This window comes from Furfurilactobacillus rossiae DSM 15814 (assembly GCF_000428925.1).
GTDB classification, from domain to species: domain Bacteria; phylum Bacillota; class Bacilli; order Lactobacillales; family Lactobacillaceae; genus Furfurilactobacillus; species Furfurilactobacillus rossiae.
In genome coordinates this window covers 1-49,627 of record NZ_AUAW01000018.1, presented here as the reverse complement: position 1 = coordinate 49,627, position 49,627 = coordinate 1, and the positions used below count along the sequence as shown (strand labels likewise).

Below are 49,627 nucleotides of genomic sequence, written 5' to 3'. Positions count from 1 at the left end.
AAAATTACGCCAGAGTTCAACTCCAAAGTGACGAAGGTAAGAAGATTTATGGTCAACGAAAAATCGAGGTCGAACCAGTCTTCGCAGATGTGAAGGCTCATTTGAGGTTTACTCGATTTTCGGTTAGAGGGTTAGATAAAGTAAACAACGAAGTTGGATTGGTCCTAATGGCCATGAATATGATTAAATGGGCCCGAGAAAAGGCCCATATAAACATAGAAATTCGAAAAAACCAGGGCAATGAAAAAATCGACCAGAGAAAAGCAAAAATCACTTTTCTCTGGTCGATTTATTTTGAGTTATGTCCCAAACTCTATTTTTAAAGATAAATTTTAGTGGAAAACGTCTTCCTTACTGTTAACGTACAAGGCAGCTGCAATGGTCAAAATTGAGATTACCAACAGAACAGCCATCAGAATATTCCAACCGCCCAGCATCACGTGTAGTGTGCCGTAAGCGATTGGCCCGACAGCAGCGATCAGATAGCCCAAAGACTGTGCCATTCCTGACAGGTCAGCCGTTTCTTGTGGCGTACGTGTCTTAAGGTTGAATAGTGTCATAGCTAATGCGAATGATGCCGTTGTTGCGCATCCTAGGATGATACAGATAATAGCGAAATACCAAATCGTATGAATCGGTAACAACAGGCCACCAATTCCGATAACAAAGCCAGTACCAATCGTCATTAGCAAGGTAAATTGATTTTTAACGCGTGCTGAGATAATCGGTACCGCGTAAGCGGCAGGCAGTGACGCAATCTGATACAGCCCAAGTAGAAGACTGGCAGTGTTGGCCGATACACCACGGTCGGTCATCAACGTTGGCAACCACGTAATCAGCGTGTAGAAGACAAACGACTGCAGACCCATGAAAATCGTCATCATCCAGGCAGTGGGTTGCTTCCAAACGGACGCGTGTGGTGCAGACGCTGTTTGCTCGTCAACCGGTTGTGCCTTGTGATTGTAACGTAAGTTGGGCAACCACGTAATGATGTTGATAATGGCGACGATGGAGAAAATTTGGATGGTCAGTTGCCAGCCAATTTTGCCAGCCAATGGCGCAGAAACACCGGCAGAAATGGCGGAAAAGAACGTCATGGAAAATGAATATAAACTCGTCATTTCACCAATCTTGTGGGGGTAGTTTTCGGCAACCAGAGCTGGTAACAGGACGTTTAGAAAGGCAACTCCGATACCGACAAGCAAGGTCCCAATGATCAGTGCTGTTGCAGAATAAACACGCATCCAGTTCCCGATGACCAGAACAATCAGTGCAAACAATAACGCCACTTCGGTTCCTACCTTAGCGGACACACGCGGGGCAATCGGGGACAGAACCGCAAAACATAGTAGTGGAATAGTGGTTAAACTACCGGCCAGTCCACTTGATAAGTGCAACGTGTGTTGAATGGGTGCCAGAATCGGTGGGATGACGGTGATGACCATCCGCAAACTGGAACCCAGCAAGATAATGCCGAGTAACAACCAACTACTGTGTTTGACAGCCTGTTTCGTTTTGTCAGACATGAAAATAAAACCTCCTCAGCGAGGATTAAAATTTTGTTTTAGTTATATTATGTAGCAAATAATCACGGCACAGTTTGCGCGATGATATTTGCGGCATGGCCGAACAATGCGACCGTCTTAGTTTACACGCGATTGTTCATTTCAGCAACAAACAAGCCGGTCGGGGATCATAATTATGCAAAGTTGCGCATTGACTACGCTTGCGGTTGTCAACATTGACATGCTCGCCGTGGGACCGGTTCAAGCCGGAAGCACACCGTCTTTCACCTCGCCGCAGAGCCTCGTGGAAATCCGAGTCTCCGCGACCGTCCGTGTTGTAAATCCGAGAGAACCGTTCGGATTTACAACACCTTCACGGTTCGGTATCAATGTTGACGCCCTTCCGCTCACATAGTGGCAAGTTTTTAGTATGTATCATTATAACGACAAACTTTTTTTGTAAATGCAGCCTCAATTTTTTATATAGTAGTGGAGCTGACCGGAAACAGAGTTCCGTGTCGGCAACACTTGGCGGCGAGAACTTGGCCGCTTAGTGTTGCGGGATGACTTATGAGACGTGTACTTCGGCTCATAATCAAGGTAGAAGACTCCGGCTTTTAGGAGGCTGAGACCGGTCCCCAGGGAACGGCGTTTCTGATCAGCGTAACGGCATCAGGCACCACATCAAGTTTGGCACGTTATTAAAAAAATCAAGTTATCAAAAGTTGATGTAAAGAATGATAAAACGAGTATGCTTAGACTAATTAATAAGAGAAAGCCCCTGATGATATGAGCAACAAACCGGTGCAAACGAACTAGATAAACTGCATTGGAGATGGACACATGAATGACTTAGATTTAACCACCATTGTGAATGCAATGGCGCTGGCCCCCGAATGGTCGAACAGTACAGGAACATCAAACAGCGTACAGAATTGCCTTGGCTGTGGATTGGCAGATCAAACCGGGCATGAAATTGTTGGAACTTGGGTGTGGACAAGGCGATATGACCGCTGTTTTGGGCGCTGCCGTTGGTGAGACTGGGCACGTGGTGGCCTATGACCCGGCACCGCTAGATTATGGCGCGCCAATTACGATTGGTGAAGCTCAGAAACATTTAGCCAATTCATCGTTTGGCAAACAACTTGAGGTGCATTTGGCGACCGATGTGATGCGAGACGACATCACGTATCCGGACAACTATTTTGACGGGCTGGTGATTGCGCATGCTTCGTGGTATTTTGACAGCCTTGAACAGTTACAGACCACCTTGCGGAAGGTCGCACCGTGGTGCAAACGAATTTTCTTTGCTGAATGGGACATTACGCCGCGATTAGCGAACCAAGTTCCTCATCAATTGGCTGTGTTGATTGAGACACAACTGGCCGCATTTACGCCCAACAGTTTCGCTAATGTGAGAACGCTGGTGACCAAGCAATGGCTCGTTGAGGTGCTCCATGAACTCGGGTATACCGTCCAAACAGCCAGTCAAGATGCGATGAAGATGGAGGATGGGTATTGGGAGGCCAGTTACACGGCTGAAACTGGCTTAGCAGCTGTGACTGCAATGTCCTTGCCCGATAAGTTTAAACAATTGATGGAAACTGAAATTCGTACATTGCAGACTTATGATTTAACGCAGATGAAAACGTTGGACAGTTTTGTGGCGACAGCTACCCGGACTGATGTTCAATAAAATTAAAACAAAAAGGATCATTCGTTTGATCTACTGATTAATACGGTAGTGTTCAAACGGATGATTCTTTTTGTATACAATCATTTTACATTAAAGACTGGTGGGCAGGTAAACCACCTTGAACGTTAAGGCTACCACAGGCGTTTGATCCGTAAAGGATTGCCCAATTGTCTCAGCCTGGGCTTGTAATCGAGCGCGGTGAGATGTTTGCCAAATGGACAGGGAAATGCCGTCTTCTAAGTAAGCGTGTTCCGCGGTCACGTGGTCAAATGGCATTTCCTGCACAGCAACGTATTGCAAAATGGCCACCGCATGAACGGAGCCGTCAAACAGAATTTCGTAATCATGATTAGGGACGGGCAGGGTTTGTTTGTCATGCTCATACAAGGCTGCCAGTGTTGTCGTGGCCTGTTTCATGCCAGCAACAACGCGCATTGATTCAATATCGGCGGCCTCAGAGCCACCGCCAAACGACCACGCGTGATGTGGCGTATTTTTAGCAGTTGGATATTTTTGGATGAATTGTTGCCAAATTTCGTCAGCGTTTAATGACATTGGACAGGACCTCCTAGCCTTTATTATACCCATTAACAAACCAACCGACCAAAAAGAACCCTGAGGGAGCCAAACTAGGCAGTTCACTGGGGCTCAATCAGCTGATTTCATATAATTGAGTTGATAATGACATGCTTCTCGATGAAAGGAGCGTTTTCCATGAAGGCCATGGTAAGTAACCGTTTAGGAAGTGTGGCGACACTACAGGAACAAACTATGTCGATACCGGAAATTGGACCTGATGATTTGTTATTACGTGTGGAAGCGACTGCGCTTAATCCACTGGATTTTCAGATGATCACAGGACAACACGATCGTGCATACGCATTCCCGTTAATTTTAGGACGAGATGTTGCTGGAAAAGTGGTTGGTAAGGGTAGCCAGGTGAAGTTATTTAGTTTGGGGGATGAGGTCGTTGCCTACCAACCTGAACGGCAGTTAGGAACATTTGCTGAATACGCGGTGGTGCCAGCAAATCAGGCTTTGGTTCGTCCTCGGCAAGTCAGCGCGATTCAGGCTGCTACCTTGCCGACTTCTGGGGAGACGGCTTATGAAGCAATTGTGGACGTTTTGAGACTGCATAATAATCAAACGATTTTGATTCAGGGTGGCGCAGGAGGTGTTGGTAGCTTTGCAATCCAAATCGCTCACATGCTTGGGGCGCACGTTATCACCACGGTGCCACGCCGTGATGAAAAGTTCGGGATTGTGCTAGGAGCTGACCAGGCGATTGATTATCAGGTAGTTGATTTTCGTCAGGTTATCCAACCGGTTGATGCAATTTTGGACACGGTGGGCGATAAAGTGCTGATTGATAGTATGAATTATGTACGCCAGGGTGGTCATTTAGTGTCAATTGAGGCTGCACCAGACTTACTTGTCGCTGAGGGTGGTTCGTTTGCTGGCGAATTTTTCCAATTGCAGGCGAATGTCGGTGTGTTGGGTCAGTTACTAACGTTAGTGGCCAAACGGCAAGTGAAACCGCTGATTGAAAAGGTGATTCCGTTCACGGCACCAGCTATCAGAGCGGCGCTTAAAGTGGTTGGTAGTGGACATGAACGCGGAAAACGTGTAATCTCCGTATGGAATCCACAATTAGAAAAGTAGGTTGGTAAATAATGTTAGCATTCACTTTGGGGTTAGTTGCCGTAGTTGGTTTAGAGCATTTATTCATTATGTGTTTGGAGATGTTTTGGTCAACGGGGCGTATTGCACAACAAACGTTTGGTAGTGATTCATCATTTTTGGAACAACCACAGGTTAAGGCAATTTTCAAAAACATGGGAATCTACAACGGATTTGTTGGTGTCGGAATTTTATGGAGTTTGTTTGCATTGCCAACAATGGAGATGCGGGCCGTATTGATTCTCTTTACTGGCTTTGTCGTTGTTGCCGCGATTGTCGGCGCAGTTACGGTGAGTCGTCGCATCTTTGTCGTTCAAGGACTGCCAGCGCTGTTTGCAGTTCTTTGTGTGCTACTTTTTCTGTAGACAACGGACCTAGTACTAAAAGCAGGTGAGCTTCCACTATTGGAAAAGCTCACCTGCTTTGCTGTTTATTTATTATTTTCTGTAGCCACTCGCGTTGTGAAGTGATGTTTTAATGATGGAATGAAATGTTTGTCAGACCAACCTTGAACCCAGCCCTGTGTGAGGAAGGCCCAGACGGTACCGAAGTTGACCGCCCATAATTGGAAGTGGTTTGTGAAAAGACAAATGATCATGATAATAACTGGTGGAATATAACTCAGCATTTGTGAAGCCGTTGCGAGGCCGCGTAAGTAGCGGAAACGAATGATATAGGATAGGTCATCGTTTGGATGCATGATGATGTTTGCTCGCTGATAGAGAGACACGGCCGCGCCAACACCAAACAAGCCAATGACATCGATAACAACTAGCGCAGCCAGCTCCCATGGGTGGCTGAAATCGCCGTGCAGATATTTGATGCCAAGCACATCCGACCAGAATGGGACAATAAACTGAATTAAATAGCTAAACGGGACGATATACAAGATGTTACGAATGAGTCGACCCCAGTCGAAACGGCCGATGAGTAATTGGTCCAGAAAGGCAATAACCACGCCATAACCGGTGAGGACAATACCCAGTCCCTGGCTGGCCACAGCCGGACTCGTTGTATGCAATAACCAATGGGTGAGGTTAACGGCCGATGCTGTCCACACCGCACTTCCCATGTTGGTGGAAATTGTGAGTGCATTAAAGGCGGAGTTCAAAATGATTGAAATGATGAGCCAGGTAAATCGCTGTTTGGCATCTTTCATGTGCACGGGACTGTCCTCTTTTCACAAAGTATATGGTTAGTATAATCGAATTTGGACCAATGTTTAAGATTTTCTCAGTTCAAACGTTATTAATCGCTTTTTTGATGCAAATCAGGAATAATAAAACCACGCTTTATTGCGCATGACTGCGCGTCCCACAGCTCTGACCACTTCGTAAATGAAAGGTGACACCGTATGGAGCAACAGTTAATTGATTTTATGAACCAATTTGGCTATTTGGGAATCGTTTTGTTGATTGCCTTAGAAAATGTCTTCCCGCCAATTCCCTCAGAAGTGATTCTGACGTTTGCTGGTTTTATGACCTTGGCCGCGGATTTAACAGTCACAGGCAGTGTGATTGCTGCAACGATTGGGGCCGTGCTTGGGGCCATTATTCTGTATGGAATCGGCCACTGGTTGAATGAAGAGCGATTACAACGTTTGGTGCAAAGCCGTTTTGGACGTTTGCTACGTCTCAAACAAAGTGATGTTACTAAAACGGCCAATTTATTCAAGAAGCATGGTGGCAAGACCGTTTTCTTTGGGCGTTTCATCCCAGTAATCCGAAGCTTGATCTCTATTCCAGCGGGGATGACTCGGATGAAGTGGCAGTCGTTTATCCTGTTTACGACAGTTGGCACACTGATTTGGAATGTCGTGTTGATTGTGCTCGGTCGTCTGGCAGGTCATGCTTGGACACAGGTCTCGGCGGCAGTTGATACTTTTTCAACAGTAACGGTTGTTGTGCTGGCCATTTTGTTGGTTGGTGGCGGCGTTTGGTACTATGTGAAACGCGTTCGAGTAAAATCAAATTAAGTACTGGTTCACAATTCCGGCCACAAGACCTATGATGGAGTTATTAAACTGTTGGAGGTTTGACTGATGGAAGAACGGAAGTTAATTACTGAGATTTTGAATACAGAAGATGTTTCATACACAATCTCAGAACCGCATGATAACAAGATTACGTTGATGGTTAACCAATTGAAGAATGACAAACGGCCCTTGGATGTTGTTGAAAAGGAAATTGTTCATGAATTGGATCGTGCGGAACTGACGTATAACGAGAAGTTGAATCCAGACGAACAGACTGCAATGCAAATTGATATTGACGTAAAATAACGAATTAAATTTAAAAACACTTCTTTAGTGCAATCGCAGATAGTTGCGATGCATTAGAGGAGTGTTTTTCATTGGCACAATATATAAATGTTAAAGATTTAGCATTACTTAAAACAGTGAATACAGATTAGTTATAACTTAACTGTGCAAAGATGAAGCCTTTTTTCTTGACCACAATAGCCAGCCAAGCAAGCCAATGGCAATCACGATTAACCCGAGTGCAAATAGGTAACTGAAATGCATGCCGTAAACGAACCAGCTGGCGTGTCCGTGTGGATAGGCAGTCATATGATGCCCAGCACGTTGACTGATACCAGAATAGAGTAGCGATGTCGCTAATGATAGCCCAATTGCCATGCCTAGGTTACGGCCTAATGCCGCAATAGAACCAGCGATACCTTGAAATTCTGGGCCGGCATTACCCATAATCATTGGATTGTTTTGAAAAGCGCCGTTTGCAATGCCAAAAAATGCTAGTCCGAACACGAGCCAGGCCAGTGACCATGTGGGCTGCACAAAGATAAAGATCAACTCTGGAATCAAAAAGAGAAAAAGCGCGAAAAATGACACACGTTCTGCACCGATATGATCCGAAATGACGCCACCAGCCGGGGCGCTGAAGATATTCAATAGCGGCACGGCCATCAGAATTAACCCTGCCGTTGCCGACGAGAGCATCAATGTTTCCTGAAGGTAAAAGGGCATAATGACATTATTGAAAAAGCCTGTCATGTACACGAGCATCGCTGAGATGATACCGATTGAGAAGCCACGATTTGCGAAAATTTTAAGTTGAATCAGTGGTTGTTGTACGCGTCGTTCGATGAAAATAAAAGCAGCCAACATCGCAATGGCTAGACTAAACAAACTAAGTACGCCGGCGGAATGGAAACTAACTGCTTGGCCCCAATAGATGGCGATAAAAAAGGCACTAATCATGGTCGCAAACGTTGCATAACCAGGCCAGTCAATCACAATTTTATCGAAGTGGATTTGCTGGTGAGGAAAGATACGGTGTCCAAACAAAAACGCGATAATGCCAATCGGGACATTGATGAAGAATATCCAGTGCCAACTGACAACGGATAAGATAAGCCCACCAAGCCCTGGTCCAGCAATGTTGCCGACTTGAACCACCGAACTATTGAGTCCTAACGCCCGACCGTGCTGGTTTGAAGGAAATATTTGGGTGATGATGCCAAAGTTAGTGGCCATCACCATTGAAGAACCAAGCGCCTGTAGTGCCCGAGCACCCAGCAACAGCGGTAAGTTTGTGCTCAAACCACAAAACAGTGAGCCTGTGATAAATACCAGAGTACCGACTTGAAAAACGGGGATGCGGCCGATTTGATCAGACAATCGGCCAAAGAAAATCAAGAGCACGCAGATGAGCACTAAGTAGACGGAAACGACCCACTCGGCTTCGTTCATTGGTACATTAAGTTCACGGCTGATATGGGGAATGGCGATGTTAACAATACTGGCATCTAATGTTGACATGAATGATACCGAGGATGTTGCCATTAATAAGATCCATTGTGAGCGTTGCTTCATGAAAACCTCCTGGGACAAAAAGCTGCTTAATCAAATTTTATATAGCCAAAATTTATTCTTTTATAAACACAACTTTTAGTTTTTATGACTGATTTAACATGATAAAATTACTGAGCAAGTTAAGTTGAAGCGGTTGGCAAATTCTAACACAAAGAGGTGTTGCCTATGGGCGATACAGAAAATCTGTGTGGAGGGAGGTGCCACTTTGTCTTGCGGAAATGCGATTATGATGATGCTAACGTTTGGAATGTTTATTCTTGCGTTGCTAACCTTCATTGTGATCTTAATCCGGAGTTTTGGTCAAAGAAAAAACCGCTAATCTAACTTTTGGAGGATGATTAACGGTTTCATATTCATCTAATGCCAGCCGTTTCGGCGGCGCTTGCAGGAGGAAATGTCATGCGACTGACATTTCCTTCTTTTTTATTATAGCACGTCAAATTTAGCCGGGACTACTAAAAATTACCGCAGAACCAACTTTACGACAGCTTCAACGCGTGCTGTTTGGGGAAACATGTCGATGGATTGAATGTATTCAACACGATAGACGCGACCTAACTCAACTAAGTTTTGGGCCAGCGTTGACGGATTACATGAAACATAGACAAACTTTTCAGGCTGTACTTGCATAATGGTATCAATCATTGTGTCAGCAAGGCCTGCACGAGGCGGATCAACGACCAATGCATCCGGCCGCCAACCTTGGCTGACCCATTGTGGTAATAGGTCTTCCGCGGTTCCTACGCTGTATTCTGCGTTGGTAATGCCGTTCAGGTCAGCGTTACGGTTGGCATCATCAACAGACTCTTCAATCGTATCCATGCCGCGCACTTCGCCGGCACGGTCTGCCAAAGATAATCCAATTGTGCCCACACCCGAGTAGGCATCTACCAAGTGGTCAGCATGCGTTAGGTCCAAAGCTTTAATCGTCTCTTCGTACAAACGGGTGGTTTGCTTAGGATTCAGTTGTAAGAATGCCCGTGGTGATAATTGGAACTGCTTACCTAATAGGGTTTCGGTAATGTAGTCCTGTCCCATTAGCTTGGTGGTCTTATCACCCCAAACTAATGAAGTTTTGCTTTGGTTAACATTTTGCATGACGGAAACAACTTGTGGCAAACGTTCTTCGATCAGCGCTAACAATTCCCGTTTGTGCGGCAACTTTTGTGAGTTGGTGACAAAAGTGACCTGAACTTCGCCACTGGCTTCGGATGAACGGACAACGAGCGTTTTGATAATGCCTGAATTGGCCTCTTCATTGTAAATGGGAACCTGTAACTCTTGCAGCATTTTGACCAGTGCGCGAATAACGGTCATGGTAGCGTCATTTTGAGTGCTGGCTTCTGGAAGATCAACAAGATCATGTGTACCTTCTTTATAGAGACCAGCAATCACATTACCGTCGGCATCCTGCCGTACTTGAAATTGGGCTTTGTTGCGGTAGTGGTAGGGGTCTGCCATGCCGATCGTTGGACGCAGGTCATAGTTTTCCCAGCCACGCGGTTGAAACTTTTCTAGTGCTTGGCGAATCACGTCACGTTTGAAGGCCAGTTGTGACGGGTAATCGAGATGTGAAAGCTCGAAACCGCCGACTTCGGCTGACTGCGTATCTGGCGGTGTTACCCGATGATCACTTTCTTTACGGATTTGGTGTACTTTAGCGTTCAAAAAGTGGGCGGCGACGTGTGTAACTTCGGCGACGACCACTTCGTCTGGAAGGGCGCCTGGTACAAACGTAATCTTGTGGCGATAATAGCCGATCCCTTCGCCGTTGATGCCGAGTCGTTTGATGGTTAATGGAAAACGTTGGCCAACCTCGACCTGAACGTCAGCTTGTTCTGGTTGACTACTGTGCTGACGATGATACCCATTGCGATTATTGTTTCGTGAATGATCAAACGAACGGTGGTCGTCACGATGCTGTGAATGTGTTTGATGATTATTGTGATCAAAGTGCGAACTACCGCGTTCTGAGCGGCGATTGCGATTGTTTCGTGATTGAGGTTCCATATTGTCCTCCGATGCTAACTCTAGTAATAATTAGAACCATCATAGCATGTTTAACCACCGAGATGTGGTTTCCGTATTGCCGGAGCCTATCTGGAGTCTTGTAAACGGACAAACGGAAAGCGATGTTTTATGCTTACTTTATAATAAATGAAGAAAGTGGTGAAACGATGACAGCATTGTTGACAATGACTGATATTGACTACCGAGTTGGGGAGCGCCAGATCCTGACAAAAATCAATTTGCGGTTAGAAAAAGAGAGCAACTTGATGGTAGTGGGACCATCTGGTTCCGGTAAAAGCACGATTCTCCAAATTATGGCACGGATGATCTCGCCGAGCGCCGGTCAAATGACATTTGATGGTCATGATGCGTTTACGTACGATCCAATGGTCTACCGCCGACGGGTGTCATATTGTTTTCAGCAGCCAACGTTATTTGGCAAAACGGTGGCCGACAACCTTAATTTTCCGTTTGAGATTCGTAATCAGGAGATTGATAAGGGACGCCAGCACGAATTGCTCGACCAAGTAAACCTATCGCCGGATTATTTGAATCATGACATTACGGGATTGTCGGGTGGTGAGCGACAACGAGTGGCACTTATTCGTAATCTAATATTTGTACCGGACATTTTGCTGCTTGATGAAGTAACGACTGGTTTGGACACGGATAATAAGGGCATTGTGCACGGCTTGGTTGATCATTATCGTGATCGTGGGGGCACCGTGGTGTGGATTACTCATGATGAAAGCGAGATTGCTGCCGCTGATGATCTGTATGAAGTCGTAGCAGGCAAACACAGTCAGGAGGTACATCATGCATAATGCGGTGAATGTTAATAATGTGAGTTTAGCCTTTGCGGCTGGCCTTGTGCTGGTTGCGCTGTTTATTGGTTGGCGTCAGAAGCTTGGTGTTGACCGCGATATGATTATCGGTGTGGTTCGTGCCATTATTCAGTTAACGATTGTTGGCTTCTTACTGAAATACATCTTTGCGGTCAATAACGTGTTGCTCACGTTAGCGATGATTTTGGTGATCATCTTTAACGCGGCTTATAACGCGATGAAACGGGGAAAAGGGATTCCTAATATTTTCTGGTCATCCTTTTGGTCCATCTTAATCAGTACTTCAGTGACGTTAAGTGGTTTAGTTCTGGCAGGCGCGATTAAGTTTGTGCCATCACAGATGATCCCAATTTCAGGCATGATTGCCAGTAACTCAATGGTAGCGATTGGGCTTTGTTATCGCAATATGCGGACGCTTTTTCGGGACCAACGCCAACAAGTGTTGGAACGACTGGCATTAGGTGCCAGTGTGCATGATTCCGCAATTGGTATCGTCCGGGAATGTATCAAAACGGGAATGCAGCCAACGATTGACGCATCTAAAACATACGGGATCGTTAGTTTGCCGGGGATGATGTCCGGACTGATCTTCGCGGGTGTGGATCCGGTTTATGCCATTAAATATCAGATTATGGTGGTGTTCATGTTACTGTCAGCGACCAGCCTCGGGTCTGTCAGCGCTTGTTACATTGCTTACCGCCGTTTCTTTAATGACCAACAACAGTTAATTAGCGCATCGGATAATGGCAAATAGCCTTCCACAAAACGTGTGGGGATTTGCCGTTACGTCGATTAGAGACGCCATACCGTGGGGACCGGTTTCAGCCTCCTGAGAACCGGAGTCTTCTACCTCGATTCTGAGCCGAATAGTTCATCGTCTCAGAACTCGTCCCACAACACTAAATGGCCCCAAACCAGGCCATAAGTGTTGTCGACACGGTACTCTGTCTCTAATCGACTTCACTTCATTGCATCCACTTGCGGGAGATATAACCTTGCCATTTGTTTGGCAGTTCTTGGCCAAACTTAAAGCACAAACAGTCTCACAGCAAATTTAATAGTGAAATCTGTAAACGGGTAGTAAATGCTATTCTAAATAAAAATTTTATCCAAAAAAGTGACGGTGTTATTGGTACACCGCCACTTTTTCGGTATAGTGTGACTAACAAGTTTGAATAATGTGGATATTATGTGGGTCTAGGCAAGAGTGTGGGGGAGAAATCTTGGAAAATGAAACGGAACAGTTGCCACGTCAGATTACGCATGTTTGGCAATTAACTGCTGTAGTGACGGCAATTATTATCGGCGCAATCGGCGGTGGCAGTTTGGCGATTGGATTGAGCAACAGCCTGAGCTTTTTTACGGTGTGTGGGTGGCTTATTATTGGCAGCGCATTGGTGATTCTAATCGCCATGTTGGCACTAGTGCCGTATCGTTGGCGGTTTTGGACTTATCGGATTAGTGACCGCGATGTTGAATTGCATAAGGGGTACTTTTTTCGCAAACAAATCGTGATTCCAATCGCCCGCGTTCAGAATGTGACATTGGATCAGGGACCATTTTTGCGCTGGCAGAAGCTACAGGAGATCGCGATTGTGACAGCGGCGACATCCCATAAGATTGACGGTGTCAGCCCTGAAACAGCTGAACAGTTGAAAGAGTTAATCATGAAGCTGGCAAAGGAGGCGCGCAATGACCTCTAATGGTGGTTCTCACGAGCCAACGCCAGCGCGACATTTACATGCCATTGCGCTGGTGGGATTCTTTATCGAAACGTTACGGGAATGGATTGTGCCCATTGCGGGTGGTGTCATCGGTAGCTTGGCACTGTATCGTAAACATCCGATGCTTTTTGCAAGTGTCATTGTGATATTGGCAGTCTTTGCGCTAGTGTGGCCGTTGTTGAAGTACGTTACCTTTACGTATCAATTGCTGGACCAGGAAATTTACGTCAAACATGGGTTGATTTTTCGAAAGCAGAATCACGTTCCTTACGATCGTATCCAAAACGTGGCGGTCAAACAGTGGTTTTTTCTCAAGCCATTCGACTTAGTCACATTGGAAGTTGAAACGGCTGGCCATTCCGATGAGGGACCGGAAGTGACCCTCATCGCTGTGCCATTGAGTTTACGTGATGAACTTGCGTCTCGCCGACGTTTGGCAAACATCGCTGAAGGTGAGAATCAGACAGTACCTGAGTCTGAACGTGGAGCGTTATCTGAGTCACAGTTAGCAACGAATGGGACGGCCAGTCAGCCAACATCCGTGTACGAAATTGCGACAAAGGATTTGGTGAAGTTTGCGGCGACCTCACCGGCGTTTCTAACAGCATTGTTGGCGATTATGGCAGTGTATGGTCGTTTGCAAAAACTCATTTCTGAACAGTTATTAGACACAGCCATTAAAGATTTAGGCCAGGCTGGTTGGGTCGTTATTGTGCTAGGAATGTTGGTCGTGGTGCTTGTTTTGTATCTGGGCTCAATTGTCGTCATTGTGATTCAGTATTATCGATTTACATTGAGTTTGTCAGACGGTAAATTGACCACAGTCCGTGGTTTGTTTCAGCGAAAAACGTTGACGTTAGCGCAAAGTCGCATTCAGGCTGTGCGGGTTAGTCAACCGTTGTTGCGGTCATGGTTGCACATGGCGACGGTCAAACTGATCGTGGTGTCGAACTCAAAAAAAGAAAAGGACACCGAAAACGTGGTGATTATGCCCTTGATTGCGGAAGCTGACGTAGATGGTTTCTTGCAACGGTTTGTCACTGACATTCCCGTTGGTCAGGTTAGGCCTAGTCGTCAACGTGGCCGTACCTTATATTATCAACTACGCAATTTTGGGCTAGTTGCGCTGGGGATAGTCCTTGCGATAACGGGGATGACGTTTCCATGGCCGCGGGTGGCAGTGATTGCGGACAGTATCACCATTGTGGTGGTAGTCTTGTTGCTAATTATTCCTGCTTATCTGACGGCGCGGCGGACACAGGTGCAGGTATTGAATGACCACTTTGTGTTTGCCCAGTCGAACTTTTTATTTACGCGTGAGCAGTATTACGTGCCGCGGCAAAATGTGCAATCGCTGTTGTTCAAACAGAGTAAGTGGTTGCAACAGCGACACTTTGCGTCGTTAACGCTTAACATTCGTTCTGGTAGTGAGGGACGTAAGGTGACCGTCCGTTACTTGCCGGATGAAGCGATTTATTCAGTGTATGACTGGTATCGGCAAGTTGATTAATTTAAAGCATGAAACAAACGAAACAGGCTTCAGTACCATGGCGAAATGTCGTGGACTGAAGCCTGTTTTGTGTGCTGTTATCGTGTTTCGAGTGCTAATGAACCAACAACTGTCATCATGCTGATCATCAAGTCCGATGGATTACCGATGGCACCGGTTTGGTAGTTGCGCTCGTTGTTTGAATAATGTGCGTTGTCGGGTGTTTTTAAACTCCCAATCGATGTTTCCAAGTTAAAGCCATAATCCAATTCGCGTGGCACTTGCAAACGGACGGAACCGGCAGACGACTCGGCGGATAGGTTGCCATCCACTTCTGCAAAACACAGTTTGGCCGTACCGCTAGTTACCTCAAAGCGACCGTGACCATGAGCGTCATCCAGTCGAAGAGAACCGGCTGAGCAACGAACAGAGTAATTACCGCGGGTGTTCATCAAGTGGACGTTGCCGCTCATGGCATTAATCGTGTAGTCATCAGCAGTGAGACTGCGGCCTTTAATTGTGCCAGTGATGGAATCAATACTTAGACTGCTCGTTTCTACATCATCTAACGAGATTGCGCCGCTAGTTGATGTAATCGCTAAACTACGCAACTTATGCAAGTTATCAATTTCAATTGGACCACTGACTGAACTGATTTCCAGACGGCCATGATAGGTGGTCGGAATCTCCAGTTCGATGCGAATGTTGAGGTTGTCACGTGCTGGCCGTTCACCAGCTGTGATGGCCAGTGTGTCGTCTTCGTGTTTGACATGCGCATAATACGAGGATTCGTCTACCAACATATATTCACGTACCGTCAGTTCGGAACGATCCGTGGACTGTAGCACGATGTTAGCCGCCGAATAATTAATCGTCAGGTGTGCCACGTCGTCCAGCGATTCTGTAAAGGCATTCACTAACATCGGTGCGTGCGTATCCACCCCGATTTCAAACGTCACCTTGCCATTCTCATGACTTGCTCGATGAATAAAGAAATTCCCCAGTCGACTCATTAAAACCATCACCACCGTCAGCATATTTTGACAGTATCGTAGCATGGCATACGCGCCCTGTGAATAGGGATTGTGTACTTTTTAATTGTCATAATGAAAGTTTAAGGAAGTTGATTGAAATGTTGCACAAGCGATTTCAAAACACTTGGTAAAGTGGGTGCCTTAAAACGCTAGGATGGTCAGTTAGGAAATTATGTTCGAATAATTGGCTGAACTCATTCAGCTGATCAGCATAAACGGGTTCATTGAAGTCACGTAGGACGTTAGCTAGTGGCCTTAATTGACTGGCAGAAAATGTCTCTGGATGGTTAAGCCACACATTTAATAAGTTAATCAACCGAACATAAACGGACATTGTTAATGTGCTATCAAGAAATTTATGTTTGAGAAATAGCTTGCTAACGCGAATAAAGGCAAATTGTGACTGGTTCAAAATAGTCAGCAAAGCAAAATTGACAAGGAAGTAGCTATATGCCTTTTGAACATCGAAACGATCTAGATGTGCGTCAAAGGCTTCACAAACTGTGCTGAACATAGAACTTAACGACAGAAAGGGAATAAACGGTGCTGACAGTCCCAACATAATCAAACTGGAGGATGTCCATGTTGTAATGCTTGTGAAATACCGATTGAGGTCTTGTTGAAAATGGTAAGGTTGCTTGCGTGCATGATCTAAACAGGATTGGGTCAGCCAAATGTAATGCAGATACCTTGGCGTTGGCCGGTCATTATTAACCTTTTGCAGCAATAGCAGCAGTGTCTGTAATGAACGTTCGTTTATTTTACCGGTTGATACTGAGTGCAAATAGGTAGTGAAAAACTGTTGGTTTGTGATGTCTTCAGGACTATGCAAATTGATAAAGTCCGTCAGAGAACTGTCTAGTCGATCTAACAGTTGAATAAACTTAACTGCTGAGATGTCTGTCCCATCATGAGTGAAACGGTAATAAGTACTCGATGACATAATCCCAGTAATAAGTTGGTGAATACTAACATTATTCAATTGACGTAAGGCCTCAAGTGATGGCCCGAGTTTATTTTTCAATGTTTAAACCAACTTTCTATGCTAAGGATTTTGCCAAAAGACGGCATAGTAAATCATCGAAAGTTTTAGCAACTAAATAAAAATCATATCTAAACTAAGATTTCACTAAAACTAATTATGTCTAAACGGCTTCGTCCCCCATACGCATTAATTACGTCGAAACGTGTGAGCAAAGCCAACAAATAAGGTTAAATAACAATTGGACATATTAGAAAATAACGGTTTTTATAACATATTACGAATCACCACATGTTTTTTATTATGAACACCTACACATGGATAATTGCAAAATCATTGTCACATATTAACGGTTGTCGTGTAAATGTTTTTTCGGTGGCGAAAAAGTTGAATGGATCAACAAACCAGGGGGTATATTGAAATGATACATCGAAATAAGAAAAATCTTCTTGCTGCTGAAACACAAGAAAAGCTTCATTACAAAATGTATAAAGCAGGGAAACAATGGCTTTTTGCCGGCCTAACTCTGTTAACGCTGGGCGCTGGACTGGGTATGACTGGTCTAAGCGCTCAGGCCAGCACTGACGAAAATGTAAACTCAAGTTCAACTGATGAATCAAATATTAGCAGTGATTCTGCCACTGTCAATTCCCAGTCAGTCGTATTAAAAGCGAGTGTTGCGAACAACGTTGGTGTCTCATCTGTTTCGTCGTCAAATGATCAAAGTACTTCAACGTCAAGCAGTACGCAAACATCCGTGGATAATTCTTCTGTTAGTGTCTCGACGGCACAACAACAACAAAGTAATGCTGATACATCTAAAACAACCCAAAGCGTGAGTTCGGAGTCAGATTCAACGAAAATGGCAGGTGCAGCAGATGCATCTAGTGCACCTTCCTCAACTACACAGGTGAGCAACGCGGATGCAACTGGGACAAGTCAAAACGCAGACTCTAAGTCAAATTCAACCAGCACAGAAAGTTCGGTAACTACATCTACGAACTCATCGTCTGTTAAGGAAAGTGCGATGGACCAGTCGTCATCCACTGTGAATGCATCAGACCATAGCGAAGCAAAAACAACCCAAAGCAATGATTCAACTCTTAATTCTGACACTTCGTCAGGAAAACAATCTGATAACAGTCAAACTAGTAGTGTGGCCACATCACTGGACAATACCAGCGCTTCAGTTTCACAGGAAGGCGTGCAGTCTCAATCTGCAGTGGGAGCATCAAATTCAACGTCCGTTTCAACAACTGGCGTAATGAGCGATTCTGCTAAGCCGGCGACTGAATCGACACAAAGCGCGACAACAAACAGTTCCGATAATGTGAATAAATTAATTAGCCAATTACCAATTAACGCGGTTGTTAGTGCACAAAATGGAAAGATAATTATTAGTGGTTTGCAAAGTGATCAACTTTCAGCAGCTAAAGCAATCATTACGGCGGCCGCGTTACAACAAGAAGTGGATATTGTTCGGAATGACGCTTCTGAGAACCTAAATGGATTGACAATTAATCCCGATGAGGTTGCGGGTGCCAGCTATGTGACTGCAAATGATAGCGATTACCAAAACGGATTCAATACCGCCAAAAGCGACACCAACTTGATTGGCCCGAGTCAGTTTTATGGTCTAGGACTTTGGCTGACCAATGCGTCAGCTGGTACGTCAGATGTTACAGGTTATCTCGTACAACTAGCCACTGGGGAATATTTTAAGAAAATTGACTTTTCCACTATGACAACTGCGCAGGTTCAGTCGTTTACCGCTGGTTATCGGTTCTATATGGCTGAAGTTTATAATGAAGCGATGGCCTATACTAAAGCTATTTTGCATGATCTGCCAGTTGCGAACTCTACAACCTCCTCTACCTACTATGATGACCTTGCGAACGCTTTCTTTACGACGGCCAATTCTGCACAAAGTGGCAGTGTAAAGAGCAATTTGACAGCGGTAGCCACACTTTTAATGGGCTTTGCTAACTCGTCTTCAAATACTGTGCTAACCCCGACAAAAGACGCTGATGGTAGTCAAATCCCAGTTGGACCATATTTGAACGCAGGCGATGAAGTTTACAAGTATGTTGGTTACAAAGCATCTGATGATTCTTACACATTTTTAAAAACAGAAACGGCGACTGGCTTTGACAGAATCATTGATTTGACAGAGGTTGAACCTGTTATAACTGCCGTGTTTGTGCCTTACATTTCACTGATTGCGGATGAAGCTACTTTTAATACGATTGCCAAGGCATTTTTGTCCAGTATTTCAATGAACACGTTAGGACTGTCACCAACTCAAGACACAGATGCAAAGAGTGTTTATAACGCAATCGCTAATAACCTTGATGTTGTGTCAGGGGAATTAGGGATGCCACTAACAATTTCAGAATTAGTTCAACAGTTGCCAGAGCTTCATTTTGGGGACCAGTATGATGGTGGAAACCCAATGTCCAGTGACTTTCGTGTCATTTATGGTTATACCCATTTAATTTCGTCTAAGGGTGCTGTTTTATATGTTGCCGGCGTGGATAAAGCTACTGGAAAGCCTATTATTTTTGATCCCGGTAGCGGAGTTGACACTACTGGTTATGAAAACAATGGATTGTCAGTTAGTCTTGAAAATTTGCAAAAGTATGGCGTACCAACACAGTACGGTTTGTTTGATCAAATTTATACTTCTTTGCGCCATTCGATTGTTTACTCTGTCGCCGGAGCATATGCCACAGCACGTAACAAATATTTGCAAATAATTAAAGACGGTGATACAGGGACAAACGCCAGTGCCTTTGAGGATCTAAAGAATAGCTTGAGTACGGCCCCTTCATTTGCCAATACTGCTGAGACTGCTACTAGTCTTGCTGATAGTGTCGCCAAGTATCAGATGGCTCAGCTTATTGCTTTACAGACTAAGGCTGTTACAGATAGTGATACGAACGCTGGCAGCGGCGTTTTGATGACACAAACTGCTTTTGATAATTGGATGGAAAGTACTGATGGGCAAAGCTTATTTGCTAGCCAGGTGATGACCAATTCATCTGACCAAGATCAGATTGCCGATTCGAGTGCGTCAGGTTATACAGCTGCTTCAAACTACGCTAGTTTTAGTGGCGCAACTAAACAGTTGTACTACGATGTGTACTTGTCTGGCTTAGACAAAACTAAGTTTTCAGTTGTTACCGTTAAGTTTGTTGGTGTAGATGCGAACGATAATCCTGTAACGAATGCTGACATTGCGGCTCTGAATACAAAAGTGCCAGTTCAATTGGCGGCTGTTGATGACGATGCACAAGGACAACCAGTTAATACGACTTATCTTTTAGGTAAAGACTTACTTCCTAATACACCATCTGGTTGGTCATATGCGACAAACTCTACGGCAATTAAGCAAAATGATGCACTTTTGGTCTCCAAATACAGCACTAGTTATTTATATACGGTTAAACTAATTCAGACTTCTCAGAAGACTTTTACTCCAGTGGATGAGGCTGGTAATGCTATTGGTGATTCTTGGACTGACAGCGGTGTTATTGGCGGAGCTTTTGATGAGTCATCACATGTCACGATTAGTAAAGGTTCAGATTCATATATTGTTGTTGATAAGAGTCAGTTACAGGGAACTTTTCAAAATAGTGCGGACACGGTTAATGTTGTTTACTCACTGGTTCCGGCAAAAAATGTTGTCTATACTTTTCAGGCCGTTGACGCTAACGGGCAGAATATTGTTGGTACGTCGAATGAACCAACATCGTGGACTGCCACTGGCCTAACAGGAACAAACTATGATGTCACAAACACAATAGTTTCGAAATTAACGGGATATACATTAAAAACTGGGCAGACACTTTCCGGCTCGTTTGGAACTGCGGATCAGACAGTTAAACTTGTTTATGGTTTGAATGATGAAACTGTTACGTTAACGGTGACAGTTCCGGCAGGCTTGAAAGTTAGCACTGCTTATTACCAGGTTGATGGAACTTCTGATACAAAGTCTATTGCTTTGACTAATGGCGACAAGGATGGTCAGCTGACTGGGTCAATTTCTGGGATTTCGTATGGCCAAAACGTCAGTGTTTGGCTTGGAAGTGATGTATTATCTGCAGGATATGAGGTATCAAGTAAGGATTCTGTACAGCATTTACAGTTGAGCGATGGGTTGAATGCATTAGCATTAGTCGTTGTTGGCGCTTCAGAAACAGTTAGTGTTGCAGTTTCGAATAAGCCTAAGAATGTTAGTTCTTTTACCTATACGGTTAATGATGAAACCAGTCAGTCGTCTAATTTTCCGGGATCGTTATCATTGAAACATGGTGATGTTGTAGTTATTACACCAACGGCTGTTGACAATGTGCTGCCAGACGTTAAATTAACGTCTGGTTCTGGAACGATTGTTAAGACCACTGATGGTAAGAGTTTTACCTATACAGTTGATGGCGAAGCTAGTCAGGCGATTACAATTGATTATTCTAATGTCTTCCAGGCGGAAGCCAGCGATGCCGGCAAGGCAGCGAGTGATGCATCAGCTTCCTCAAGTGATGCCTCAAGTGATGCCAGTGCAGCAGCGAGTGACGCGAGTGCGGCGGGCCAAGAGACGCCAAGTACCAGTGCGGTTAAGTCGGATGCGAGTGCGGCCAGCGATGCTTCAAAGAAGGCTAGTGCAGCAGCTTCTGATGCCAGTGCCGCGGCTAGTGCGGCAGCTTCTGATGCGAGTGCGGCGGCCAGCGATGCGAGTGCGGGCCTAGATCCAAGCAGCGATGCGAGTGCGGCCGTAAGTGATGCCAGCGCAGCCGGTAAGGCAGCGAGTGATGCGAAGGTAGCGGCTAGTGACGCTAAGGCGAAAGCCAGCGATGCGGCCAGTGATGCGAGTGCGGCAGCGAGTGACGCCGCGAAGACATCCAGTGACGCAGGTACGACGGCTAGTGCAGCAACTAGTGACGCCGGTAAGGCCGCTAGTGACGCGGGTAAGGCAGCCAGTGACGCCGGCAAAGCCGGTAGTGACGCGCCAAGTGACAGTGCGGTTAAGTCCGATGTCTCCGCAGCAACTAGTGACGCGAAAGCAGCGAGTGATGCGGCTACGAAGGCTAGTGATGAAGCTAGTGACGCCAAGGCGAAGGCCAGCGACGCGGCGAGTGATGCGCAAGCCGGTCTTGATCCAAGCAGTGATGCGAAAGCGGCCAGTGATGCGGCTAGTGACGCAGCTTCTGATGCCAGTGCCGCTAAGACGAAAGCCAGTGACGCGGCCAGTGACGCGAGTGCGGCCAAGAGCGACGCCGCCAAGGCGGAAGCCAGCGATGCCGGCAAGGCAGCGAGTGATGCATCAGCTTCCTCAAGTGATGCCTCAAGTGATGCCAGTGCAGCAGCGAGTGACGCGAGTGCGGCGGGCCAAGAGACGCCAAGTACCAGTGCGGTTAAGTCGGATGCGAGTGCGGCCAGCGATGCTTCAAAGAAGGCTAGTGCAGCAGCTTCTGATGCCAGTGCCGCGGCTAGTGAATTGAGAGTTACGACAATGAATAATATGCCTGCTCAGTTCTTGGCCACTTATGCCGCTGCATCTAACTCGGGATTAAGTATGCCTGTCATTAACTCAGCACATTCCGCATATGTTCTTGTTGCAAACAATTATCAATCGATAACAGGTGCATCTAGTCAAAGTGCAACGAAGATGAGTATCAATGACTTAACCGGTGGAACCACTGGACAAGCGAGTGATGAATTGAACGCTACATCAACTGTTGATGCTACTGAGACAAATGCAAAAGTTACTGACGACAAGACGACTAAGCAAAAGAGTGTTAAAACTGCAAAATCGGCTAAGCCTTCTAATAAAAAGAATGTTCCGACCGAAAAGTCGAAGCATTCAACAAAGGTTTCAGAGTCAGCGAAGAAGGCTAATAGTAATAACGATACTTTAATGGTTGAAACTGGAATTGCAGTTGCAGCTATCGCGGGATTGTTCCTCTTCCTTATTTTAAAGAGAGGAAAGAAGCAAGATGATGACTTAGATTAAATAGCTTGGAGTGTGGTTTGATTAGTAGACTTTCAAGTTAGGTAATCGAGGTATATAAAAAGAACAGACTTATGGTCTGTTCTTTATACATAGCAGCAAATTAATTTTAAAGGATGGGAAAATTATGTATTATTTCATAAATAACGCGTTTACCTCAACCATGTCAGGAATCGGTCATGCACAGCTCAAGCGGTTTTTCCTTTTTAAACAAAACCGTGTTCCCGTGAAGTTGATAACTACTGATTTTGACTTACGTCGCCCGAAAGCTTTGGAAGAAAAAGGAATTTCACCAAATGAAAACATCAATATGTTCGATTTCTTTGGCGGAATGGTTGGTCTAAAAAAGAGGTCATTTACATTTGATGATCTTAATATTTCCAAAGAGTACGCGATTGAAAAAGTTGATTTAGTGGTCAACGTTAAAAATGGTAATCGACTGATTCTAAAGGTTGAAATGTTTTCAGATGATACGTCCCAAGTTAAAAAGGTAACTTATTACGACAAAAATGGTGCGACACGAGAAACTGACTGGTGGGATCCCAGAGGATTTAAGATTCTTGAACAGTACTATAACAAAGACGAAAAAATTGATGTTGAGCGTGGCGTAAATCAACAAGGTGTTGTTTTTTATGAAACGTATCATTTTGGCAAAAAATATGATAAATCTACCAATAGTTTGTACAGGATCCTTAATTATCATGGTTATGACTATGAATTTGATGGCTTCAAGGAAATGGCAACATTTTTCTTTGATGAATTAATCAAACATGATCGACAAAATGGTGAAAATGATATTTTTGTTAATGATGCTAGTCTGCAACTTGGCAAAGCCTTGTTAGACACGACGGAAAAATCTTTTAAACTTATGCAATTGCATAATAATCATACAAATGATGCGGATGAACCTTTACATTCAAGCTTAAATTTCAATTATGAATATACACTACGTCACTTTTCTAAGTGGCAGGGCGTGACCGCTCCGACTCAGACACAGGTGACCAATGTGGTCCGACGTTTTGGCAAGAAGCCTGAAACATTTTTAATACCAGTGGGTGTCATCGAAGATGAAGTTTTGAAGTCTCCGCAAATACCAATTAGTGAACGTCATCCCAATGAAATTGTTATGATTGCTCGGTTGTCTCCTGAAAAAAGAATAAATCATGCGGTTCAGGCAATGGAAAAGGTGTTAAAGGTTTGTCCGAACGTTCAATTAAATATCTATGGATATGCAAATGGTAAAACCGGAGATGAAGTCAAAGAACTGGTTAAAGAAAAACATTTGACAGATGCAATTCATTTTAAAGGGTATGTAACTGACATTCGTGATGTTTATGAGAATGCCCAGCTGTCAATTTTAACGAGTACGGTGGAGGGATTACCTCTATCCTTAATAGAAGCGCAATCCTACGGGGTGCCACTAATTTCATACGATATTAATTATGGGCCACGAGATGTTATTAATGACGGAAAAGATGGCTATCTTGTCAAGGGCGGCGATATAGACGAAATTGCCAAAAAAATTATTAAAGTAATGAGCGATGATGATTTGCGGCAAAAGTTGAGCAGTGGCGCATATGAAGATCGAAACAAATATTCGTCGGAAAACGTCTGGCATGCATGGGAAAAGTTGGATGTTGCGGCTCATAATTATTTCAATAACTAAGTGAGGGAAAATTATGTATTATTTTGTGAATGAATATATTTATCCACTTAATTCAGGAATTGAATTTGCCGAGTTTAAACGCTTATCTTTGTTTAAACAAATGAACGTGCCAGCAAAGCTGGTTACCAGAATGTTTAATCCGCAACTTCATAGATTTATTGCCGATTTACCAATAAATGACGAAAGCATTATTAACATGTTTGACTTTTTCCAAGATGCGGTAAATTTAACTCCCAAAAAGGCACTTATTGCGGATGCTAAGATAAATCCTGAATATGAAGTTAGCCCAGATAGCACTGTTAGTAAGTCATATAAAGGTGATCGGCTAGTTAACAGAATTATCTTTATGGCTGGGACATATGGTCAACTGGATACTGTTGAGTATTTTGATAGATACCAAAATTTAACTAAGGCTGAGGTTTGGGACTGGCGTGGTTTTAAAAGTTGTACAAAATATTATGATATTAACAAGCATCTCATTCACGAGGAATATTTCAATACACAGGGATCACCAGTGCTAGAGTTTGGCTATTCAAATGTTGACTCAAGTCCAGAAAACATAACCTTCATTCAGTTAACTTCGCGAGACGGGTATAAGCGCTATTTCGAAAATATTGATGAACTGTTTACTTACTTTTTGCAGCAATTAGATCAATCAAGTAGAGAACCTAATACGTTTATTGCTGATCGACCATTATCAACATATGCTCCGGCTCTTGCACTTAGTAATGAAACACGAAAATTTATTTACTTGCCTATGCTTCAGACGGATAGTAAGTATTCGTTGGTTGATGGGGCATTGGATGAAATCTATACACAGGCCTTTAAAACAGAAAATTTAGCTAAATTGACCGGCGTCATTGTGGCAACAGAGCAGCAAAAGCTGGATATTGAACGCCGAGTTAAAGGACAAGTTGCTGTGTATGCTTTACCTGCAGCTACAATCGAAGACCAGTTGCCTAAAATTGACGGTGCCCGCAAGAATCAAATCATCTTTGCGGGTCGGCTTGGAAATGGTAAGGGAATTACTAGACTGGTCGATGTTTTCAAGATTATTCATAACCACGAAACAGGCTTAGTACTTAAAATCTGTGGTTATGGAAATGTAAAAGACGATGCAAAAAAAGCTGTTGAAAAAGCTGGGTTAAAAGATGTTGTGAAATTTGAAGGATACCTTAAGCCAACAGAACTGATCAGTGAGTATTTTTCCAGCAAGTTGTTTGTTACGACAACGGAGCAAGATGTTGAGCCGCTGGCCATGACGGAAGCAGCGGCCTGTGGTTTACCACTGTGTGCCTTTGATGTAGCTTATGGACCTGCTGAAATTATTAATGATGGGAAGAACGGTATTTTAGTCTCGGATGGCCACAATCAGGAATTAGCGGATCGGATAGTCAAGCTTATTCGCAATCCGACGTTATTGCAAAATATGTCTGATGACGCAAGAAAAGATGTTACAAGGTTCATGAATTCTAATGTTAGTCAGATGTGGAAAGAACAGATTGTCAACAGGTAGCTAAATGTCGATTGGAAATGCAAAAGCTTAGTTTTTTACATTGTTATTGTTTTCTCTTACTTTGAATTTTTCACTGTTCATAGTGATTCTATAGTTGAGGATGTGCTAGATATTCAAAACTCCGGTAATCTGAGTATTCGACTATAGACGAGGAGGATAAAATGCATATTAAAAAAGTTTTAGTTGATTTGTTACTAGTAACGGGAATTTTGTTTGGAATCACGGGTGTTAACTCTGCTGATGCAGCGACGACGAGCATGAATACGGTTGCTTCAGATTCTACTTTGTCCAGTTCTTCTGATACATTTCAAAATAATACAAGAACAACTACTCAAAATCGTAGTTTCACGGTTGAACTTTCGTCCATGCAAACTGGCGAAATTCAGGTTGGTGATCACTTTAAGCTGACTTCTATATTTACACCTGCTTTGCCTAGTTATGTAAAAATGGCTTTTAGAAGTACTAATCCTAACGTTGCAACGGTGGATTCAAACGGACTTATAACTGTCAGATCATTTGGAACAGTTGAGATTCAGACATACATTTCCGATCCCTTGTTGTCGGAAGAGTATAATAACTCGGGTGTAGCCGGTGTGGGCTTTACAGTACAAAAGCCCCAACAAGATTCAGTAACCGCAGTGTCGAGCGTGCAATCGGAAGAAAGCGGGAGTGCCGTCTCAGAAGATTCTGAGAATCTTAGCTCTTTAACTTTATCGGACGCTAATCAACAGCACAGTGCGGTGGCAACCCAAAACAATAATTAACTTTTGGTTATAGTCGGCAAAATCAATAAAGATGACAGTTAAATGTTTTGAGAGTTCCATTTTAAATGGGTTCCCATACGCAATTAACAAAGGGTTATTACATTTCTTTCCAAGGGAAACAATTTATTAAGAATCCATTACGACTATCAGTTCACCCCCGTTATCATTTGTATAACGGGGGTGAATTTGCTACTGTTAAGACCAATTTGAATTAACCATAAAATTTTGAAAACGAGGGCAATTTGATGAGCTTTCTAGAGTTGAAGGACATTCACAAATCGTACTACGTGAATAAAGAACCGTTTCCTGTTTTAAAGGGAATTAGTCTTAAGTTTGAACGGGGCGAGTTTGTTTCCATCCTAGGTGAATCTGGTGGTGGGAAATCCACGTTGATGAACATTATCGGTGGCCTTGATCACAACTATGAGGGTGATGTGCTACTGAATGGCAAGTCCATGCATTCCGCGAAGGAACAAGCTATGGACGCCTACCGTCGGCAAACGATTGGGTTCATTTTCCAGAGCTTCAATCTGATTAGCCACTTAACGTTGCTGGACAACGTTATGGTCAGTTTGGAAATGACCAACATGACCCATCATGAACAAGTGGAACGTGCCACGAGCCTGTTGAAGCAGGTTGGTTTGGAAGATCACATTCATAAGTATCCTAACCAGATTTCTGGTGGGCAGAAGCAGCGGGTTGCCATTGCGCGTGCCTTAGCTTCAGACCCAGACGTCATCATTGCCGATGAACCGACTGGTGCGTTGGACTCACAAAACACCAAAGAAATTCTCGAGTTGATGGATGGCATTGCTGAAAGTGGCAAGTTAGTTATCTGTGTCACGCATAGTCAGGATGTGGCCAACCATGGGACGCGAATTGTTCACATGGAAGACGGGAAGATCAATGAAGATCGTGAGCTAAAGGATCCTTTCCCAATCGAAGGCAAACAGTTGTCAACGAAGACAAAGCACCTTAGTTTCCGTTCAACGTTGAAAATGAGTTTGCAGCACATGCGTTACAACATGAAGCGTAACTTGCTTATTGTGTTTGGCGGTTCTATTGGGATCTTCAGTGTTATCCTGATGCTTGCGCTTGGTAACGGGGTTAAGGGGTACATGAATAACCAAATCATGGACCAAATTAATCCGACGACCATTCAAGTCGCTCAAAAGACCGACAAGCAGACGGCGGACGCAGTTGAGATGAAACCGTCTGACCGTGACCGTTTGGCGAAGGTCAAAGGTGTAAAAGAAGCCGTTCTTGGCACCTATGTTCCAAACGGTGTCCAGGTCGATTACAACGGCAAAACGCAGCAAATTCAGCAATTCCAAACTTGGAATAAGACTGAAAAAGAAAGTGACATCAAGACGGGTTCCAAACCCGGCGATAAGGAAATCTTACTGACCAAACGGAATGCGAAGAAGATCAGCAAAGATTACAAGTCGCTAGTAGGTAAGACAGTGACATTGAGTGTGACCGCGATGGATGACAACAATCAGCCCGTTGCGATGACACAAAAGCTCAAAGTTTCAGGGATTATCAACTCTGGTACTGACGCAATGTCGTTTGACACTTTGAAATCGATGTACGCTGCCAAGGGTGCTAAATTACGTGCAAACTTTGTTGCGGTATCAACCAAGGATGTGCAAACAACCAAGACTGTTCAGAACAAGATCAAAGCCTTAAAGACAAACGGTAAGGCGGCGTACGCAATTACTGGTGTCGGGTCTATTCTTGATACGTTGAACACGTACATTTCGCTGGCATTCTATGTATTAGCTGGGATTGCGGCCATTTCACTGCTAGTTTCAGCAATCATGATTATTGTGGTTCTGTACATCAGTGTGTCCGAACGAACCAAGGAAATCGGTGTTCTGCGCGCCTTGGGTGTTCGTCGCCGGGATGTTCGCAACCTGTTTGTTTCCGAGGCGTTCTTCATCGGTTTGTTCAGCGCCATCTTAGGTATTGTACTCGCTTGGATTGTTCAATTACTAATCAACCACGGCATCAATGGCTTGATTCACTACAGCATCATCCAGATGACACCTGGCTATATTATCTTCGGATTATTAGCAAGCATCATCATCAGTTTATTAGCAGCGCTAGCACCATCACACCAGGCTGCTAAACTGGATCCAATTGAATCGTTGGCGGTGGAATAGTGAGCATGACATTCTCCGTTTAAAAGTTAAATCATTGCAAAAATCACTGTGTGGACAGAAGCCTGTCCGTACAGTGATTTTTTTGTTTTCGAAAAAATGCATTTTAACCGATTCCGACACATTCAGATGTTAAATTAAACTTATTTACATGTTTAAACATAGTTATATGGTAATATAGTGTTTAAACATGGGAGGTAAATATGCAAAAGGATTCTTTAAAAAAGTTGTTACGGTCTAACAATGGCCAAATTACACGACAACAAATTCTTCAAGCGGGGATTGATCCACACTTGTTGGTCGAACTTACACGAACTGGTAGTTTAGAACGTGTCGATCGAGGCGTTTATATTGATCCCGAAATTTTTGAAGATGATATGTATATTTTGCAATATCGTTTCAGTAAAGGCGTATTTTTCAAAGATTCTGCGTTATTTTTGCATGGAATGATTGACCGAACACCTGGTATTTATGAAATGAATTTTCCACAGAGCTATCACCCTACAGCAATTGGTCGATATCCAGTCAAAGTTTATCGTCAAAAACCCGAATGGCAAAAAATTGGTGTGGAGTTGGTGAAGAGTCCGGGGAACCATCTGGTTCGTACCTATAATGTTGAAAGAACTTTGTGTGACCTATTGAGGACACGTGATGCATCGGACGTCGAAACAATTAAACAAGCTATGGTGTACTTCGCACAAATGAAGAATAAAGATTTACACCGTTTAAGTGAATATGCGGATATCTTTAAGGTGAAAGGTAAAATTAGAGCGTACATGGAGGTTCTTCTATGAAACTTGGCTTCACCAATGGACAACAGTTCAAATCTAAAGTTCGGATGCTTGCGAGACAAAAGCATGTTAACCCGCAATTACTTATGCAAGAAGTTGTTCTAGATGAAGTGGCAGATCGTATTGCACATTCTAGGTATCGTCATAATCTTATTCTAAAAGGTGATTTTTTAATTGCGTCGATGTTGGGCGTTGACACCCGCTCTACAAGGGACATTGATACTGCAGTTAAGGGATTGCCGGTTAGTAGGGGAGAAGTGCAAAAGGTTTTTACAGAAATTCTCAATGCAAGCAAGCCGGATGATGACATCATTATTCGCATCGTGAAAATTGATGACATTCGTGTTGGAGCAGACTATGCGGGTTTTCGTGTTCACTTGCACGCAGATATTTATGCTAGCGAAGTTGAAGCAAAGATTGACGTATCGACTGGAGACACGATTACGCCAAGAGAAGTTTCATGGCATCATCATACGATATTTAATAATCAGGATATTTTAGTTATGGCTTATAATGTTGAAACGATTTTGGCCGAAAAGTTGGAGTCAATGGTGGCAAGAAAAGATCTAAATACACGTTTAAAGGACTACTATGACTTGTATCTATTTGATAAAACACAAATACAAAACATTGATTTCAAAACATTACATTTAGCCATATTAGCAACTTCTAAAGTGAGAGGTACAAGCACACTAGTAGGCAGCTATGTTTCAATCATTGAAGAGTTAAGCGTGAATGACACACTTAAAAAATTGTGGCACAGGTATCATGACAAAAATGAATATGCACAAGGAATTAAGTATGAAGCAACTTGTTATGCGGCAATTGATTTGGTGAAACGTAGTAAAATAGACGTGAGTTGAAGTCATTTGTTCGTTTGAAAAATCTTGAGGTGATAACATGCGTTATTTAGCTAGTCCAAGTACAGATATTCGTGAAAATTTGGCGATTGAAACATATTTAATGGAGCACGCTAATTTAGATGAACCAATTTTATATTTCTACATTAACTCTCCATGTATTATCGTTGGTCGATACCAAAACGTGCTCGAGGAAATCAATCAAGATTACGTTGACCAACACCATATTATTTTGACTCGTCGAACTTCTGGTGGCGGTGCTGTTTACGACGATCTTGGAAATGTTAGTTTCAGCTTTATTACCAAGGACGACGGGGATGCAGTGGGCAATTTCAAACGGTTCACGGATCCTGTTATCAATGCGTTGCATGAGATGGGTGCGACGGGCGCTGCAATGACTGGCCGAAATGATCTTACAATCGACGGCAAGAAGTTTTCTGGCAATGCGATGCACGTTGAGAAGGGACGGATGTTTTCGCACGGTACCTTGATGTATGACGTCGATCAATCTGTGCTAACTAAGGCTTTGAACGTGCCAGCTGATAAGATTGCATCGAAGGGTATTAAATCGGTTCGTAGTCGCGTCACCAACCTGAAACCACACTTTGCGCCAGCCTATCAAAACCTGACTATTGAAGAATTCAGGGATGCATTAGCAAAGAAAATTTTGAACATTGCAAACATTGAAGATGCAAATGCGTATGTATTAGATGATGAGGCATTGGCCGGTGTTCACGATTTGGAACAACGTTACTTTAAGAACTGGGAGTGGATTTATGGCAAGTCACCAGCGTTTAATGTCAAACGACGTGAGCACTTTGCGGCAGGAACGGTGGAATTCTCCTTGAACGTAGATGAGGGTCACATCACGGATATTCAGATTACTGGCGACTTCTTTGGTCAGGCAGATATTAAAGATGTTGAAAATCGTTTGATTGGGACTAAGTATGAGTCAAACGCGGTGAAACAAGTCTTCGACAGCATGGATGTCTCAAAATACTTCGGGAAAGTCACCGAAAATGAATTGGTTGATTTGTTGACGAGACAGGGTGCTTAGAGCTACGGATTCTAAGCTTAAAATGTTATGGTTCTAAATAGACTAGCCTTTAAAAAAACAAAAGCCATTTGAATTACGTATGTTGATAATGATCATAGATTTAAAACTAATAAGAATTGGGGAAATCGAATGATCAATTAACAACGTAAGGTGGTGTCTAATGATAGCATGTGTGCTATCATTGTGAATGAATGATAAACTATACTTTAAATTCGGCCATGAGTTTAAAAGCTTTTTGGACAATCTTCCCAAAAAGGATCGAGCTAAAATGGTTAGAACCATTCAGGCTATATCACGATTGGGATTGCAAATTGCCATTCGTCAACGTTATGTAAAAAAATTAAAGACTAATCTGTATGAAATTCGGTCAATTCAGGGCAATAATATTCAGCGAGGTATATATTTTCACCTTGAGGAGTCTAACTATTTTATTACTCACGGATTTACAAAAAAGACAGATAAAACACCACAGCGTGAGATTGATCATGCCAAGTCAATTCGGGATGGGAAGATTCGGAGGCACAGAGATGAAGAAAAGTTATGATTTAGATGAGTATGTTGCTGGTCAGCTAAAAGATCCCGAATTCAAACGTGAGTATGATAAGGCTGATCGAGAAATTGTTGCCGCGTTGGCTGTTAAAAACTTACGAGAAGAAATGGGGATTTCTCAACGTGAATTGGCACAAGTGTCTGGGACAGCGCAATCTACAATTGTTAGAATCGAAAATGGCAATTTGGATTTAAAATTGTCGACACTTCAAAAAATTGCACAGAGTGTTGGAAAAGAATTGGAAATTAGACTCGTTTAGTTGAACCTGTTTCGGATAAAAAAGTATCCCCGTCACACCTTGATGGAGATACTTTTTTTATGCTTATTGCCACAATAATTTGTCACCGTACTCACGGCTTAAGTTTTCTCGAATGATTCGTGTCAGTCGTGTGGTGGTGGGCGCTTGTGCCAGTGATTTGTTCACGGCCAAACATAAGGTCCGATAATGCGGTTCATCAAATGGATAGATATTAATGTTCCCAGAAATTCGTTTGAGCGCCAAATCGGGCAGAACACCAAACCCTAGGCCCGCTTCCACCATTGAAATGATTGAGGCGTCATCGATGGAGTAGTTTAGTGAATTAGGTGTGACATTGTACCGGTCCAGCGTCAATTTAGTATCGCGATCATAGTCAGAGTGTTGCAGAATAAAGGTTTTATCCTCTACGTCAGCGCTGGTCATAACATGGCCATTTTTAGGCACAAAGTCCGTCGGCGTCAAACAGTACACTTCGTCCTTAATAAGGGGATGAATCACAATGTTTTCATCGAGTGGCAGCGCCGAAAAGCCCATGTCCAAGGTTCCCAACCGCACGCGCTCTGCAATATCATTAAAGTTCCCTTGGTAAACGGTGATGTTGATATCAGGGTATTGCTGACGAAACTCGCGAATAATGCTAGGCAGCCAATTGAGCAGCACAGATGAGAAAGCGCCAATTCGAATCGTCCCATGTGTTAAACCGTTAATATTGGCTGCTTCTTGGGCCAACCGTTGTTCAGAATTAAGAATATCCTGAATGATTGGATAGACGGTATTCCCGTCGGCAGTGAGCGTCACTCCAGTGCGACTACGAATAAACAGTGGAAAGCCAAGTTGCGTTTCCAACTGACTGATTGAATGGCTGACCGCACTTGGTGTGATGTTAAGTGTTTCGGCAGCAGCAATGAACGTATGCTTATCAACGACGGTGGCAAAAACCTGGTAGGCAAAGGATGAAGTGGCCATGAACAGAACCTCGTTTGAATGAATTATGTTGAGTGTAGCAGTAAGCAGCGCAAACAAAAAGCCCTGGGAGAAAATTTCCCAGAGCCTTTCTTACTGCATCAGTCCGTGGATAGAGACTGTTTTACGCTAGAAGCGTGCGACACTCTTATCGTGGGCTGATGCCTTAAGATTATTTCCAATGGTCAAAAGACATCACCCCCTTTCATTTAATGGTAATAGATTAACGCGATCTGGCATGTTAGTCAATTGATAAAACTTGGCAGGAAATTTTGACTGCTATTTGAATGTGCCGAGGCCTTTTTACGGTATAAAAAGGAAGCAGGTCGTAAACTACTCTCAAGAAAACGGTTGAGGTCTGGCGGCACTTGGGTGTTTGATCGTCGCAGTCAAGTTAGGTTCAACTTTTACAACGTGTCAGAAAATGAAGTGAAATCGCTTAGGAGCGGACTTTGTGTTCGAGAATCACAGTGTAGAAGGAAAGTGAGACCATTGCCACAATAAAATGATCGACCATAACAGGGGGTTACTTGCACCTGCACTAGACCGAAAAACGTTTTCCCACCCAAAGGGGATCCGTCATCATATGGCGGGTCCTTTTTTCTTCTCTCATTTTCAGTATTGGAAATCCCGAATAATGTTTTGACGTTCGGTTGTTTTCAAAAACATTAGTCCTGGCTGATCCTTGACTAAGAATGCAATGCCAATAAAGCCGATATATCAATAGGTGAAACGTTGTACTAAGTTAGAAAATAATTAAAATCATGAAAGCGACGTTCCGTTCGGAAATTACTGTCGGTAAACGTTTTCATTCGTTTTCAATATTCACGTAACCGCTCTAAAAATTAAAAAGGAGCTTCACTGGAGGAATCAATGTTTACACCTAGCTCGATTAACGGTACTATTAATTGGTCAGGGAGAGCGGACTGTACCTTTCCGTTTGCGGAGGCATTTTCAACCAAGCCATTATTTCGTGAAAATTATTCTAAAGTCCGCTTTTCAACTGAAGGAGGGGTGAGGTTTTCGACATCGAGATGTGCGTCGAAAAATCGATGCATAACGCTGAGTGACTCAAATGGGAGCATTTGGGTTGAAACATACCATCATTTTGGAAAGAAGGACATATGTTATGTATTTAGTTGTTAACATCATTGGTGTTATCGTCTACCTGGCGATTGCTTGGGCACTGTCCAAGAACCGCTCGAAGATTAAGTGGCGTTCTGTTGGCATCATGGTTGTCTTAAACTTAGTTATTGCCTGGTTATTAACCAGTTTTGCCGGTGGCCGTGCCGTTGTTAAGGGTGCTGCTGATGGATTCAACTGGTTGGTGCAAGTTGCCTACAAAGGGATCAACTTCGCATTGCCTAACTGGGTTGGTGCTACGGGTACACACCCAGCACCAGTTAACTTCATTACCAGTGCTTTGCTACCAATTCTGTTGATTGTGCCATTATTCGATATCCTGACATACATCGGTGTATTGCCATGGATCATCAAATGGATTGGTCGCGGTTTAAGCTTTATCACTGGTCAACCAAAGTTCGAATCATTCTTCGCCGTTGAAATGATGTTCTTAGGTAACACTGAAGCGCTTGCCGTTTCCAAGTTACAATTGACCACCATGAAGGCTGAACGTGATGTTACTTTGGCAATGATGTCAATGAGTTGTGTTACGGCTTCAATTCTTGGTGCTTACACGCAAATGGTTCCTGGTCAATTTGTTTTGACTGCCGTTCCTTTGAACTGTATCAACGCTTTGATCGTAACCAACATGTTGAACCCTGTTGAAGTTGACCCTGAAGAAGACACGATTGCTAAAATCGGTAACGTCGGTGACGAAGGCGGCGAAAGTGAAGCAGCTGCTGAAGAAACTGGCGCTGTTGAATCAAACGGCAAACGTCAACCATTCTTCTCATTCTTGGGTGACTCCATCTTAGGTGCCGGTACTTTGGTTCTGATTATCACTGCCAACGTTATCGCCTTTGTTGCCTTAGCTGGTTTGATCGATAAGTTACTTGGCTTGATCTGGAAGCCATTGTCATTGGAAAGTATCCTTGGTGTTATCATGTTCATCCCAGCTTGGTTGATGGGTTTGAACGTCCACACTGCTTGGGACTTCTCACAATTGATGGGCTTGAAGTTAGTAACGAACGAATTCGTTGTTATGGGTGAAATTACTGGTAAAATTAACCACTTTGCCCCTCACTACCGCGCTATCTTGACTGTCTTCTTAACTTCCTTCGCTAACTTTGGGACTACTGGTATGATTATCGGTGCCTTCAAAGGTATGGTTGGCAAAGATAAGAACGACATGATTTCTAGCAACGTTGGTTACATGTTACTTTCAGGTATCTTAGTTTCATTACTCTCAGCTGGTATGGTTGGTTTATTCGTTTGGTAATAAGCCCCATTTACTCGATTTAGAAAATTTCATTTTCTCAAATATAAAAAGACGCCCTTGTGGCGCCTTTTTTGTTAGGATCAAATCGAAAAATTGATGATCTTACTCGAGATCTTAAGTGAAAACGTAAAAGTGTAGGGCAACATGATAAGTTAGTGAAGTCGACAGTGGACAGAGTTTCGTGGCCGCAATCCTAAGTGGCAAAGGGGTGTGCCACTTAGGATTGCAGGATGACTTTTGAGACCTGGTTTACGGGCTCAAAATCAAGGCTCAAGACCGATTTTGGGGCTTGAGCCGGTCCCATGAAACGGCGTCCACTGTCGACGGAACGAAATTTTAACTTCAAAATTGTTCTTGTCACTCATACCAATGCCCAGCAAACATTACGCAACTTGTTTATGAATTTACCAAGTCTAAGCACGTGAAACCCAAATCTTCGCCGGTCAGCGTTAAGCTTACTTATGAAGACGACAAGGAGGGATGCAGCAATGATGATTTTTGATCATAATGGGCTGGTAACCAGTCAAATATTAATTGTGCCACTGTTGCTTTTCTTTGCTTTACTTGTCATAAGCGACGTTCGCCATCATCGATTAAAATTTGTTCGGGTGCTTTTTCAGGCTGTTTTATGTGGCTACCTGTGGGCAGTTTTTGACATGACACTTTTTCCAATTAATATCAGTCGCAATGTTGGTACGTTGGCAGCTAGTGGCTATACCTTCCAAGGAGCCATTGATGTCCATCCGTTAGCGATGTGGTATAACTGGCGTCAGCCAACGGTTTTGTATCAGTTAGCTGGTAACGGCTTGATGTTATTGCCACTGACCTTACTGTGCGGTGGTTTATCTGCTAGATTAAGACCATTCTGGCGTGCAATTGGACTGGCATTTGGCACATCACTTTTTATCGAAACATCTCAACTCGTCATGAATTACTTCAATTTTGGTGAGCGGACGTTTGATTTAAATGATCTGCTTTTAAACACGCTGGGTGGATTACTTGGGTGGATTCTACTCAAAGCGGGGCTCGCAATTTGGCAACGAACCTAAGATGAAACGTAATCAAAATGAGATATGAATTTACAACCGCGACCTTGCGCAGGCAACTGGGTTAAAACCTTGTTGACATCGCTGGGCGCGGTTGTTTTATTGCCTTTTTTTCGGTAAAATGTGTAAGTACGTGAAACACACTGTTGTTTCACATTAAAGGAGTTTTTATGAACCCAGAACAGTTCAAGACTGCCCTAGCTGATCACGGGATTACCTTAACGGATCAACAACGGGATGCTTTTGATCAGTATTTTAATTTACTGGTTGAAACCAATAAAAAATTTAATTTAACCACGATTACGGCTGAGTCAGACGTTTATCTCAAGCACTTTTATGACTCCATCACAGTCGCGTTGTTTGTGCCGGAGTTGCAAACGCAATCTGTGACTTTATGTGATGTCGGTGCGGGTGCTGGTTTTCCATCAATCCCGCTGAAGATATTGTTCCCACAATTGAAGGTCACCATTGTGGATTCACTAAACAAGCGGATTAACTTTTTACAAGAATTAGTGACCACTTTGGGATTGCGTGACGTCACGTTGGTCCATGATCGTGCAGAGACATTTGGGGCGAGAAAGTCACCTCAACGCGAGCAATTTGACTACGTTACAGGACGTGCACTGGCTCGAATGAGTGTCATGAGTGAGTTGTGCTTGCCGTTAGTCAAGGTTGGTGGACAAATGTTGGCCATGAAGGCTAGTGGTGCCAACGAAGAACTGACGGATGCGACATACGCGATTCACACGCTTGGTGGGAAGGTTAGTCAAAGCCATCAGTTCGAGCTGCCAGTTTCTGGAGACCCACGGGAAATCATTGTTTTGGATAAGGTTCGGGAAACACCCGGACGTTATCCACGTCGTCCTGGAACGCCAAACAAAGAACCGTTACACGCACACTAATGGTTGGTGAAAGGAAATTAACGGATGCCTTTTTCATTATTTGGGAATCGAAATAAAAGCGATGAAAAACCGCAACAGAAAATTGAACAGTTAGCGCTGACTGCCATTGAACCCAATCGTTTTCAACCACGACAAGTGTTTGATGAAAATGCTATTGCTGAGTTGGCTGAAACGATTAAGGCACACGGGTTGCTTCAGCCGATTGTCGTTCGCGAATACGAGACTGGCAAGTATGAAATTATTGCTGGTGAACGTCGTTTTCGTGCCGTGACTTCGCTGAATTGGGAAACCATTCCGGCCATCGTTGAAAAGATGGACGATCATGAGACAGCGTCATTGGCGTTGATTGAAAACTTGCAACGCGAGGAACTCTCGGCTGTTGAAGAAGCTCAGGCTTATCAACAATTGATGGCGCTTAACGATGTCACCCAGACCCAGCTAGCAAAGGGTGTCGGCAAGAGTCAATCGGCGGTTGCAAACAAATTGCGTTTATTAAAGCTCAGTCAACCAGTTTTGGATGCTATCAGTGCTAAGAAGATTTCCGAACGTCATGGACGGGCGTTACTGCCGTTAAATGCCGATCAGCAACGACACGTGTTAATGCAGATTGAAGATCGCGATATGAACGTTAAGGCTACTGAACGGTTGGTTTCAGAACTAACGACAGAAAAGCCAGTTACACCACAGCGGCCAAAGAAACGGTTGCGAGGCTTGACGTCCGATACTCGCATCGCGGTTAATACGATTAAAGAGTCGGCTAAGATGATTCGTGACACTGGCTTATCCGTTCATGTGCACGAAGAGAACACCGATGACGGGTATCGCATTGTTATCGATTTACCAAAAGATGGTCATAGTGGCAGCAAGAATTAAGCAAAGGGATATGAGGAGTTAACGTTGATGGGATATGTAATTGCGCTCGCAAATCAAAAGGGTGGTGTTGGTAAAACAACGACCAGCGTCAACCTTGGTGCGTGCCTGGCTAACCAGGGTCAAAAGATTCTATTAGTCGACACAGATGCTCAGGGTAATGCAACGAGTGGGATTGGGATTCAAAAAGCCAACATTCAAAAAGATATTTACGACGTGTTGGTTAATGAAACACCAATTTCAGAAGTTATTTTACCGACTAATCATCCAGGCATGGATATTGTACCCGCAACAATTCAGTTGTCCGGTGCTGAAATTGAACTGACTAACTTGATGGCCCGTGAAACGCGGCTTAAGGATGCCCTTCAAGAGGTGCATGACGACTATGACTTCATCTTAATCGACTGCCCACCGTCACTTGGACTGCTTACGATCAACGCCTTCACAGCCAGCGATTCCATTTTGATTCCCGTGCAAAGTGAATATTACGCTTTGGAAGGGCTCAGTCAGTTATTAAATACAATTAAACTGGTTCAGAAACATTTTAATCGTAGTTTGCGCATCGAAGGGGTATTACTAACCATGTTTGATGCCCGGACTAATTTGGGTGCTCAGGTTAACGCCGAAGTTCAAAAGTACTTTGGTGATCGCGTCTATAAGACAATTATTCCGCGTAACGTTCGTTTGTCAGAAGCGCCTAGTCACGGACTCGCTATCATAGATTACGATCCGAAGTCACGAGGCGCCGAAGTTTATTCACAATTAGCAGAGGAGGTCCTCGAAGCGCATGGCAAGTAAGAAAACGACTGGAAAAGGCCTCGGCAAGGGAATTAACGCGTTGTTCGAGGAAAATGGGTTGGCTGACAGTCTTAATGATGTGACTGCTGAACAAGTCGAGGATGTTGCACTCTCGGACATTCGGCCTAATCCGTATCAACCACGGCGCACGTTTGACCGTAAGGCGCTAAAAGAACTCGCAAGCTCAATTGAAAAATCAGGGGTCTTTCAACCAATCATTGTTCGACAACCTGATGAAAAATTAAATCGCTACGAAATCATTGCCGGAGAACGCCGTTTTCGGGCGTCCAAGTTAGCTGGCAAGAGTAGCATTCCTGCCATTGTTCGAACCATGAACGAACAGGAAATGATGGAAGTTGCTGTGTTGGAAAACCTGCAACGTGAAGATCTAACCCCGCTTGAAGAAGCTGAGGCCTACCAAACGTTGATGAGTAAGCTCAACCTGACGCAAGCTGAGGTATCAGCACGTTTAGGTAAGAGCCGGCCATACATTGCTAACTACATTCGTTTGCTTGGATTACCGGATGTCATTAAAAAAATGTTGGCTGATAACGAGTTATCAATGGGTCAAGCAAGAACATTGCTTGGTTTGAAAGATAAGCGTAAAGTGGTTGCGCTGGCTCGCCGGGTCGTTAAGAACGGTATGACCGTGCGTGAGCTGGAAAAAGTTGTTGGTGAGATGAATGGTGACAAGCAAGAAGTTGCCAAGACTCCAGTAAAGAAGTCTGCCTACGTGCGGGCTTCTGAGGATCAGCTACAAGAGAAGTTTGGCACGAAAGTTCAAATTTCAAACGCCAACAATGAGGGTCAAGGGCACATTGAAATTGACTATATGTCAAATGATGATCTTAGCCGGATCTTAGATATTTTAGGCATCTCATTGGATTAATTGTTAACACGAAAACAGCGGAGGTTAAGCGATGTACGACAAAGGCGACGTTGTTGAAATGAAAAAGCCACATCCGTGTGGCACGAATGAGTGGGAAATTTTGCGTTTAGGCGCAGACATTAAGATTAAATGCCTCGGTTGTGGGCACATGATAATGATGCCACGGCGGGAGTTCGAAAAGAAACTCAAGAAGATTCTCCGCAAGGCATCGGCAGCCGAATAAACAAAGAAAGTGTGAAGGGTTAACATGGCTTTAACAGCAGGAATTGTTGGACTACCAAACGTTGGTAAGTCCACGCTTTTCAACGCAATTACCAAGGCGGGTGCCGAAATGGCAAACTACCCGTTCGCAACGATTGAACCAAACGTGGGAATGGTCGAAGTACCTGACTCACGGCTTGACCGGATTCAAGAAATCGAACCAGCTGACAAGGTTGTGCCAACAACGTTTGAGTTCACCGATATTGCTGGGATCGTTAAGGGTGCCAGTAAGGGTGAAGGACTAGGCAACAAGTTCCTTGAAAACATTCGTCAGGTTAACGCGATTGTTCACGTGGTCCGGGCTTTTGATGACGATAACATCACCAGTGTTACAGGAACGGTTGAACCATTGGAAGACATCGACACCATTAACACTGAGCTGATTATTGCCGACTTGGACGCTGTGAACAAACGGTATGCCAAGGTTGAAAAAGCCGCTACTAATGCTAAAGAAAAGGATGCCATTGCTGAATATAGTGTGTTGAAGCGCATTAAACCAGTTTTGGAAGCTGGTAAATCCGTGCGGACATTGGACTTTGACAAGGACGAACAGAAAATCGTCAACGGTTTGTTCTTATTAACATCCAAGCCAGTTCTGTACGTGGCCAACATTGCTGAAGATGACATGGCTGATCCGGAAGCTTCTGAGTATGTTAAGCAGATTGAAAAGTTTGCGGCCACAGAAGGCAGTGGTGTAGTTGCAGTTTCGGCGAAGACTGAAGAAGAAATTGCCGAAATGGATGATGAAGATAAGCCAGAGTTCCTTGAAGCTGAAGGGGTTGACGAACCAGGCTTGAACAAGTTGATTCGTGCTTCATACAAACTGCTCGGTTTGGAGACATTCTTTACTGCTGGTGGTAAGGAAACCCGTGCATGGACTTACCGTGCCGGCACAAAGGCACCACAAGCCGCCGGAATCATTCACTCGGACTTCGAACGTGGATTTATCCGTGCCGAAGTTATGTCCTTTAACGATTTAGACAGCCTTGGCAGTGTTCAAAAGGTCCGTGAAGCTGGTAAGTTACGGCTTGAAGGTAAGGACTACGTCATGCAAGACGGCGACATCGTTGAATTCCGGTTCAACGTTTAGAAATTGACACATAAGGAGATTTATTGTGACTGAAGAAAATCGCGAACGTAACGCGGGTGCTAAGCAAGAGCATCATGGTCAAATTCGGACTGATACAAGCCGTTTTAATGATCAAGGGTTGACTAAACGTAACGAAGAATTCATGTACCAGTTAAACAAGATCCTGGACCAACGGGATTATACTGGTGAACAGCGTAATGTTAAAGTGGATGACACGTTAAACAAGTTGAAGGAAGGTCAAAAGACTGGTCAAACAGCAAAACAACTGTTTGGCACGCCAACAGCCCACGCCGATGAACTGATCAACGGGCCTGCCAAGAACACGAATGGTGATGGCGCTGAACCAGCTGGCTTCTGGCCAACTGCCGCTGATAGTGCGTTGAGTATCTTGGCCATTTTCACAGCGATGTACGGAATCTTGGGCTTCTTCTCCAAACAGCCAGCACAGCAATCTGGTCAAATGGGGATTGTCGGTATTCTGATCGTGTCAATTGTCTTTGGCCTTGGTTGGTCATGGTTAACGCCAATGCTAAACCCAACGGATCGTCGCAAACGTTTGCCATTATGGCGAATCCTGTTAGCAATGGCAGGACTACTGGTATTAATTCTGGTTCTCTTCATGGGTGTCAGCTTATTACCACCAGTTGTTAACCCGATCTTGCCAGCATGGTTGTACATCTTGTTGGCCTTGGCGGCATTTGGCGCTGATTTGTGGCTACGTCGCCGTTTCAACATCATTGGCGGGATGTTTGCCAACCCTAACAACGCGCGGAACAGACAGAATCAGCGTAAGTAAATTTGGAAATTTTAAAGCTGCCATTAAAATGGTGGCTTTTTCCTTTGCTCTTTCTTAATTTGTCCCAGCCGTCAATGTCTAGTAGAATAGACCACAGGTATTTCGCTCCGTAATCAACCTGGTTACGTTGAGCACACCACGTGTTCCAATAATGGAGGAAAATGTCGATGAAGATTTTAGTGGTTGACGACGACAAAGAAATCGCACAGTTATTAGAAATTTACATTAAAAATGAAGGTTACGAACCAATCTCAGCCTATACCGGTAAGGATGCGTTAACAAAGTTGAACACCAATCCCGATATTGGCTTGATGATTTTGGACATCATGATGCCTGAAATGAATGGGATTGAAGTGGTTAAGCAAGTTCGTAAGGACTCACAAATTCCGATCTTGATTCTGTCGGCTAAGACTGGTGACATGGACAAGATTCAAGGACTGATCTCTGGAGCTGATGACTACGTTACTAAGCCATTCAACCCGCTTGAAGTAATGGCTCGGGTAAAGTCATTGCTACGCCGGTCTGAGGATCACGTTACCAGTGACACACCTGATGTTTTAGACATTGGACCATTGACCATCAACAAAGACTCACACGAAGTCAAAACGATTGATGGGCAAACGATTCAATTGACAGCTCTGGAATTTGGTATTTTATACCTGTTGGCGAGTCATCCCAACCGTGTCTTCTCAGCTGATGACATCTTTGAACGCGTTTGGCAACAAGAATCGGTTGTATCCGCAAAAACGGTTATGGTTCACGTGAGTCATTTACGTGACAAGATTGAAGAAGCAACTAACGGTGAAAAGGTTATTGAAACCGTTTGGGGCGTTGGTTACAAGATTGAGGCACACTAATGATGAAACTAACTCCACGCGAAAAGTGGTCGTTAATTTTTGAAGGGGTAGTAACCATTGTGTTGCTGCTCCTTTTAAATCTATCGCTGGTTGTGATTTTAAACGATCTATTGCATTCTAATCCGGGGATCGCTGGTGGGGTGTACATGATCAAACGGTCACTGGTGATTGGTGGACGGTACATTTGGAGCTATCAAAATATTTTTATTGCAGTCATGATCCTCATTGACTGTGCCGTTTTGTACTGGCGGCTGATTAGACGTTATCACCTTTACCAGATGAATCATATCATCGATGAATTGCACTACATTTCAGACGGTCACTTGGAGCACCGTATTTCATTCAAACTGAATCATCGTTTGCAACGAGTTGTGGATTCGGTCAACTCATTGGTTGATTCCGCCACGCAGTCGATGAATGATGAACGACAGGCAGAACGTTCTAAGGATGAATTGATTACAAACGTCAGTCATGATATTCGGACACCATTGACGTCCATCATTGGCTATTTAGGCTTGATTGAGAATAATCAGTATCAGACAGATGAAGATTTGGTCAAGTACTCTCACATTGCCTATTTAAAGGCCACTCAGATGAAATCGTTGGTGGAAGATCTGTTTGAGTACCTGAAAATGCGTGGTACTGAAGCTGAGCTAACCATTAATGAAATTAACTTCAGTCAAATGCTCGAGCAGTTAGCGGCTAGTTATGAATTGGAAGCGAGTCGAAAACAACTGACAATTACGTCGACGACTGTTCCTGACAACATTATGATGGAAGCCGATGCTGAGAAGTTGGGGCGTGTGTTCAATAACCTGATTTCAAACGCACTTAAGTATGGTGAGAACGCGACGTTTATCGAACTTAATGCCAAACTAAAGGGTAATGAAGTCATCGTACGTGTTTCCAACGATGGTCGTGAAATTCCAACGGCAGCGTTGAATCAACTGTTTGAACGTTTCTACCGCGTTGAAGAATCACGTTCGAAGGAAACTGGCGGGACTGGTCTGGGCTTGGCAATTGCACAGAGTATCGTTGAGCGTCATGGCGGCTATATCTTTGCTGAGTCCGATGAAAACCTCACGAGTTTTGTGATCCACTTACCGATTCATCACGATCAGCCTTTACAACAACCGTAAATAACTAATGTTATATAGAAGAGATAATCCGTTTTAACGAAAACTTTTTTCGTTTGAAACGGATTTTTTTGTGGTTTCAAAACGCCGTCTAACCGTGCAGTTAAGCGTTATCAACGCTATGGAATAATTAAGAAAACGTTTTAGTGCACTGATAAATGGTTGAGGTTTGTTAACAATCGGTGTATATTGTGGACTTGTAATGTCCGCAATGAAATGATGATTTTTTTGTGGGCACGGTCGCATAAAAATGTTTGTATGTAACTTAGAATTACGAGAGAAAAAGAGGTGGCACCACGTGAAGATGATTGCGAATGAATGGAAGTTTATTGGAAAGAATCGGTTAATCCTGATTTCTGTTCTTGCCATTATGATTATTCCATTCTTATACAGTATTTTCTTCTTAAAGTCTGTTTGGAACCCATATGGGGAAACACAGCATCTGCCTGTTGCCGTTGTTAACAACGACCAACCGGTAAAATATCAAGGCCAGACGATGAGTGTCGGGGATCAAGCGGTTAAATCCCTGAAGAAGGATCATCAGCTTGGTTGGCGGTTTGTTTCTGAAAAGAAGGCTAAGCAAGGGTTAAAGGACAAGAAGTACTACACGATTGTTACTTTCCCTAAGGACACATCTAAAAATGCTGCGTCCGTGCTGAGCAAGAACCCTAAAAAGATGGATATCCAATATGAAACCAATGGATCATTAAACTACATTGGTGAAGTTATCAGTCAGATTGGTGCCACCGGGTTGAACGAAAAGATTCGTCAAACAATCATCAAGGCTTATGCCGATGCAACTTTCCAACAAGTTAAGAAGGTTGGGAAGGGGATGAATACCGCTGCCAAGGGTGCTAAGACCTTATCTAAGGGTCAAAAGACGCTTGGTACAGGTATCGATACCTACACGGCTTACGTGAGTCAGGTAAACGATGGTGTCCAAACCATGAAGATGAGTGTTGGCCCATTGTCATCTGGTGTCGGTAAGTTGGCTGATGGTGGTAAGACGCTGAACGATGGTTTGCAGACGTTGAACGGCAAAACGGGCCAGTTATCTTCAGGCGTTAGTCAGCTAGCGGATGGATCAAATCAGCTTGTATCCGGTTCGGGTCAGGTTGCATCAGGCGTTCGGTCTTACACTGGGGCAGTTGGTACCTTGAACTCAGGCATCCAAACGTTAAATGGTAGCACTGGTCAGTTAGCAAATGGCGTCGGTCAACTTGCTGGTGGATCTGGTACATTGGCTAACGGTGTGCAGTCTTATACTGGAGCAGTTGGTACTCTAAATAGCGGTATTCAAACTTTGAATGGTCAAACTGGTGCGTTATCTTCAGGCGTCAACCAGTTGGCAGGAGGGTCAAAATCTCTAACAACGGGCGTTCAGGACTATACAAGTGGTGTTGCGCAGATTCAAACAGGGTTAAATACATTGTCGTCCAAAAATGGAGAGCTACTGAGCACGTTGAATTCAATTTCAAATAACTCTACATTGGATAAGATTTCAAAGCTAGCGCCAGAACTTCCAGATGTGATGAACTCTGTAACGGCCACAGAAACGGCAATGAACGCTGCTGCTCCTTCCATTGCAGCTCTCAGTAATATGAATCCTGATGACCTTAATCAAATCAATACGGATCAATTATCTCAATTACAAGCGGCAATGAAGGGAACCACTGGTGCCGTTTCTGCAACCCAGACTCAACTACAGGCTGCACTGGATCAGGCTAACGCAAGTGATGGGAAAAGCAGTGATGAAAAGCTTAACGCTTTGAAGACTGCTGTTGCTGGAGTTAACGGTCAACTATCAAGTGGTCAAGTACAGGCCGCAGTAAAGGGTACCAATGATGGTGCCAACTCAATTAACGATCTTTCAACTAAGTTAGGCACTGTTAAAGCGTCACTTGGAAAAGTGGATGTAAGCAAGACGCAGGCTGCTTTGACTTCTGCACGAGACTTGATGAACAAAGTTGATCAGATAAAAGGCGGTATGCCGACTCAACAAGAATTAGCGGATATACAAACGCAAAGTGCGACTCTAAAACAAAAGCTACCTGAGGTGCAACAATATGTTAATGGTGTTGGTGCAGCAGCTCAAGGAGTTAACAAGTTAGCTGCCAGTTCTTCAACTCTACAAAATGGCGCTACGGCAGTTTCCAATGGATTAGGTCAATTAGACGGTCAAGTACCTGCGCTCACTAATGGCATTAGCGCGATTGCTTCTGGTGCCAATCAAATTAACAGTAATTCTACCGCCCTTGTGAATGGTGCTAATCAACTGAACGGTGGTTTGGGTCAACTTAATAGTCAAGTTCCTGCACTGACTAACGGTGTTGCACAGCTTGCTAATGGTTCATCACAAATTACTGGTAACTCTGCCGCATTGGTTTCTGGCGCTGATCAAGTTAGTGCTGGTAACAGTCAGTTGAATGGTGGTATCGGTCAGTTGAACGCTCAGGTACCTCAATTAGTCGGTGGTGTTCAACAATTGGCAAATGGGTCTTACCAGCTTTCTGGTGGTTTGGATCAATTGAACAGTCAGATTCCAGCCTTAACAGATGGTGTTAACCAGCTTGCTGATGGTACTTCTCAATTGAACAGCAACTCGCCTGCCTTGAAAGACGGAACGAAGAAGCTGGTTACTGGTTCCGTTAAACTGTCAGACGCACTTGGTAAGGGTGCTGATCAAGTTAATGCAATGCCGTTAACTTCTAAGACATCTGACATGTTTAGTGCGCCAACCAAGTTGACACACAAGAGTTACAGCAAGGTTGCTAACTACGGTCACGCATTGGCACCATACGTGCTTTCAGTTGCCTTGTATGTTGGGGCAATCGTCTTCAACTTTGCTTACCCAATACGGAAGGTTTCGATGTCTGGGCAAAGCGCAACGGCTTGGTTCTTCAGTAAGACCACGATTGGTTTAGTTGTTGCTGTGGTGCAAGCAGTTGCTGAAACTGGTTTGATGATGTTATTCGGCTTGTCAGCTGATCATCCTGGTCAGATGTTTGCTGTTTCAATCAGTTTCTCGATAGCGTCGATGTTCCTTGTCATGTTCCTATCCATGTTGTTGGATAACCCTGGTCGTTTCATCGCCATGGTTCTTCTGATGTTGCAACTTGGTGGTTCAGGCGGTACATTCCCAATGCAAGTAACAAACGGCTTCTACAATGCCATTCATCCATACTTACCAATGACGTACTCAATTCTTGGCTTACGTCAGGGATTAACGTCCGGCTTGGGTAATGACACGGTTACACAGGCAGTTGGCTTGTTACTGCTCATGGCAGTGATCTTCGCAGTCCTGTTATGGTTATCGATGTTGTTATTGCAACGCATGCATCTGCAAGGCTTCTCGCAGCTTGATGATAATCAGAAGTTACAAGATGTTGAAAAATAGTTTTTAATAAAGAAGTCGTTACGGCCAAACTTGGCTGTGACGGCTTTTTTGGTGGTTTAATTCGAAAAGTGATGAGTAATAATTCCCGTGATAAAAATAAATAAGGGCTCGTTTATGCAATAATTTGATTGTGCGTGATATACTTTAAATATAAATTAATCCCATTGACTATAAACATCATATAAAAATAAATGTTTAACAGATTGACGGGATTGACATTAAACCATTCGTATTAAAAATGGTTGCGCAAGTTACGTATATATTAGGAGAAGTCAAATGCAAAATGAGCAACAACTTGAAATGGTGATTACTATGATGTCAGAAGGCTATTTGGCTAGTTTCCGTTCGATAGAGAAAACTCTGAAACGGGTTGCTAAAAAGTTCGGTTTGGGATGGAGCAGTCTTTCCATTTTGAATCAGATAGCTAATGATTCAAGTGTCACTACAGCTGACTTGATTCAACAAAACCATATTTCTAAGGGTGCCGTGTCACTTCAAATTACCGAATTGCTCAACCGGAATTTGATTAAAATTAGCGAAGACGAAAACGATCGGCGTCGACATCGTATTGAATTGACCAAACGTGGGGAAAAATTGGCTGATCGGGTACATACTCAGGCGACTGAAATTGCCCAACGGATATTGAATGAAATGCCATTAACTGAAATGCAACGCCTGCACCAAAATTTTGCAACTTTTGCGGAAACGTTGGATAGCACACCAATTAAGTGAACTGTGTTGTAAGATACATGCAGGACAAAGTAAGCGCAGATTATTCTGCGCTTTTTTTGTCCTTAATTAGGCATCAACCGCTGTATTAATGGTTGCATCGAGTAAACTATTAATGGCAATAATCGTTGTTAAAAAAAGCGGGGGGAATATTTTATGACATATAATGTGCAACCATTGCGAACAGCAGTTGAAATTCAGCAATTTATTCATGCAGTTAGCGTTGGACGGTTTAGTAAACGTAATCGTTTTTTGGTGTTATTAGGCATGAACACAGGACTACGGATGAGCGACATTGTCCGTTTGCGGGTCGCCGACGTTAAACGAATTCACAATTGTACGATTACGGAGCAGAAGACTGGTAAAAAGCGATTACTATATTTAGCAAGTATTCGCGAAGAAGTGATGACTTACATTGACGGGTTACCTGACAGTGACTATCTTTTCGTCAGCAGTTATGGACAACCGCTACGTGTGAATTCGGTTTACAAAATCTTTCAAAAGGCAGCCTTGCAGCTCAATCGTCATGATATTGGGACACACACATTACGAAAAACATTTGGTTATCATTATTATCAACAAACACACGATATCGCGACGCTAATGATTTTGTTAAACCATTCAAGTGAGTCTGTTACCAAACGTTACTTGGGTATCGAAGAGCTCGACATTCAAAATGCGCTGCGAGGTTTTCGTTTGGGAAAATAAAAAAGAGTTTGGGACATAACTCAAAATAAATCGACCAGAGAAAAGTGATTTTTGCTTTTCTCTGGTCGATTTTTTCATTGCCCTGGTTTTTTCGAATTTCTATGTTTATATGGGCCTTTTCTCGGGCCCATTTAATCATATTCATGGCCATTAGGACCAATCCAACTTCGTTGTTTACTTTATCTAACCCTCTAACCGAAAATCGAGTAAACCTCAAATGAGCCTTCACATCTGCGAAGACTGGTTCGACCTCGATTTTTCGTTGACCATAAATCTTCTTACCTTCGTCACTTTGGAGTTGAACTCTGGCGTAATTTTTAAAGTACAACCAGTTATTGTTGATGCTGACCTG

44 protein-coding genes are annotated in these 49,627 nt (G+C 43.6%); 35 read left to right on the top strand and 9 right to left on the bottom strand.

All coding sequences use genetic code 11. The annotated features are described in order from the left end of the window. Positions 1–323 (top strand): transposase (locus G400_RS16675; RefSeq protein ID WP_051254424.1); only part of this gene is annotated, 323 nt, incomplete at its 5' end. A 9-nt stretch (positions 324–332) separates the two neighbouring features. Here G400_RS16675 and G400_RS0110530 read toward each other — a convergent pair. Beyond that, positions 333–1,526: a CynX/NimT family MFS transporter gene (locus G400_RS0110530; protein WP_017260838.1), complete on the bottom strand. Its 1,194-nt coding sequence runs from the start codon at positions 1,524–1,526 to the stop codon at positions 333–335. Between the two features lie 853 nt (positions 1,527–2,379). On the opposite strand from G400_RS0110530, the gene G400_RS15105 reads away from it, so the two are divergent. Continuing rightward, complete coding sequence (locus G400_RS15105) at positions 2,380–3,201, top strand: methyltransferase domain-containing protein (protein WP_017260837.1); 822 nt, start codon at positions 2,380–2,382, stop codon at positions 3,199–3,201. A gap of 90 nt (positions 3,202–3,291) precedes the next feature. Here G400_RS15105 and G400_RS0110520 read toward each other — a convergent pair whose 3' ends face one another. After that, on the bottom strand, positions 3,292–3,756 hold the full coding sequence (locus G400_RS0110520) for an ASCH domain-containing protein (RefSeq protein WP_017260836.1): 465 nt from the start codon (positions 3,754–3,756) through the stop codon (positions 3,292–3,294). Positions 3,757–3,915: 159 nt separating this feature from the next. On the opposite strand from G400_RS0110520, the gene G400_RS0110515 reads away from it, so the two are divergent. Next, entirely contained in the window at positions 3,916–4,863 is a 948-nt protein-coding gene (locus tag G400_RS0110515) for an NADP-dependent oxidoreductase (protein ID WP_017260835.1), read from the top strand. 11 nt (positions 4,864–4,874) lie between these two features. After that, complete coding sequence (locus G400_RS0110510; protein WP_017260834.1) at positions 4,875–5,246, top strand: DUF1304 domain-containing protein; 372 nt, start codon at positions 4,875–4,877, stop codon at positions 5,244–5,246. 65 nt (positions 5,247–5,311) lie between these two features. On the opposite strand, the gene G400_RS0110505 is transcribed toward G400_RS0110510, so the two are convergent. After that, positions 5,312–6,046: a hypothetical protein gene (locus G400_RS0110505; RefSeq protein WP_017260833.1), complete on the bottom strand. Its 735-nt coding sequence runs from the start codon at positions 6,044–6,046 to the stop codon at positions 5,312–5,314. A gap of 189 nt (positions 6,047–6,235) precedes the next feature. Between G400_RS0110505 and G400_RS0110500 the strand changes: the two genes are divergently transcribed. Continuing rightward, entirely contained in the window at positions 6,236–6,856 is a 621-nt protein-coding gene (locus G400_RS0110500; RefSeq protein WP_017260832.1) for a DedA family protein, read from the top strand. A gap of 66 nt (positions 6,857–6,922) precedes the next feature. Continuing rightward, positions 6,923–7,162 carry a hypothetical protein gene (locus G400_RS15100; RefSeq protein ID WP_017260831.1) on the top strand — a complete coding sequence of 80 codons (240 nt, stop codon included), beginning with the start codon at positions 6,923–6,925 and terminating at the stop codon, positions 7,160–7,162. Between the two features lie 138 nt (positions 7,163–7,300). On the opposite strand, the gene G400_RS0110490 is transcribed toward G400_RS15100, so the two are convergent. Further along, positions 7,301–8,716 (bottom strand): MFS transporter, encoded by a 1,416-nt coding sequence (locus tag G400_RS0110490; protein ID WP_017260830.1) that lies wholly within the window; start codon positions 8,714–8,716, stop codon positions 7,301–7,303. Positions 8,717–8,942: 226 nt separating this feature from the next. Between G400_RS0110490 and G400_RS16475 the strand changes: the two genes are divergently transcribed. Continuing rightward, positions 8,943–9,035 (top strand): putative holin-like toxin, encoded by a 93-nt coding sequence (locus tag G400_RS16475; RefSeq protein ID WP_081495789.1) that lies wholly within the window; start codon positions 8,943–8,945, stop codon positions 9,033–9,035. Positions 9,036–9,178: 143 nt separating this feature from the next. On the opposite strand, the gene rlmD is transcribed toward G400_RS16475, so the two are convergent. Next, positions 9,179–10,726 carry a 23S rRNA (uracil(1939)-C(5))-methyltransferase RlmD gene (gene rlmD / locus G400_RS0110480; RefSeq protein WP_017260828.1) on the bottom strand — a complete coding sequence of 516 codons (1,548 nt, stop codon included), beginning with the start codon at positions 10,724–10,726 and terminating at the stop codon, positions 9,179–9,181. 167 nt (positions 10,727–10,893) lie between these two features. Between rlmD and G400_RS0110475 the strand changes: the two genes are divergently transcribed. The 4 genes from G400_RS0110475 (at position 10,894) to G400_RS0110460 (ending at position 14,805) form a co-directional block, all read left to right on the top strand. Then, complete coding sequence (locus tag G400_RS0110475; RefSeq protein WP_026017037.1) at positions 10,894–11,550, top strand: ABC transporter ATP-binding protein; 657 nt, start codon at positions 10,894–10,896, stop codon at positions 11,548–11,550. Beyond that, positions 11,543–12,325 (top strand): ABC transporter permease, encoded by a 783-nt coding sequence (locus G400_RS0110470; protein WP_017260826.1) that lies wholly within the window; start codon positions 11,543–11,545, stop codon positions 12,323–12,325. The genes G400_RS0110475 and G400_RS0110470 overlap by 8 nt, the downstream gene beginning before the upstream one ends. A 469-nt stretch (positions 12,326–12,794) precedes the next feature. Further along, positions 12,795–13,274 (top strand): PH domain-containing protein, encoded by a 480-nt coding sequence (locus tag G400_RS0110465; protein WP_017260825.1) that lies wholly within the window; start codon positions 12,795–12,797, stop codon positions 13,272–13,274. After that, positions 13,264–14,805 carry a PH domain-containing protein gene (locus tag G400_RS0110460; RefSeq protein ID WP_017260824.1) on the top strand — a complete coding sequence of 514 codons (1,542 nt, stop codon included), beginning with the start codon at positions 13,264–13,266 and terminating at the stop codon, positions 14,803–14,805. The genes G400_RS0110465 and G400_RS0110460 overlap by 11 nt, the downstream gene beginning before the upstream one ends. Before the next feature lie 77 nt (positions 14,806–14,882). Here the strand turns inward: G400_RS0110460 and G400_RS0110455 are convergent, their stop codons facing one another. Beyond that, positions 14,883–15,842 (bottom strand): DUF4097 family beta strand repeat-containing protein, encoded by a 960-nt coding sequence (locus tag G400_RS0110455; RefSeq protein WP_017260823.1) that lies wholly within the window; start codon positions 15,840–15,842, stop codon positions 14,883–14,885. 91 nt (positions 15,843–15,933) lie between these two features. Continuing rightward, positions 15,934–16,842: a transcriptional regulator gene (locus tag G400_RS0110450; RefSeq protein ID WP_017260822.1), complete on the bottom strand. Its 909-nt coding sequence runs from the start codon at positions 16,840–16,842 to the stop codon at positions 15,934–15,936. Between the two features lie 379 nt (positions 16,843–17,221). Between G400_RS0110450 and G400_RS0110445 the strand changes: the two genes are divergently transcribed. From G400_RS0110445 to G400_RS0110400, 10 genes are all read left to right on the top strand, one after another. Continuing rightward, positions 17,222–22,810: a KxYKxGKxW signal peptide domain-containing protein gene (locus G400_RS0110445; RefSeq protein WP_017260821.1), complete on the top strand. Its 5,589-nt coding sequence runs from the start codon at positions 17,222–17,224 to the stop codon at positions 22,808–22,810. Positions 22,811–23,264: 454 nt separating this feature from the next. Beyond that, the gene (locus tag G400_RS0110440; protein WP_162141866.1) at positions 23,265–24,473 is read left to right on the top strand and encodes a glycosyltransferase; all 1,209 of its coding nucleotides are present in this window, start codon (positions 23,265–23,267) and stop codon (positions 24,471–24,473) included. Between the two features lie 13 nt (positions 24,474–24,486). After that, positions 24,487–25,989 carry an accessory Sec system glycosyltransferase Asp1 gene (asp1, locus tag G400_RS0110435; protein ID WP_017260819.1) on the top strand — a complete coding sequence of 501 codons (1,503 nt, stop codon included), beginning with the start codon at positions 24,487–24,489 and terminating at the stop codon, positions 25,987–25,989. Between the two features lie 161 nt (positions 25,990–26,150). Beyond that, the gene (locus G400_RS0110430) at positions 26,151–26,753 is read left to right on the top strand and encodes an Ig-like domain-containing protein (protein WP_017260818.1); all 603 of its coding nucleotides are present in this window, start codon (positions 26,151–26,153) and stop codon (positions 26,751–26,753) included. Between the two features lie 245 nt (positions 26,754–26,998). After that, positions 26,999–28,918 (top strand): ABC transporter ATP-binding protein/permease, encoded by a 1,920-nt coding sequence (locus G400_RS0110425; protein ID WP_017260817.1) that lies wholly within the window; start codon positions 26,999–27,001, stop codon positions 28,916–28,918. A 200-nt stretch (positions 28,919–29,118) separates the two neighbouring features. Continuing rightward, on the top strand, positions 29,119–29,709 hold the full coding sequence (locus tag G400_RS0110420) for a type IV toxin-antitoxin system AbiEi family antitoxin domain-containing protein (RefSeq protein WP_017260816.1): 591 nt from the start codon (positions 29,119–29,121) through the stop codon (positions 29,707–29,709). Further along, on the top strand, positions 29,706–30,569 hold the full coding sequence (locus G400_RS0110415) for a nucleotidyl transferase AbiEii/AbiGii toxin family protein (RefSeq protein WP_017260815.1): 864 nt from the start codon (positions 29,706–29,708) through the stop codon (positions 30,567–30,569). The genes G400_RS0110420 and G400_RS0110415 overlap by 4 nt, the downstream gene beginning before the upstream one ends. Positions 30,570–30,606: 37 nt before the next feature. Further along, positions 30,607–31,623 (top strand): lipoate--protein ligase, encoded by a 1,017-nt coding sequence (locus G400_RS0110410; protein ID WP_017260814.1) that lies wholly within the window; start codon positions 30,607–30,609, stop codon positions 31,621–31,623. A 187-nt stretch (positions 31,624–31,810) separates the two neighbouring features. Then, a complete protein-coding gene (locus G400_RS0110405; RefSeq protein WP_017260813.1) occupies positions 31,811–32,167 on the top strand; it encodes a type II toxin-antitoxin system RelE/ParE family toxin in 357 nt (118 codons plus the stop codon). Then, entirely contained in the window at positions 32,151–32,432 is a 282-nt protein-coding gene (locus tag G400_RS0110400; RefSeq protein WP_017260812.1) for a helix-turn-helix domain-containing protein, read from the top strand. Before G400_RS0110405 ends, G400_RS0110400 begins: the two co-directional genes overlap by 17 nt. Positions 32,433–32,495: 63 nt before the next feature. Here the strand turns inward: G400_RS0110400 and G400_RS0110395 are convergent, their stop codons facing one another. Next, entirely contained in the window at positions 32,496–33,398 is a 903-nt protein-coding gene (locus G400_RS0110395) for a LysR family transcriptional regulator (RefSeq protein WP_017260811.1), read from the bottom strand. Between the two features lie 1,126 nt (positions 33,399–34,524). On the opposite strand from G400_RS0110395, the gene G400_RS0110390 reads away from it, so the two are divergent. The 14 genes from G400_RS0110390 to G400_RS0110325 all read left to right on the top strand — a co-directional run bounded on the left by G400_RS0110390 (position 34,525) and on the right by G400_RS0110325 (position 49,275). After that, positions 34,525–35,796 (top strand): NupC/NupG family nucleoside CNT transporter, encoded by a 1,272-nt coding sequence (locus G400_RS0110390; protein ID WP_017260810.1) that lies wholly within the window; start codon positions 34,525–34,527, stop codon positions 35,794–35,796. 488 nt (positions 35,797–36,284) lie between these two features. Beyond that, positions 36,285–36,845: a VanZ family protein gene (locus G400_RS15820; RefSeq protein ID WP_017260809.1), complete on the top strand. Its 561-nt coding sequence runs from the start codon at positions 36,285–36,287 to the stop codon at positions 36,843–36,845. 167 nt (positions 36,846–37,012) lie between these two features. Then, entirely contained in the window at positions 37,013–37,744 is a 732-nt protein-coding gene (gene rsmG / locus G400_RS0110380) for a 16S rRNA (guanine(527)-N(7))-methyltransferase RsmG (protein WP_017260808.1), read from the top strand. Positions 37,745–37,768: 24 nt separating this feature from the next. Beyond that, a complete protein-coding gene (gene noc / locus G400_RS0110375) occupies positions 37,769–38,617 on the top strand; it encodes a nucleoid occlusion protein (RefSeq protein WP_017260807.1) in 849 nt (282 codons plus the stop codon). A 27-nt stretch (positions 38,618–38,644) separates the two neighbouring features. Next, positions 38,645–39,412, top strand: a complete 768-nt coding sequence (locus tag G400_RS0110370) for a ParA family protein (protein WP_017260806.1) — start codon at positions 38,645–38,647, stop codon at positions 39,410–39,412. Continuing rightward, positions 39,402–40,301, top strand: a complete 900-nt coding sequence (locus G400_RS0110365; RefSeq protein WP_017260805.1) for a ParB/RepB/Spo0J family partition protein — start codon at positions 39,402–39,404, stop codon at positions 40,299–40,301. Before G400_RS0110370 ends, G400_RS0110365 begins: the two co-directional genes overlap by 11 nt. Positions 40,302–40,332: 31 nt before the next feature. Further along, the gene (locus tag G400_RS0110360) at positions 40,333–40,524 is read left to right on the top strand and encodes a DUF951 domain-containing protein (protein ID WP_017260804.1); all 192 of its coding nucleotides are present in this window, start codon (positions 40,333–40,335) and stop codon (positions 40,522–40,524) included. A gap of 24 nt (positions 40,525–40,548) precedes the next feature. Further along, a complete protein-coding gene (gene ychF, locus G400_RS0110355) occupies positions 40,549–41,652 on the top strand; it encodes a redox-regulated ATPase YchF (protein ID WP_017260803.1) in 1,104 nt (367 codons plus the stop codon). 25 nt (positions 41,653–41,677) lie between these two features. Beyond that, positions 41,678–42,448, top strand: a complete 771-nt coding sequence (locus G400_RS15090) for a DUF1129 domain-containing protein (protein ID WP_017260802.1) — start codon at positions 41,678–41,680, stop codon at positions 42,446–42,448. Between the two features lie 167 nt (positions 42,449–42,615). Beyond that, entirely contained in the window at positions 42,616–43,305 is a 690-nt protein-coding gene (locus G400_RS0110345) for a response regulator transcription factor (protein WP_017260801.1), read from the top strand. Between the two features lie 2 nt (positions 43,306–43,307). Next, a complete protein-coding gene (locus tag G400_RS0110340) occupies positions 43,308–44,444 on the top strand; it encodes a sensor histidine kinase (protein ID WP_026017036.1) in 1,137 nt (378 codons plus the stop codon). Between the two features lie 301 nt (positions 44,445–44,745). Next, positions 44,746–47,838 carry a YhgE/Pip domain-containing protein gene (locus G400_RS0110335; RefSeq protein WP_026017035.1) on the top strand — a complete coding sequence of 1,031 codons (3,093 nt, stop codon included), beginning with the start codon at positions 44,746–44,748 and terminating at the stop codon, positions 47,836–47,838. 276 nt (positions 47,839–48,114) lie between these two features. Then, positions 48,115–48,570 carry a MarR family winged helix-turn-helix transcriptional regulator gene (locus tag G400_RS0110330; RefSeq protein ID WP_017260798.1) on the top strand — a complete coding sequence of 152 codons (456 nt, stop codon included), beginning with the start codon at positions 48,115–48,117 and terminating at the stop codon, positions 48,568–48,570. A 153-nt stretch (positions 48,571–48,723) separates the two neighbouring features. Beyond that, positions 48,724–49,275 (top strand): tyrosine-type recombinase/integrase, encoded by a 552-nt coding sequence (locus tag G400_RS0110325; protein WP_017260797.1) that lies wholly within the window; start codon positions 48,724–48,726, stop codon positions 49,273–49,275. Here G400_RS0110325 and G400_RS16670 read toward each other — a convergent pair. Next, complete coding sequence (locus tag G400_RS16670; RefSeq protein ID WP_404825503.1) at positions 49,202–49,618, bottom strand: transposase; 417 nt, start codon at positions 49,616–49,618, stop codon at positions 49,202–49,204. The two genes, G400_RS0110325 and G400_RS16670, sit on opposite strands and share 74 nt — an antisense overlap. Between the last annotated feature and the right edge of the window lie 9 nt (positions 49,619–49,627).

Excerpts from the sequence above, each read along its gene's own strand:
- G400_RS0110530 (WP_017260838.1), bottom strand. The coding sequence starts at position 1,526 with ATGTCTGACAAAACGAAACAGGCTGTCAAACACAGTAGTTGGTTGTTA.
- G400_RS15105 (WP_017260837.1), top strand. The coding sequence starts at position 2,380 with ATGCAATGGCGCTGGCCCCCGAATGGTCGAACAGTACAGGAACATCAA.
- G400_RS0110520 (WP_017260836.1), bottom strand. The coding sequence starts at position 3,756 with ATGTCATTAAACGCTGACGAAATTTGGCAACAATTCATCCAAAAATAT.
- G400_RS0110515 (WP_017260835.1), top strand. The coding sequence starts at position 3,916 with ATGAAGGCCATGGTAAGTAACCGTTTAGGAAGTGTGGCGACACTACAG.
- G400_RS0110510 (WP_017260834.1), top strand. The coding sequence starts at position 4,875 with ATGTTAGCATTCACTTTGGGGTTAGTTGCCGTAGTTGGTTTAGAGCAT.
- G400_RS0110500 (WP_017260832.1), top strand. The coding sequence starts at position 6,236 with ATGGAGCAACAGTTAATTGATTTTATGAACCAATTTGGCTATTTGGGA.
- G400_RS15100 (WP_017260831.1), top strand. The coding sequence starts at position 6,923 with ATGGAAGAACGGAAGTTAATTACTGAGATTTTGAATACAGAAGATGTT.
- G400_RS0110490 (WP_017260830.1), bottom strand. The coding sequence starts at position 8,716 with ATGAAGCAACGCTCACAATGGATCTTATTAATGGCAACATCCTCGGTA.
- G400_RS16475 (WP_081495789.1), top strand. The coding sequence starts at position 8,943 with ATGATGATGCTAACGTTTGGAATGTTTATTCTTGCGTTGCTAACCTTC.
- rlmD (WP_017260828.1), bottom strand. The coding sequence starts at position 10,726 with ATGGAACCTCAATCACGAAACAATCGCAATCGCCGCTCAGAACGCGGT.
- G400_RS0110475 (WP_026017037.1), top strand. The coding sequence starts at position 10,894 with ATGACAGCATTGTTGACAATGACTGATATTGACTACCGAGTTGGGGAG.
- G400_RS0110470 (WP_017260826.1), top strand. The coding sequence starts at position 11,543 with ATGCATAATGCGGTGAATGTTAATAATGTGAGTTTAGCCTTTGCGGCT.
- G400_RS0110460 (WP_017260824.1), top strand. The coding sequence starts at position 13,264 with ATGACCTCTAATGGTGGTTCTCACGAGCCAACGCCAGCGCGACATTTA.
- G400_RS0110455 (WP_017260823.1), bottom strand. The coding sequence starts at position 15,842 with ATGCTACGATACTGTCAAAATATGCTGACGGTGGTGATGGTTTTAATG.
- G400_RS0110445 (WP_017260821.1), top strand. The coding sequence starts at position 17,222 with ATGATACATCGAAATAAGAAAAATCTTCTTGCTGCTGAAACACAAGAA.
- G400_RS0110440 (WP_162141866.1), top strand. The coding sequence starts at position 23,265 with ATGTTTTCAGATGATACGTCCCAAGTTAAAAAGGTAACTTATTACGAC.
- asp1 (WP_017260819.1), top strand. The coding sequence starts at position 24,487 with ATGTATTATTTTGTGAATGAATATATTTATCCACTTAATTCAGGAATT.
- G400_RS0110430 (WP_017260818.1), top strand. The coding sequence starts at position 26,151 with ATGCATATTAAAAAAGTTTTAGTTGATTTGTTACTAGTAACGGGAATT.
- G400_RS0110425 (WP_017260817.1), top strand. The coding sequence starts at position 26,999 with ATGAGCTTTCTAGAGTTGAAGGACATTCACAAATCGTACTACGTGAAT.
- G400_RS0110420 (WP_017260816.1), top strand. The coding sequence starts at position 29,119 with ATGCAAAAGGATTCTTTAAAAAAGTTGTTACGGTCTAACAATGGCCAA.
- G400_RS0110415 (WP_017260815.1), top strand. The coding sequence starts at position 29,706 with ATGAAACTTGGCTTCACCAATGGACAACAGTTCAAATCTAAAGTTCGG.
- G400_RS0110410 (WP_017260814.1), top strand. The coding sequence starts at position 30,607 with ATGCGTTATTTAGCTAGTCCAAGTACAGATATTCGTGAAAATTTGGCG.
- G400_RS0110405 (WP_017260813.1), top strand. The coding sequence starts at position 31,811 with ATGAATGATAAACTATACTTTAAATTCGGCCATGAGTTTAAAAGCTTT.
- G400_RS0110400 (WP_017260812.1), top strand. The coding sequence starts at position 32,151 with ATGAAGAAAAGTTATGATTTAGATGAGTATGTTGCTGGTCAGCTAAAA.
- G400_RS0110395 (WP_017260811.1), bottom strand. The coding sequence starts at position 33,398 with ATGGCCACTTCATCCTTTGCCTACCAGGTTTTTGCCACCGTCGTTGAT.
- G400_RS0110390 (WP_017260810.1), top strand. The coding sequence starts at position 34,525 with ATGTATTTAGTTGTTAACATCATTGGTGTTATCGTCTACCTGGCGATT.
- G400_RS15820 (WP_017260809.1), top strand. The coding sequence starts at position 36,285 with ATGATGATTTTTGATCATAATGGGCTGGTAACCAGTCAAATATTAATT.
- rsmG (WP_017260808.1), top strand. The coding sequence starts at position 37,013 with ATGAACCCAGAACAGTTCAAGACTGCCCTAGCTGATCACGGGATTACC.
- noc (WP_017260807.1), top strand. The coding sequence starts at position 37,769 with ATGCCTTTTTCATTATTTGGGAATCGAAATAAAAGCGATGAAAAACCG.
- G400_RS0110370 (WP_017260806.1), top strand. The coding sequence starts at position 38,645 with ATGGGATATGTAATTGCGCTCGCAAATCAAAAGGGTGGTGTTGGTAAA.
- G400_RS0110365 (WP_017260805.1), top strand. The coding sequence starts at position 39,402 with ATGGCAAGTAAGAAAACGACTGGAAAAGGCCTCGGCAAGGGAATTAAC.
- G400_RS0110360 (WP_017260804.1), top strand. The coding sequence starts at position 40,333 with ATGTACGACAAAGGCGACGTTGTTGAAATGAAAAAGCCACATCCGTGT.
- ychF (WP_017260803.1), top strand. The coding sequence starts at position 40,549 with ATGGCTTTAACAGCAGGAATTGTTGGACTACCAAACGTTGGTAAGTCC.
- G400_RS0110345 (WP_017260801.1), top strand. The coding sequence starts at position 42,616 with ATGAAGATTTTAGTGGTTGACGACGACAAAGAAATCGCACAGTTATTA.
- G400_RS0110340 (WP_026017036.1), top strand. The coding sequence starts at position 43,308 with ATGAAACTAACTCCACGCGAAAAGTGGTCGTTAATTTTTGAAGGGGTA.
- G400_RS0110335 (WP_026017035.1), top strand. The coding sequence starts at position 44,746 with ATGATTGCGAATGAATGGAAGTTTATTGGAAAGAATCGGTTAATCCTG.
- G400_RS0110330 (WP_017260798.1), top strand. The coding sequence starts at position 48,115 with ATGCAAAATGAGCAACAACTTGAAATGGTGATTACTATGATGTCAGAA.
- G400_RS0110325 (WP_017260797.1), top strand. The coding sequence starts at position 48,724 with ATGACATATAATGTGCAACCATTGCGAACAGCAGTTGAAATTCAGCAA.